At 60.7% G+C, this 40,526-nt stretch carries 35 protein-coding genes (1 of these 35 running past the window's edge); 14 read left to right on the top strand and 21 right to left on the bottom strand.

Annotation, left to right across the window (positions count from 1 at the left end; all coding sequences use genetic code 11):
- Positions 1 to 94: 94 nt before the first annotated feature.
- Positions 95 to 1,243 (bottom strand): OpgC family protein, encoded by a 1,149-nt coding sequence (locus PMI32_RS08040; protein WP_008032245.1) that lies wholly within the window; start codon positions 1,241 to 1,243, stop codon positions 95 to 97.
- 248 nt (positions 1,244 to 1,491) lie between these two features.
- Here PMI32_RS08040 and PMI32_RS08045 point away from each other — a divergent pair, with 248 nt between their 5' ends.
- Complete coding sequence (locus tag PMI32_RS08045; protein WP_008032244.1) at positions 1,492 to 2,433, top strand: glycosyltransferase family 2 protein; 942 nt, start codon at positions 1,492 to 1,494, stop codon at positions 2,431 to 2,433.
- Position 2,434: 1 nt separating this feature from the next.
- On the top strand, positions 2,435 to 3,943 hold the full coding sequence (locus PMI32_RS08050; protein ID WP_008032242.1) for a glucosyltransferase domain-containing protein: 1,509 nt from the start codon (positions 2,435 to 2,437) through the stop codon (positions 3,941 to 3,943).
- Between the two features lie 15 nt (positions 3,944 to 3,958).
- On the opposite strand, the gene PMI32_RS08055 is transcribed toward PMI32_RS08050, so the two are convergent.
- Both PMI32_RS08055 and PMI32_RS08060 read right to left on the bottom strand, forming a co-directional pair.
- Positions 3,959 to 5,578: an FMN-binding glutamate synthase family protein gene (locus PMI32_RS08055; protein ID WP_008032240.1), complete on the bottom strand. Its 1,620-nt coding sequence runs from the start codon at positions 5,576 to 5,578 to the stop codon at positions 3,959 to 3,961.
- 152 nt (positions 5,579 to 5,730) lie between these two features.
- The gene (locus PMI32_RS08060) at positions 5,731 to 6,531 is read right to left on the bottom strand and encodes a helix-turn-helix transcriptional regulator (protein ID WP_008032237.1); all 801 of its coding nucleotides are present in this window, start codon (positions 6,529 to 6,531) and stop codon (positions 5,731 to 5,733) included.
- Between the two features lie 126 nt (positions 6,532 to 6,657).
- On the opposite strand from PMI32_RS08060, the gene PMI32_RS08065 reads away from it, so the two are divergent.
- Both PMI32_RS08065 and PMI32_RS08070 read left to right on the top strand, forming a co-directional pair.
- Positions 6,658 to 7,479 (top strand): carbon-nitrogen hydrolase family protein, encoded by an 822-nt coding sequence (locus PMI32_RS08065; RefSeq protein ID WP_008032235.1) that lies wholly within the window; start codon positions 6,658 to 6,660, stop codon positions 7,477 to 7,479.
- A gap of 224 nt (positions 7,480 to 7,703) precedes the next feature.
- Positions 7,704 to 9,029, top strand: coding sequence for an APC family permease (locus PMI32_RS08070; RefSeq protein ID WP_008032234.1), 1,326 nt, complete (start codon positions 7,704 to 7,706; stop codon positions 9,027 to 9,029).
- A gap of 112 nt (positions 9,030 to 9,141) precedes the next feature.
- On the opposite strand, the gene PMI32_RS08075 is transcribed toward PMI32_RS08070, so the two are convergent.
- The 5 genes from PMI32_RS08075 to PMI32_RS08095 are packed head-to-tail and all read right to left on the bottom strand — an operon-like array spanning position 9,142 to position 17,513.
- Positions 9,142 to 10,548: an ATP-binding protein gene (locus tag PMI32_RS08075; protein ID WP_008032232.1), complete on the bottom strand. Its 1,407-nt coding sequence runs from the start codon at positions 10,546 to 10,548 to the stop codon at positions 9,142 to 9,144.
- Positions 10,545 to 12,356, bottom strand: a complete 1,812-nt coding sequence (locus PMI32_RS08080; protein ID WP_008032230.1) for a DAHL domain-containing sensor histidine kinase — start codon at positions 12,354 to 12,356, stop codon at positions 10,545 to 10,547. The genes PMI32_RS08075 and PMI32_RS08080 overlap by 4 nt, the downstream gene beginning before the upstream one ends.
- Positions 12,353 to 13,312 carry a cytochrome-c peroxidase gene (locus tag PMI32_RS08085; protein ID WP_008032229.1) on the bottom strand — a complete coding sequence of 320 codons (960 nt, stop codon included), beginning with the start codon at positions 13,310 to 13,312 and terminating at the stop codon, positions 12,353 to 12,355. Before PMI32_RS08085 ends, PMI32_RS08080 begins: the two co-directional genes overlap by 4 nt.
- Before the next feature lie 44 nt (positions 13,313 to 13,356).
- The gene (locus PMI32_RS08090; RefSeq protein ID WP_008032227.1) at positions 13,357 to 15,231 is read right to left on the bottom strand and encodes a putative bifunctional diguanylate cyclase/phosphodiesterase; all 1,875 of its coding nucleotides are present in this window, start codon (positions 15,229 to 15,231) and stop codon (positions 13,357 to 13,359) included.
- A complete protein-coding gene (locus tag PMI32_RS08095) occupies positions 15,228 to 17,513 on the bottom strand; it encodes a putative bifunctional diguanylate cyclase/phosphodiesterase (protein ID WP_008032226.1) in 2,286 nt (761 codons plus the stop codon). The genes PMI32_RS08090 and PMI32_RS08095 overlap by 4 nt, the downstream gene beginning before the upstream one ends.
- Before the next feature lie 258 nt (positions 17,514 to 17,771).
- On the opposite strand from PMI32_RS08095, the gene nosR reads away from it, so the two are divergent.
- The 4 genes from nosR (at position 17,772) to PMI32_RS08115 (ending at position 20,931) form a co-directional block, all read left to right on the top strand.
- A complete protein-coding gene (nosR, locus tag PMI32_RS08100) occupies positions 17,772 to 19,151 on the top strand; it encodes a response regulator c-di-GMP phosphodiesterase, NosR family (RefSeq protein ID WP_008032223.1) in 1,380 nt (459 codons plus the stop codon).
- A 184-nt stretch (positions 19,152 to 19,335) separates the two neighbouring features.
- The gene (locus PMI32_RS08105) at positions 19,336 to 19,770 is read left to right on the top strand and encodes an NUDIX hydrolase (protein WP_008032222.1); all 435 of its coding nucleotides are present in this window, start codon (positions 19,336 to 19,338) and stop codon (positions 19,768 to 19,770) included.
- A 22-nt stretch (positions 19,771 to 19,792) separates the two neighbouring features.
- Positions 19,793 to 20,431, top strand: coding sequence for a LysE family translocator (locus tag PMI32_RS08110; RefSeq protein ID WP_008032220.1), 639 nt, complete (start codon positions 19,793 to 19,795; stop codon positions 20,429 to 20,431).
- Positions 20,432 to 20,433: 2 nt separating this feature from the next.
- A complete protein-coding gene (locus tag PMI32_RS08115; RefSeq protein ID WP_008032218.1) occupies positions 20,434 to 20,931 on the top strand; it encodes a GNAT family N-acetyltransferase in 498 nt (165 codons plus the stop codon).
- Positions 20,932 to 21,084: 153 nt separating this feature from the next.
- On the opposite strand, the gene metR is transcribed toward PMI32_RS08115, so the two are convergent.
- Positions 21,085 to 22,002, bottom strand: a complete 918-nt coding sequence (metR, locus tag PMI32_RS08120; RefSeq protein ID WP_008032216.1) for a transcriptional regulator MetR — start codon at positions 22,000 to 22,002, stop codon at positions 21,085 to 21,087.
- Positions 22,003 to 22,110: 108 nt separating this feature from the next.
- Here metR and metE point away from each other — a divergent pair, with 108 nt between their 5' ends.
- From metE to PMI32_RS08145, 5 genes are all read left to right on the top strand, one after another.
- Entirely contained in the window at positions 22,111 to 24,423 is a 2,313-nt protein-coding gene (gene metE / locus PMI32_RS08125; protein WP_008032214.1) for a 5-methyltetrahydropteroyltriglutamate--homocysteine S-methyltransferase, read from the top strand.
- A gap of 239 nt (positions 24,424 to 24,662) precedes the next feature.
- Positions 24,663 to 25,697: an alpha/beta fold hydrolase gene (locus tag PMI32_RS08130; protein WP_008032212.1), complete on the top strand. Its 1,035-nt coding sequence runs from the start codon at positions 24,663 to 24,665 to the stop codon at positions 25,695 to 25,697.
- 254 nt (positions 25,698 to 25,951) lie between these two features.
- Entirely contained in the window at positions 25,952 to 26,617 is a 666-nt protein-coding gene (locus tag PMI32_RS08135) for a DsbA family oxidoreductase (protein WP_008032211.1), read from the top strand.
- A gap of 99 nt (positions 26,618 to 26,716) precedes the next feature.
- A complete protein-coding gene (locus PMI32_RS08140; protein WP_008032209.1) occupies positions 26,717 to 27,412 on the top strand; it encodes a hypothetical protein in 696 nt (231 codons plus the stop codon).
- Complete coding sequence (locus PMI32_RS08145) at positions 27,409 to 28,317, top strand: beta/alpha barrel domain-containing protein (RefSeq protein WP_008032207.1); 909 nt, start codon at positions 27,409 to 27,411, stop codon at positions 28,315 to 28,317. The genes PMI32_RS08140 and PMI32_RS08145 overlap by 4 nt, the downstream gene beginning before the upstream one ends.
- 39 nt (positions 28,318 to 28,356) lie before the next feature.
- Here PMI32_RS08145 and PMI32_RS08150 read toward each other — a convergent pair whose 3' ends face one another.
- From PMI32_RS08150 to PMI32_RS08175, 6 genes are all read right to left on the bottom strand, one after another.
- Positions 28,357 to 29,745 carry a sigma-54-dependent transcriptional regulator gene (locus PMI32_RS08150; RefSeq protein WP_008032205.1) on the bottom strand — a complete coding sequence of 463 codons (1,389 nt, stop codon included), beginning with the start codon at positions 29,743 to 29,745 and terminating at the stop codon, positions 28,357 to 28,359.
- A complete protein-coding gene (locus PMI32_RS08155) occupies positions 29,735 to 31,507 on the bottom strand; it encodes a sensor histidine kinase (protein ID WP_008032202.1) in 1,773 nt (590 codons plus the stop codon). Before PMI32_RS08155 ends, PMI32_RS08150 begins: the two co-directional genes overlap by 11 nt.
- 10 nt (positions 31,508 to 31,517) lie before the next feature.
- Positions 31,518 to 32,645 carry a GNAT family N-acetyltransferase gene (locus PMI32_RS08160; protein ID WP_008032201.1) on the bottom strand — a complete coding sequence of 376 codons (1,128 nt, stop codon included), beginning with the start codon at positions 32,643 to 32,645 and terminating at the stop codon, positions 31,518 to 31,520.
- Positions 32,646 to 32,826: 181 nt separating this feature from the next.
- Entirely contained in the window at positions 32,827 to 33,705 is an 879-nt protein-coding gene (locus PMI32_RS08165) for an alpha/beta hydrolase (protein WP_008032200.1), read from the bottom strand.
- On the bottom strand, positions 33,702 to 35,096 hold the full coding sequence (locus tag PMI32_RS08170; RefSeq protein WP_008032198.1) for an aspartate aminotransferase family protein: 1,395 nt from the start codon (positions 35,094 to 35,096) through the stop codon (positions 33,702 to 33,704). Before PMI32_RS08170 ends, PMI32_RS08165 begins: the two co-directional genes overlap by 4 nt.
- Positions 35,089 to 35,802 (bottom strand): MtnX-like HAD-IB family phosphatase, encoded by a 714-nt coding sequence (locus tag PMI32_RS08175; RefSeq protein ID WP_008032196.1) that lies wholly within the window; start codon positions 35,800 to 35,802, stop codon positions 35,089 to 35,091. Before PMI32_RS08175 ends, PMI32_RS08170 begins: the two co-directional genes overlap by 8 nt.
- Positions 35,803 to 36,033: 231 nt before the next feature.
- Here PMI32_RS08175 and PMI32_RS08180 point away from each other — a divergent pair, with 231 nt between their 5' ends.
- Complete coding sequence (locus PMI32_RS08180; RefSeq protein WP_008032195.1) at positions 36,034 to 36,795, top strand: MipA/OmpV family protein; 762 nt, start codon at positions 36,034 to 36,036, stop codon at positions 36,793 to 36,795.
- A gap of 114 nt (positions 36,796 to 36,909) precedes the next feature.
- Here the strand turns inward: PMI32_RS08180 and PMI32_RS08185 are convergent, their stop codons facing one another.
- The 6 genes from PMI32_RS08185 to aauS form a co-directional block, all read right to left on the bottom strand.
- Positions 36,910 to 37,308 (bottom strand): DMT family transporter, encoded by a 399-nt coding sequence (locus PMI32_RS08185; RefSeq protein ID WP_008032193.1) that lies wholly within the window; start codon positions 37,306 to 37,308, stop codon positions 36,910 to 36,912.
- Positions 37,309 to 37,318: 10 nt separating this feature from the next.
- Positions 37,319 to 37,693: a DMT family transporter gene (locus PMI32_RS08190; protein WP_008032192.1), complete on the bottom strand. Its 375-nt coding sequence runs from the start codon at positions 37,691 to 37,693 to the stop codon at positions 37,319 to 37,321.
- Entirely contained in the window at positions 37,690 to 38,610 is a 921-nt protein-coding gene (locus PMI32_RS08195; protein WP_008032190.1) for an arginase family protein, read from the bottom strand. The genes PMI32_RS08190 and PMI32_RS08195 overlap by 4 nt, the downstream gene beginning before the upstream one ends.
- Positions 38,611 to 38,822: 212 nt before the next feature.
- Positions 38,823 to 39,152, bottom strand: coding sequence for a GlpM family protein (locus PMI32_RS08200; RefSeq protein WP_162130733.1), 330 nt, complete (start codon positions 39,150 to 39,152; stop codon positions 38,823 to 38,825).
- Positions 39,153 to 39,160: 8 nt separating this feature from the next.
- Positions 39,161 to 40,489, bottom strand: coding sequence for a two-component response regulator AauR (gene aauR / locus PMI32_RS08205; protein ID WP_008032187.1), 1,329 nt, complete (start codon positions 40,487 to 40,489; stop codon positions 39,161 to 39,163).
- Positions 40,486 to 40,526, bottom strand: partial view of a two-component sensor histidine kinase AauS gene (gene aauS, locus PMI32_RS08210; RefSeq protein ID WP_008032185.1) — the final stretch only. 1,861 nt of this gene lie beyond the right edge of the window; only the last 41 of its 1,902 coding nucleotides appear in the window; its start codon lies off the right edge, out of view — the gene reads right to left on this strand; its stop codon occupies positions 40,486 to 40,488. The genes aauR and aauS overlap by 4 nt, the downstream gene beginning before the upstream one ends.

Below are 40,526 nucleotides of genomic sequence, written 5' to 3'. Positions count from 1 at the left end.
GCGAAACCAATAGCCGCCGTTACCGCAGCAACGGATATGTACACCCGAAAGAAAATGGTCGCCGGATAGACCGCTATCGCCGACAAACCAGCCCCTACAGAGAGATCCGTTCAGCTACCGAACGCTGCGACCTGTTGACCGGCTGGTTCAACCGTTTATTGAACTCCAGCCAGGCCCCCAGCAACGCCATCAACCCCGCACCCACCAAGGCGGTGAATATCTGCATGGCAAACGCATCGTCGGTCATGGCATTGACCATGTCCGCCAACGGCGCCAACAACACGCCGAGGCAGAAGATTTCCAGCGAATAACGCCCCATGCGACAACTTTGCTGCGCCAGCCAGTTTTGCGTCCAGCCGGTATCGGGCAACAGCTTCGCCGTGACATACGCCAGCGCCAGGAAGTGCAGCAACCGCACCGGCGACAAGTCAGTCTTGCTGATCGGGTACAACAGGTTGCTCAGCCACGCAGGCATCAGCGCATCATGTATTTCCGGCCATCGCCAGGAAACGGTCAGCACGCCGGTAACCACCACATACACCACGGCACTGACAAACAACGGCCGGCGCAGCAACGGGCGCGTGTCAGGTAACCGGGGGCGCTGCCCGTAAGTCGCCGCCGCGCCGCCCAGCACAAACAGCAGTTGCCAGACCACGGGATTGAAGTACCACACGCCATCCTTGATGGCCGCCAGGTTCCAGCCGAACCACGGCGCCAACAGGTACACGGTCAACGACACGGCCACCACCGCCCACGGTTTGCGCACCAGCATCGGCAGCGCCAGCGGCAAGCCGGCCAGCAGCACGATGTACAGCGGGAGGGGGTCCATGAGGTTCGGCTTGAAGCGCAGCAGCAGTTCATCGACCAGGGCTTGCTGCGGGTTGGTGATGAAGTGGTGCATGCCCATTTCCTCCACCAGATCCCTCGTTTCCACGTGGCTGTTGGCGAAGAACACGATGCCCATCAGCATCGCCAGCAAGAAAATATGCACCACGTAGAGCACCCAGGCGCGGCGCAGAATCTTCACGCAGGCAATCAGATAACCGTCCCGTCGGAAGATTTTCCCGTAGGCCAGGACGGCCGCGTAACCGGCGAGAAACACGAAAATTTCCGCGGCATCGCTGAAACCGAAGTTACGCGGGGTGATTTGACCGAGGGGGTTGTGAGGCACGTGATCCCAGAAGATGAAGATCAGCGCCAGGCCTCGAAAAAAGTCGATTCGGTGATCGCGTTCAAACGTCATGACAGCGGGCTCGTGAACGGGTGTTGAATAAGGAGTGGTCAGCGCGGCAAAAGGTGCGCGCCGCGCATCGGCGGCGCGCAGGGTGGCGCGATTCGACGACAATTGCAAAAAACACGCTATTACTGAATGTCTCAGATGTGACTGGCTGAAAGAATCCATCCGCTGGTCTGCCCGCGCGATGGCGTGCCCGAATAATGGTGCATGGCAGCTGTCGAATCTTTACCGAGCATGGTTCAGGAGCGTGAAACGTGAAGGTTTCGCTGATCGTTCCGGTCTTCAACGAAGAGCAAGCGATCAGCCTGTTTTATCAGGCGGTGCAGCGCGAGTTGAGGCTGGGCGGCGACGAGGTCGAGATCGTATTCATCAACGATGGCAGCTCCGACCGGACGGCCGAGCAGGTCAAGGCCCTGGCGCAGGTCGACGAGCATGTGTTGTTGATCAACTTTTCGCGCAACTTCGGCAAGGAACCGGCGTTGTTCGCCGGCCTGGAGTACGCTTCTGGCGATGCGGTGATCCCCATGGACGTCGACTTGCAGGACCCGATCAGCGTCATTCCACTGTTGATTGACGAGTGGCAAAAGGGCGCGGACGTGGTGCTCGCCAAACGCCGCAACCGGGCCACCGACGGTTACCTCAAGCGCCACAGCGCGGCGCTGTTCTACCACGTGCTGAACCGTATCGCGTACACCCGGATCGAAGAAAACGTCGGTGATTTCCGCTTGATGGATCGCAAGGTAGTCAACGTGATCCGCGCACTGCCCGAGCATCAATTGTTCATGAAAGGCGTGTTGTCGTGGGCCGGGTTCACCACCGCGGTGGTGGAGTACGAACGCGCCGGGCGCGTGGCCGGCAGCAGCAAGTTCAATGGCTGGAAACTGTGGAACCTGGCACTCGAAGGGGTGACGTCGTTCAGCACTGTGCCGCTGCGTTTGTGGACGTACGTCGGCGGCGGCATTTCGATTTTCGCGGTGCTTTACGCGGTGTACATGGTGCTGGACAAGATTTTCTTCGGCAACAGCGTACCCGGTTACCCATCGTTGATGACCGCCATTCTGTTTCTTGGCGGTGTGCAGTTGATTGGTATCGGCATCCTCGGTGAGTACGTCGGCCGGATCTACATCGAGGCCAAGCACCGGCCGCGCTACGTGGTCAAAGACATCGTCGGCGGCAAAGACCGGCTCGGGCTTTAGCATGGGCCGATTCCGCGATGTGCTCGGCAAGGAACTCGGCGGCCGACAGGTCTGGCTGTTTTTTCTGCTCGCGACGTTGCTGTATGTGCTGCCGCTGATTATCGCGGACTACCCGTACATCGATGACAACTGGCGTTCGCTGTCGGCGGGCATGGCCTGGGCGGAGCAGGGGCGCCTGTTTACCCAGCTGTTCTACAACCTGCTCACCTTCGGCAGCGCGGCGCCGAACATCTTTCCCTTGCCGCTATTGATCGCCACGCTGGCCATGGCCTCGGCACTGACCCGGCTGACGTTTCATTACTTTGCGCAACCGACGCTCGCCTGTTGCCTGGTGCCCTTGCCACTCTGGTACAACCCGTTTTTTCTGCAAAACCTGTCTTATCAATATGACGGTCCCGCCATGGCCCTGAGCCTGGTGGCGGTGATCTACGCGATCACCTTTCGTCATCCTTCGCGCAGCCTGCAATGGCTGGTGCCTTCGTTCCTGATTGCACTGGCGCTGGGGCTTTATCAGATCAGCCTCAATGTGTTTGTGGGATTGTGTTGCCTGGAACTGCTGCGCGGCGTAAATGACCGTTTGGCCTGGTCGCAGTTGTGCAGGCTGATCGGCTGGAAACTGGCGCAGGTCACCCTGGGCTGGCTGACGTATTGCGTCAGCGCCGTGGCGTTCATGGCGCAGGATCGCGCGCTGCTGTTGAACTGGACCGCCGCGCCGCTGCTGCAACTGCAGATCAACATCGGCAGAGTGCTGGAAAAAGTCGTGCTGCTGTTTCACGGTGGATTGGTCTGGGTGTTCGCCGCGCTGTTGCTGTGCGCCATCGCCGGCGCTGTGCAATTGGGGCTGAAGGTGTGGAAGCGTCAGGACAGCGGGCCGAAGAAAGCGTTGATCGGCCTGTTGTGTCTGCTGACCTTGCCGGTCGTGACGCTGCTGGTGTCCGGCGTCGCGCTGTTTTTCCGCGACTTCAACGAGGGCGCTCGAACCCTGATGGGCTTCGCGGTTTTATTGATGCTGTTGTTCTACTTGAGCCATCTGGCGCTGGCGCAAATCCATGAACGACTGACGCTGTTACTGGCAGTTCCACTGCTGGCGATGCTGTCGCTGTCGTTCGCTTACGGTCGGGTGCTGACGGTGCAGAAAGCCTTCAGCACCAGCGCACTGTTCAGCCTTGAGCACGACATTTCGACGCATCGAGAATTGCGTGAGGCCAAGCGGATTTACATGTCGGTGACGTATTCCGATCACTGGCTGTCGGGGGCCGCAGGTTCGTTCAAGCAGATGCCGGTGCTGCACTATCTGCTGAACATCGACTTTTTCATGCTGGCCGAAAATCTGCCGAAGCTCGGCATCACCAACGTGGTCGCGGAGAAGGAGCGCCGCAATGCGACACGGGTAGGTTATCTGGGGTATCCGCCGTTGCTGGAGCGCCCGTACTACCGGATTTACCTGCTGGGGGACTACGGTTTTATCGTCATGAAAGAACCGGCCCCGATCAAGGCGCTTCGCTGGTGAAGCGCCTCGCTGGACTCAGGCCGCTGCCACTTCATTGGGCTCAAAACTGTCCGCCCGCGCCATCTGCCACATGCGTGAGTAAAACTCGCCGTTCACTTCTCCTGTGAGCAATTCCCCCGGTTTCAAAAACACATGCAGCTGCGAGAACAGCTTGATCTCGGTCGCCGACATGCGCCGCACCAGGTGCTTGGCCGACAACTGCGACGGATGATCGAGGCCAGCGGCGGCGAGCATTTCCGCCAGTGCCTTGAGGGTGTTGCGGTGGAAGTTGAACACCCGCTGGGCCTTGTCCGGGACGACGAGGGCGCGCTGGCGCAGGGTGTCCTGCGTGGCGACGCCGGTCGGGCATTTGTTGGTGTGGCACGACTGCGACTGGATGCAGCCGATGGCGAACATGAAGCCGCGCGCCGAGTTGGCCCAGTCGGCGCCGATGGCCAGCACGCTGGCGATGTCGAAGGCGCTGACAATCTTGCCGCTGGCGCCGAGTTTGATTTTGTCTCGCAGGTTCAGGCCCACCAGCGTGTTGTGCACGAACAGCAGACCTTCGCGCATCGGTACGCCGATGTGGTCGGTGAACTCCACAGGCGCTGCTCCCGTGCCGCCTTCCTTGCCATCGACGACGATGAAGTCCGGGAGGATGCCGGTTTCCAGCATGGCCTTGGCGATGCCCATGAATTCCCACGGATGGCCGAGGCAGAACTTGAAGCCCACCGGTTTGCCGCCGGACAGTTCACGCAATTGCTGGATGAAGTGCATCAGTTCGATTGGCGTGGAAAACGCACTGTGCCGCGACGGCGAGATGCAGTCTTCGCCCATCAGGATGCCTCGGGTTTCAGCGATTTCCTTGGTGACCTTGTGCTTGGGCAGGATGCCGCCGTGGCCGGGTTTGGCGCCTTGGCTCATTTTGATTTCGATCATCCGCACCTGCGGGGTTTGCGCTTGGGCGGCGAAGCGTTCCGGGTCGAAGCGACCGTCTGCGGTGCGGCAACCGAAGTAGCCGCTGCCGAGTTCCCAGGTCAGGTCGCCGCCGTTTTCCCGGTGATACGCGCTGATGCTGCCTTCACCCGTGTCGTGGGCAAAGTTGCCGAGCTTGGCGCCCTGGTTCAAGGCACGAATGGCGTTGGCGCTGAGGGAGCCGAAACTCATGGCCGAGATGTTGAATACCGATGCCGAGTACGGCTGCGTGCACTGCGGGCCGCCGACGAGGGTTCGGAAACTGCCCGGATCGCTCAACGGTGCCGGGCGCATCGAGTGGCCGATGAATTCGAAACCGGACTGATACACATCGATCAACGTGCCGAAGGGTTTGTCGGCGCTTTCGTTCTTGGCGCGGGAATAGACCAGCGAACGCTGGGCCCGGGAGAAGGGCAGGGCGTCGCTGTCGGATTCGAGCAGGTACTGGCGGATTTCCGGACGGATGCCCTCCACCAGATAGCGGATGTTGCCGAGGATCGGGTAGTTGCGGCGTACGGCGTGAGGGCTTTGCAGCAGATCAAACAGGCCCACGAGGCTCAGGACACCGGTGACCGCGGTGATCGGCCAGAGCCAGTCGTGTTCCAGGAACGGCAGACTGGCGAGGGTGAAAATCACACAGACGGCAAAGAAGGCGTAGCGGCTCAGGAGTGACAGGCTCATACGGTTTCCTTGGGTTCGGACTCGGTTGTGTTCGGCACACCTATCCCTGTAGGAGCGAAGCTTGCTCGCGAAAGCAACATTTCAGCCAACATCAATGTTGAATGTGATGGCCTCTTCGCGAGCAAGCTTCGCTCCTACGGGACCGTGCTGTGTCAGGCATTCTGCGCCTGGAGGAAAATCGAAAACAGCTCGGACTGGGACTTGATCCCCAGCTTGCTGTACATGTGTTTCTTATGGACTTTCACGGTTTCGACAGAGATTTCCAGCTTACGGGCGATTTCTTTACTGGAGCAACCGCTGAGCATCAAACGCCCGACATCCAGCTCCCGGGCGGTCAGTTGCGCGCCTTTGAGTTGTTGCACCGAGGCTTCCAGCTGCACCCGCCAGTCACCTTGGACCGGTGCGGGCGCGAGAGCCACGACTTCGTTGATTTCGTAGGGCAGGCGCTGACGCAACAAACCCAGCACCCATGGCTGGATCAACGACAGCAACGCAATCTGCTGGCCGCTGAAACGCTGTTTGCTGCCCAGTGACAGGCACAACGTGCGGTCGCCTTCGAGCTGACAATTGAACTGGATTTCATCGGCCACCACATTCAGACGAAAGTAGCGCTGGTAATACTCGGTCAGCTCAAAGTGCTCCGGCGCCACTTCCGACAGGCGATACAGCCCGGTGCGCGATTGCTCGCGGCAGGCGATGTAGAACGGGTCGAGCAGGTACAAACCGCGCAGGTAATCCTGGAACAACTGATCCGGGCTGCCGTCTTCACCGGGACATTCGGCGAACACTTGCGGGTGCTGATCGGCGCTGAAAAGCAGCGCCACCCAACTGTCGAAGGTCACGTATTGATCCAGTAACCGGACAAGCTGCGTCCAGAAGTTCGGCTTGTCGAGGGCGTCGATCAGTTGCCCGACCGAACGGTGCCAGGCGATGTCGTCTAACGAAAGTGTCATGCATCTACCCCTATCGGGTTACCCCAGCCGCGTGATTCCCTGGCCGGTTGCTTGCTGCGCATACTGGCGCACAGACAACGACCGGGCAATCTTTCTGCCGCCCGGCCACTAGAACAAGGACTACCCATGAAGGTCGAACTCGCCCAACTGGCGGGCCGTGACAACGACACGGCTTACAACCTCGAACGCGCTCTGGCGGCGATTGGTGCCTGCGCCGCCGACACGCAGTTGATCATGTTTCCCGAAAGCCACTTGATGGGCTTCCCGTCGGCCGAGACCGTGGCAGCCGTTGCCGAACCGCTGAACGGTCCGACCGTCAGCGCAATCGTCGCCGCGGCCCGCGAGCGCAACATCGCCGTGGTGATCGGTACGGCGGAAAACGACAACGGTCGTTTTTTCAACACCACGCTGCTGATTACCCCACAAGGCATCGCACTGAAATACCGCAAGACGCACTTGTGGGCGTCGGATCGCGGCGTGTACGAGCCGGGTGATCGCTACGCCACGTGCCTGTGGAACGGCGTGCGGGTCGGCCTGCTGATCTGCTACGACATCGAATTCCCGGAAACCGCCCGCGCCCTGGCGCAACTGGGCGCCGAATTGCTGATCGTCACCAACGGCAACATGGACCCTTACGGCCCGACGCACCGCACCGCGATCATGGCCCGCGCCCAGGAAAACCAGGCGTTTGCGCTGATGGTCAACCGGGTGGAAGAGGGCGATGGCGGGTTGTTGTTTGCCGGCGGCAGTGCGCTGGTGAATCCGCTGGGCACGCTGTTGTTCGAGGCCGGGCGGGAGGAAGGGCAGTTTGCGGTTGAGCTGGATCTGAGTCAGCTGACCTCCGCGCGGCAGGATTATCGGTACCTGGATGATCAGCGACTGAAGTTGCCGGGGGAGATGGTTGAGCATGCTTCTGGATTGCGGGAGCTGCTTATACCTGCGCGCTGAGCGGCTGACGCTTTCGCTGGCAAGCCAGCTCCTACAGGGAGCTCCAGTGAACACAGAGTTTGTGACCACCCGCGATCAACTGTAGGAGCTGGCTTGCCGGCGATGAGGCCCTGACAGGCAACACATCTTTGTCGGTCTGAAACCAAGAACAACAAACGCAACACCCGTAATTTGCGCCGAACTCGGCTCTGCCATAAATCCAATAAAATTCGGAGTAGTCGCTCATGGCTCGTTTGCAACGCACCCTGTCATTGGGGTCGGTGGTGCTGTTTGGCATCGCCTACATGACGCCGATCATTGTGCTCGGCACTTTCGGTATCCTCGCTCAATCCACCGCTGGCATGGTGCCGGCCGCGTACCTCGCGGCGCTGGTGGCGATGTTCTTTACCGCCATGAGTTACGGCCGGATGGCCTCGGCATTTCCTGTCGCTGGCTCGGCCTATAGCTACGTGCGCAAGGCGATCAGCCCGAAACTCGGTTTCATCGCCGGTTGGGCGGTGCTGCTCGATTACCTGTTCCTGCCGATGGCAATCTGGCTGATCGGCGCGGCTTACCTCAACTCCGCATTCCCGGCCGTGCCGCAATGGATCTGGGTGCTGGCGTTCATCGGCATCACCAGCGCAATCAACATCGTCGGCCTGAAACTGGCCAACGGCATCAACGCCTTGCTGATGCTGGTGCAGTTTCTGGTGCTGATCGCCTTCGTGGCGCTGTGCGTGCATTACGTTGGCGGCGATGCGAGCACGCCATTGTGGTCGGTGAAACCGTTCTTCAACGGCGACATGCAGATGCCACTGATCATGAGCGGTGCCGCCATCGCCTGTTACTCGTTCCTCGGTTTCGACGCGGTCAGTACCCTGACCGAAGAAACCCGCGATCCGCGCCGCACCATCCCGCGGGCGATCATGCTGATTACTTTGATCGGCGGGCTGATCTTCGTCGGCGTGTCGTACTTCGTGCAGATCGCGCACCCGTCGTTCCAGTTCGACAGCGTCGATTCGGCGGCCTATGAAATTGCCCGCAACATCGGTGGCGACCTGTTCGTGTCGATCTTCTTGATCGGCTTGATCGTCGGTCAATTCGCCTCGGGGCTGTCGGCTCAGGCCAGCGGTTCGCGCTTGCTCTACGCCATGGGCCGCGACGGCGTGCTGCCGAAATCCTTCTTCGGTACGTTGCATGAACGTTTCGGGACGCCGATCAACAGCATCCTGCTGTGCGCGGTGGTGGCGTTGCTGGCGCTGAAACTGGACGTCACAACCTCGACCTCGTTCATCAACTTCGGCGCGTTCCTGGCGTTCAGCCTGGTGAACCTGTCGGTGATTTTTCACTACTGGATTGGCGGCGAAAAAAAGGGGCTGCGTGAGTTGGTGCTGTTCCTGATCTTCCCGTTCATTGGCCTGGCGGCGGATTTGTGGCTGATGGTCAGCCTCGATCACCTGGCGATTTACCTGGGCCTGAGCTGGCTGGCGATTGGCGTGGTGTACCTGGCGGTGCTGACCGGCGGATTCCGTCGCCAGCCGCCGGAGATGGATTTTCAGGAAGCCACCTGAGGTACGCCGAATTCCTGTAGGAGCCCGGCTTGCCGGCGATGGCGGTCTCAAGATTTAAGCAGGTCTTGAGATTGCCATCGCTGGCAAGCCAGCTCCTACAGGGGGGCTGTGTTCAGGCAGTGGGTTTTGATTGGTGGATCGGCAATTCGACGCGGAAAGTGCTGCCAACGCCGACTTCACTCACCACCGAAATATCCCCCCGGTGTTTCTTCACGATGCCATAGGACAGGGACAACCCCAGCCCGGTCCCCTGGCCCACCGGTTTGGTGGTGAAGAACGGGTCGAAAATTTTCTGCAGGCTGGCTGGCGGGATGCCGGTGCCGGTGTCGGCGACTTCGATCCACACCTTTTCACCGTCGATCCCCGTGCGCAGGGTGAGGGTGCCGCGTTCCGGGCCGATGGCCTGCGACGCGTTGACGATGAGGTTCATGATCACCTGGTTGATCTGCGAGGGCAGGCATTCGATGTCGGGGAGGTGCTGATAGTCCTTCACCACATCGGCCTTGTACTTCAGTTCATTGGCCACGATGTTCAGCGTCGATTCGATGCCTTGCTGCAGATTCGCCCACTGCCATTCCTGGTTGGAGTCCACCCGCGAAAATTCCTTCAGGTCTTTGACGATCTGCCCGACGCGGCTGATGCCGTCCTTGGATTCCTTGATCAGCAAGGGGATGTCGTCGTGCAGGAATTCCAGTTCGATCCGCTCACGCAGTTGTTGCAAGCGCTCGACCAGCTCGCTGGAATCTATTGCCTCTTCCGCATCCCGATAAGCGTCGAGCATTTCCTGCAGCTGTTTGAAATAGCCATCGAGGGTGCCAAGGTTGGAGGAAATGAAACCGATGGGGTTGTTGATTTCATGGGCGACGCCGGCCGCCAGTTGCCCCAGTGACGCGAGTTTTTCCGACTGTACCAATTGCGATTCAAGCTGTTTGCGTTCGTCGATTTCCCGTTGCAATGCCTCACTGGCCTGTTTGAACTGTGTCGTTCTCTGGTCCACCAGATGCTCCAGGTGGCTCATCTGCACAAAGGCCCGTTCGGTCATGTCCCATTTGGTCAGCAGGGTGTTGGCCATCTGCTGGACTTCAATGTTGTCGAACGGCTTTTTCAGAATCAGCAGACGGTCGTGCGCCTGCAAACGGTCCAGCAGTTCATCCCAGGAATAGTCGGAGTAGGCGGTACACACCACCACTTGCAGGCGCGGGTCTTCCTGCCACAGATGCTCGATGGTTTGTGCGCCGTCCCAGCCTTCGGGCATGCGCATGTCGACGAAGGCCAGCGCGTAGGGCTGGTTTTGCTGCAAGGCTTCTTGGAGTTTGCCCAGACCCTCTTGGCCGCCATATGCCGAATCCAGCTCGAACAGCGCGCGGGTGGATTTCACTTCACTGCCGAACAGCGCGGCCTCCATCTCGTCCAGCTCGACGGTCTGCACGGGCGTCGGCGTGAGGATCTTGCGGAAATCCACATGAATGGACGGCGTGTCATCGATCAGCAAAATGCGGCGGTTCGACAGTTCGCTCATGCCTCCTCCATGACGGTTTTCAGCGGGATCTGCAGGGTGAACAGCGCGCCTTTGCCCGGCCCGTCGCTGTGGGCGGTGAGGTGGCCGTTCATCTCGATGGCTGCCAGTGCGCAACTGTGCAGACCAAAGCCGTGACCTTCCTTACGGGTGGTAAAACCGTGGGCAAAGATGCGCGTCATGTTTTCCGGGGCGATGCCTTCGCCGTCATCCTTGACGCTGACTTGCAGCGTGGCGTCGTCGACCACTTTGACCCCGAGGGTCATTTGTCGCGGGCGGTTGCTGAGGTCGGACATCGCGTACTTGGCGTTGCTGATCAGGTTGATCAGGATCAGCAGCAACCGGTGCTTGTCGCCCATGACCTGGGGCACCTCGCCGTACTCCTTGACCACCGTGACGTGATGCCGGGTCAGCGCGCCGGAATTCATGCGCAGGGCATCCTCCAGCAATTCGCTGATGTGCAGCGGCTCCACCAGGCTGTTGGCGCCCGCGTAGGATTGCTGGGTGGCGACGATGTCCTTGATGTGGTCGACACTTTTGCTCAGCTGGGCCAGTTCGTCGCTCATGCCTTGCTGTTCGAGGGCGATGGCCTCGACCAGTTGGTTGAGGTAGCCGGGCAGCAACTTGCCTTTCTCGTCCTGGGTCAGGAAGGTGCCGAGGTCGCCGGGGTGTTCGTTGATCAGTTGCATGGCTTTGCCCAGCCCCTGGGCCTTGCTGGCGCGCAGTTTGCGCGAGACCAGGTCGGCCGAGATGTTGACGCTGTTGAGCACGTTGCCGACGTTGTGCAGCACGTTGGTGGCGATCTCGGCCATGCCGGCCTGTCGCGCGGTGTCGAGCAGCTCGCTCTGGGTATCCTTGAGTTCACGGGTACGTTCCTCTACCCGCAGTTCCAGTTCGTCATTGGCGGTTTTCAGGGCTCTGTTGACGCGATTGATGATGCTGAAACTGCGCATCAAGTGAATGGCCAGGTACACCAGCAACAGGACCAGCAGCACAGAGAACACCAGCATGTAAAAGTGATAACGCTGCTCGACTGCATCGGCCTGTTGCTGGTCCTTGTTCAACAGGCTGGTGATGTCGTCCAGACGCTCGGCGACGGGAATCGCTTCGATATTTCCCAGCAAGCGGTTGACCACCGGTTGTTCGCGCAGAATCAGTGAAATGTGGGTGCTCAGAATATCGATCGGGCTGTGAAACTGCTCGGGCAGGCGCAGCTTGTTCACCCCTAGCTTGTTCAGCCCGACCAGAATGTCAGCGGCCTTGTCGTCGGAAGTGACCTGGGCGAACTCCAGGCTGCTGAGCAGCAAATCGTAAGTGTCTGTGGCGATGTTCTGCAGTTGCAGTTTGTCGCCATCGACCAACCGGGCCAGTGGTTCCTGAATGTCGTCCTCGGCGGTGGGCAGGAACGCCAGTGAGTTGCGCAACAACGCGTTGTGGGACTTGAACTGCTCCACCAGCCGGGTCTTTTCCTCGATGGCGGCCAGGTATGCATCATGGCTGGCGCGCCAGATCGGTGAGTCGTTGCGGCCATGGTTCGACTCCATGGTGTCGAACCGCTCCCACAGCTTTGTCATCTCGGTCAGCGGCGCGACCAACGGATCGTAGTTGTGGTTGGTGGCGATCCTGGCCTTGAGAATCTCGGTTTCCCATTGCGCGTTGAGCTGTTTGATCCGGCCGATCAGGTCCCGGGATTCGGCGTAGGCCGACGTCTCGTTCGAATTCGATTTGAGGTACAGGAACAGCAGCGTCGAGGCCAGTAACAAAGCGACGGCGCCCAGCAGTGCGAGGCTGCGACGGCGGGACATTTTCATAAGGGTTTGCCTCCCCATTCACCGGTCAGGGTCTTGAGGAATTTGATGATCAGGGTTTTGTCCTCGGCGGAAGAAATGCGACCGAGCTGGAACTTGAACATCACGTCCACCGCCTCTTCCAGCGTGTTGGCCGAGCCGTCGTGAAAATACGGTGCGGTCACCGCGACATTGCGCAGGCTCGGTACCTTGAACACGTTGCGGTCCTCTTCATCCTTGGTCACCAGATAGCGACCCAGGTCGGAGTCGGTCGGGTTACCGCGAACCTTGAAGTAATCGCCCATGACGCCGAACTTCTGGAACATGTTGCCGCCGATGTTCACGCCTTGATGGCAGGCGATGCAGCCATAATCCTTGAAGCGTTGGTAGCCGTACTTTTCCTCGGTCGTGAGGATGTCGGTGTTACCCAGCAGATACTGATCAAACCGCGAGTTGCTGCTGAGCAGCGTTCGTTCGTAGGTGGCCAGGGCGTTTTGCACATTGTTCATGGTCACGCCGTCCGGGTAGGCGTTGGTAAATGCGCTGCGGTAACCCGTGTCTGCGGACAGCACTTGCACCACGTGCTCCCAGTTGCTGCCCATTTCGCTGGGGCTTTTCACCACTTCATGGACCTGGGATTCCAGGGTGTCGGCGCGCCCGTTCCAGAACTGCCGGAAATTCAGGGTGGCGTTGAACACGCTGGGGGTGTTGATCGTCACTGGCTGACCGGCGAAGCCGATGGAAAACGCCTGGGTATCGGCCCCACCGCTTTCCAGTCGATGGCAACTGGCACAGGACAGCGTGTTGTTGACCGACAACCGCGTTTCATTGAACAACTGGCGACCGAGTTCGACGCGCAGAGGATTCTGTGCAGGCGCCGCTGGCAGTGGCTTGAGGGGTTCGTCCAGCGGCGCGGCGACGGTGCTCAGACAGAAACCGAGCAGCGGCACCAGGAGCAGGTAGTGAATGGACGGCGACATCTGATAATTCCTTGGCTGTTAGCCCGTGTGTCGTTGCGCATCGTTCACGTGGCGGTAAATGGAGCAGGTTTCACCGACTCAAGGTATCGGGCGAAGGCGTCCGGTTCGACGGCTTTGCTGAAGTAGTAACCCTGGCCTTCTTCACATCGATGGGCCTTGAGGAAATCCAGCTGTTCGAGGGTTTCCACCCCTTCGGCGATGATGGTCAGCTTGAGGCTGCGGCCCAGGCTGATGATGGCGCTGACCAGTGCAGCGTCGTTGCTGTCGGTGCTTAAACCGCGAATGAACGACTGGTCGATTTTCAGCACGTCGATGGGAAAGCGCCGCAAGTAGCTGAGGCTGGAGTAGCCGGTGCCGAAGTCATCGATGGCCAGCCGGATCCCCATGACCTTGAGTCGGGTCAGGGCGGTGACGGTGGTATCGATGTTTTGCATCAACACGCCTTCGGTGATTTCCAGTTCCAGCAACGCCGGTTCCAGTCCGGTTTGTTCGAGGGTCAGTCCGATGCCGTCGACAAAGTCGCGCTGGCGGAAATCGATGGCTGACATATTCACCGACATGCATATTTTTGGCAGCCCTTCGGCTTGCCAGGCGCAGGCCTGCCGGCAGGCCTCGGCCAGCACCCATTTGCTCAGCGGCACGATCAGACCGCTGTCTTCGGCCACACCGATGAACTCCGATGGGTAGATCAACCCGTGCCCCGGTTTCTGCCAGCGGATCAACGCCTCGGCACCGACCACCTGACCACTGCTCAAGTCCAGTTTGGGTTGGTAGTGCAGGATAAACTCGTTGCGCTCCAGCGCCAGGCGAATACCGGTTTCGATACTTTGCTGATCCCTGGCGCGCTGGTTCATTTCATCGATGAAAAAGCTGAAATCATTCGGGCCGATTTCCTTGATGTTGCGCATCGCGGTCTCGGCTTTTTTGATCAGCTCGATGGCTTCGAGGCCGTCATCGGGATAAATGCTGATGCCCAGGCTCGCGGTCACGCTCAAGTCGTGGCCAGCGATATGCAGGGGGATGCGAATGGCGTTCAAGAGTTTTTCGGCGATGCCCCTGGTCTGTTGAGGGTGGCGAATGTCGGCGAGGATGACCACGAACTCGTCGGAGCCATAGCGAAACACCGAATCCGACTCGCGCACGGTGGCCACCAGATTGCGGCTGACCTGTTTCAACATCTCGTCACCGGCCGGATGGCCGAGCGCATTGTTGATGCGCTTGAAGCGGTCGAGCCCCAGAAACATCACCGCCAGTTGTTTGTCATTGCGTCGTGAAAGGGCCAGCGACTGGTTCAACCGGTCACCCAGCAACGTGCTGTTGGGCAACTCGGTCAACACGTCGTACTGCAGCAGGTGCGAAACCTTGAGCAGCTCGTGAACCCGCGCCTCGATGGTTTGCTCCAGGCTCAGCACTTTCATCGCCGCGTCCTGCGCCATCTGCCATTTCCAGGTCAGGGCACTGGCCATCTGGCGGATTTCCAGGCTGTCGAAGGGCTTTTTCAGCACCAGCATCTGGTCGCCGAACTCCAGTCGTTCGGTCATGGCTTCCCAGGTGTAATCCGAAAAAGCGGTGCACAGCGCGATTTCCAGGTGCGGGTCGGCTTGCCACATTTGCTTGATGGTTTCCAGGCCGTCCCAGCCCGGCGGCATGCGCATGTCGGTGAACACCAGCGCATAGGGGCGACCTTCAGCCAATGCGTGTTTGACCAGTTCGAGGGCTTCCTGGCCCTGGTACGCCGAGTCGAGCTGAAACGTCAGGCGATCCGTGTGCGGCGTGCCGAACAGTGCGGCTTCTGTGCCAGCGAGGGTCTGTTCATCGTCGGTTTCGGGGCCGAGGATCTTGCGGAAGTCATCATGAATCGAAGGCGTGTCGTCGACGATCAGGATGCGCCGGTTGGTCCGCACGCAAGGCACTTTCATCCTTTGTCCTCCGTGGACCGGTGCGGGTTGTCCCGGATCGGCACGATGCTTCCGGCTTTCAGCAACTCGGCGGCCTGCTGGCTGCTGACCGCTTTGCTGAAGAAGTAACCCTGGGCGTTCATCGGCGACCCGGTGGCCATCAATGAACTGCGCTGTTCCTGGGTTTCGACACCTTCGGCGATGATTCCGATCCCTACCTCCCGGGCGAAATTGATAATGGCGCGCAAGGTGTTGGCACTGGCCGGGTCGCGGGCGGCGGTATCGATGAAAGGTTGAGCGAGCTTCAGGTGATTGACCTGATAGGTCTTGAGGTAATCGAACGACGAATACTCGGTGCCGAAGTCGTCGATGGCAATCTTCACCCCCAGCTCCCGCAGGCGCGGCAGCACATCGTTGTGGGTCCATTTGGTCTGGGCCAGCGTCGCCTCGGTGACGTCGAAGCGCAGGTCCCAGGCGCAGAGCTCCCAGCGCGCGGTGGTGCGCAGTACGTCATAAATCAGTTCCGGGCCGCTCTTGAGCTGGGCCAGGGACAGCTTGATCGCAATCACCGGTGGCGCGACACCTTCATCCCGCCACTGGCGCATTTGCCGGCAGGCGCGATCGAGCACCCAGTGACCGAGGGCGATGATGGTGCCGGTCTTTTCGGCGGCGGGCAGGAACGCGGGGGCTTCCAGCAAGCCGCGTCCGGGGTGATTCCAGGTGACCTGCGCTTCCATCCCGAGGATCTTGCCGCTGCTCAGGTCCACTTCCGGCCAGTAACGCAGTTCGAGTTCATCGTGCTCGATGGCCTCTCTCAATTCACTGGCGATGGTCATGCGCTCGACCATCTCCTGATTGATCTCTTCGGAGTGGAAGTGGTACTGGTTTCGGCCCTTTTCCTTGGAGCGATAGAGCGCCATGTCGGCCTGGGTCAGCAGGCCGTCGGCGCTGGTGCTGGCCGGGCTGTAGCTGCTGATGCCGATGCTGACCGACACCCGGACATCGTTGCCGGCCAGGGAGTAGGGGAGCACCAGCGCGTCGCGGACCTTGGTGGCCAGGGACGCGGAGTGGGTCGGGTCGCTGACGTCCAGTTGCAGGATCGCGAACTCGTCGCCGCCAAGGCGGGCGACGATATCGTTCTCACGTACACACGCCTTGATCCGCCGGGCGACTTCTTGCAGCAACAGATCGCCCACCGGGTGCCCGAGGGTATCGTTGATGCGTTTGAAGTGATCCAGGTCCAGATAAAAGATGGCAAACGGGGTCGCGCCACGACGCGCAGCGGCGAAGGCCTGGTGCAGCCGTTCGATCAGCGTCGCGCGGTTGACCAGCCCGGTCAGCCCGTCGGTGCGCGCCAGCAGGAAGATTTTCTCCTCGGCCAGCTTGCGCTCGGTGATGTCGATGATGATGCCTTCGACTTCCAGCAGCCGGCCTTCATCGTCGCGCACCGGGATGTAGCGGTTTTCCACCCAGCGCCAGGCCCCTTCGCCAGTGCGCATCCGAAACTCGATGGACGCTCCGGCGGCATGGCGGTCCAGCACCCGCGCCATCGCCGTGTCGACCTTCGCTTGATCGTCGGGATGAATCAGCTCCCGGGCCCAGTTGGCCGAGGCCACCAGTTTTGCCGCGACATGTCCGTATTTGGTGATGTTGTGCGAGATGTACATCAGTGGAAACGACGGTTCGCCCCGCAACCGATAGAGAATGGTCGGGCTGTTCTGCACGATGATGTTGGCATCGGACAGTTCCCGGGTACGCTCCTCGACCGCTTGTTCGAGCAGCGACATCTTCAGCGCCGCGTCTTCGGTCATTTGCCACTTGGCGGTCAGCGCGCTGGCCATTTGGCGAATTTCGATGGCATCGAACGGTTTCTTGAGAATCAGCAGGCGGTCGCCGAGTTCCAGGCGCTCGTCGATGTCTTCCCAGGAATAGTCGGAGTAGGCCGTGCACAGCGCCACTTGCAGCTTCGGATCGACCTGCCACAGCCGTTCGATGGTTTCCAGGCCGTCCCAGCCCGGCGGCATGCGCATGTCGATGAAGGCCATCGCATAAGGCAGGTCGTTGGCCAGGGCTGTCTCGACCTTGTCCAGTGCTTCGAGGCCCTGAAACGCGGAGTCAAGGATGAAACTCTGCAACGTGACGGCCGCCGTGGTGCCGAACAGGGCATTTTCAGCGCTGGTCAGGCTGTCGTCGTCAAACGAAGGCGGGCTGAGGATCTTGATGAAGTCCTCGTGGATTGAAGCGGTGTCGTCGACGATAAGAATCCGACGATTGGTCCGCGACAACAGCGTATTCATCGCCATATGCCGGGACCGACAGCGTTTTGATACACCGTGTTCATAAGGGGCATCCTTTCCCTGACCACTTGGCCGAGCGTACAGATAATGGATCCGAGTGACGTGAGCATAGTCGCCCGGATCAGAGTTCGCGCAACCGACTGAAACGAATCATTGCGGTGGTGGGGCGAAAATCATCTAGCCTGTAGCTCAGGATCCGGCAATAGGGGATGTTTGCCCGGTTCCCGACATATCGCTGTAACCGTTTTCGCCCGAGGTAATGCCATGGAAGAGCAACTCCCCACGAGGTCCACCTATAAACCCAAAGTGCTGCTGGTCGACGATGAGGAGTCCATCCTCAACAGCCTGCGTCGACTGTTGCGCGGCCAGCCCTACGACGTGTTGCTGGCCACCAGCGGCGCCCAGGCCCTGGAAATCATGGCGCAGCAGCCCATCGACCTGGTGATGAGTGACGCGCGCATGCCCAACATGGACGGCGCCACGCTGCTGGCCCTCATCCATCAGCATTACCCCGATACCGTGCGCATCATGCTGACCGGTTATGCCGATCCGTCAGCCATTATCAAAGCCATCAATGACGGGCAGATTCACCGTTACATCAGCAAACCCTGGCACGATGAGGAAATGCTGCTGGTCCTGCGACAATCACTCGCGTATCAGCATTCCGAGCGTGAACGGTTGCGTCTGGTCCAGGAAACGTGGGATCAGAACCAGGAATTGAAACTGCTCAACATCACCCTGGACAAACGCGTCGCCTCCCGCACCGCTGAACTCCAGCAGACCGCCGACATGCTCGACCTGGCCTACGAAGAGCTCAAGCACAGCTACGTTACCGGCACCGAGATGTTCTCGCTGCTGGCCAACCTGCGCATGCCGCCGGCCAAACAGACCAACCGCCAGATCATCGAACTGGTGCGGGTGTACTGCAAGCTTCATGACCTGGACGAAGGCACCAGCCGGGACCTGACCATGGCGGCGGCGCTCTACAACATCGGCAAGCTGAGCTGGACCGACAGCATGATGACCGCCCCCGCGGACCTGTTGCATCACAATGATCGCGAGCGTTATCGCAATTACCCGAAGCAGAGCGAATCCCTGTTGATGACGCTCGATCCGATGAAGGACGCTGCCCGTCTGATTCTTCACCATCAGGAGCGTTGGGACGGCAGCGGTTTTCCCGACCGGCTCAAGGGCGAGGCGATACCGGTCGGTTCCCGGCTGTTGAAACTGGCAGTGGATTTCATCGAGTTGCAGCGCGGGTTGATCCTGGAACGGCAGATGAACAGCGATGAGGCGCTGGTGTATATCCGCAGCTATGCCGGAAAACTCTACGACCCCGAGATGGTGGAGGACTTCATCAAGGTGTGTGCCGCGTACCTGAGCGATGTGTCCCTGGCCGATCCAATGGTCAAGGTCATGACCACCCGGGAATTGGCAGCGGGGATGGTCCTGGCACGCAACCTCAACGCCGACAACGGCATGCTGTTGCTCAACGCCGGCAAGGTGCTGAACGGACCGCTGGTGGAAAAGCTGATCGCCTTCGAGGCCATGGAGGGCGCGAAATACAGCATTTTCGTGAAGGTGCCGGAAGAAGTGAACGGCGCGATTCTCGAGATGGAGCAGGTTCCCCAGGCCTTGCATTGATCCTCTGTAGGAGTGAGCCTGCTCGCGATGAGGACGACGCGGTTTTTCAGGTACAGCGCGTCATCGTTCATCGCGAGCAGGCTCACTCCTACAGGGGCGGTGTTTCGCAGAGGTTTTTTCGGCGTGACGATGTCCCGCCACTCATGTGATGCTTGCACCTTTCAGCCAAGGCCACGCCTCACCCATGATACTTGCATCCGCCACTTCCCCCCGCATCATCCACATCGCCGCCGCCCTGTTGATCGGCCCCGACGGTCGCACGCTGCTGGTGCGCAAACGTGGCACTGAAGCTTTCATGCAACCGGGCGGCAAGATCGAAGCCCATGAACAACCGGTTCACGCCCTGGTGCGTGAGCTGGAAGAAGAATTGGGATTGGCCATCGATCCGGCGCACGCCACTTATCTGGGGCAGTTCTCGGCACCGGCCGCCAATGAGCCAGGTTTTGTCGTACAGGCCGAACTCTTTCAGCTGACCATCGATTCAGACGTATCGCCTGCGGCGGAAATCGAAGAGGTGCGCTGGATCGACCCCGCCACCGACGGCGATGTGACGCTGGCGCCATTGACACGCGACCTGATCCTGCCGTTTTATCGAGCCTCGCTGAGCGCAATCGCCTGATCATTCACGCCAAGGAACCGCCATGATCCCGCTTCAAGACTTGCTGATCTTCGCCGCTGCCGCGTTGCTGATGGTACTGACGCCGGGACCGAACATGATCTACCTGATCTCTCGTTCGATCTGCCAGGGGCGCAAGGCCGGAGTGACTTCGTTGCTCGGTGTGGTGGCGGGATTTTTTGTGCACCTGTTCGCTGCGGCAGCGGGATTGACGGCGGTGTTCCTCGCGGTGCCGATGGCTTATGAAGTGTTGAAGTGGGCCGGCGCGCTGTACCTGGTGTGGCTGGCCTGGCAGGCGGTAAAACCGGGCGCGCGTTCGCCGTTCGAGGCACAGCAGTTGCCGCCGGATTCCTCGCGCAAACTGATCACCATGGGCTTTTTGACCAGTGCCCTGAACCCGAAAATTGCGGTGTTTTACCTCTCGGTGTTTCCGCAATTCATCACCCCTGAGCACGGTTCGGTGTTCAACCAAAGCATCATCCTCGGCCTGACCCAGATCAGCGTCAGTTTCAGCGTCAACCTGCTGATCGCGGTGTTCGCCGCCGGCATCGCGTCGTGGTTCGTCAACAACCCGACCTGGCTGGCGGTGCAGCGTTACTTCATGGGGTTTGTGTTGGCGGCGCTGGCCGTACGGCTGATGCTTGAGCAACGACGGACGGCGTGAACATGTGGATTGAACGGCTTGATGCCAGCCATGCCCTGGACTATCGGGCGTTGATGCTCGAAGCCTACGACCTGCATCCCCAGGCGTTTACCTCCACCGTGCGCGAACGCGCCACGATGCCGCTGAGCTGGTGGGAATCGCGCCTGAGCAACAAACTCGATGTGGTGTTCGGGGCGTTTGAGGAGGGTAAGTTGGCGGGCATCGTCGGCCTTGCTTTCGATCCTCGGGAAAAGGCCCGGCACAAGGCGACGCTGTTTGGCATGTACGTGTCCAGTCAGGTCCGCCAGCGCGGGCTCGGTTATCAACTGGTGCAGGCGGCGTTGGCCGAAGCGCAAACCCACCCGGGCTTGAGGCTGATTCAACTGACCGTTACCGCCGGCAATGACGCGGCGTTCAACCTGTACCAGCGTTGCGGCTTCATCCAGTTCGGCCTTGAACCGCTGGCGGTGCGGGTGGGCGAGGATTACTTCGACAAGATTCATATGTGGCGCGAGATCTGAACCCACCACGATCCATATGCGACGCGAAATCCGAATACACCACGATCCCCTGTAGGAGCCGGCTTGCTGGCGATTGCGGTGGATCAGTCAATATCAATGGCGCCAGATACACCGCCATCGCCAGCAAGCCGGCTCCTACAAGTCCGTGTTGTGCTAGCGGACGGCGCTGACCCCGTCCAAGGTCGAGAACGACGTATCTTTTGCCGTCAGCAGGAAGTCGCGCATATACGGCGCATCCAGCATGTCCGCACGAACCGCCGCGTACAACGTCGCAAACAATCCCTTCTCGCCCAGCCGCTTGGCCTTCACGTAGCCCCGTGAACTGTATTCATGCAGCGCCCAGTGCGGCATGCCGCACACGCCACGACCGCTGGCGACCAACTGCATCATCATCACCGTCAGTTCCGAGGTGCGGACCTGGGCCGGTTCGATGTCGGCCGGCTCCAGGAAGCGGGTGAAGATGTCCAGCCGGTCACGTTCCACCGGGTAAGTGATCAGGGTTTCCGTGAGCAAATCCTCCGGAACGATGTACGCCTTGTTCGCCAAACGGTGCTGATTGGCGACCGCGAGCATGGCTTCATAAGTGAACAACGGCACATACGTGATCCCGGCCAGTTCCAGCGGATCGGAGGTCACCACCAGATCCAGATCTCCACGGGCCAACGCCGGCAGCGGTGCGAAAGAAAAGCCCGAGGCCAGGTCCAACTCGACTTCCGGCCAGGCATCGCGGAACTGGTCGATGGTCGGCATCAGCCACTGAAAGCAACTGTGGCACTCGATTGCCATGTGCAAGCGCCCGGCGGTGCCACCGGCCAACCGCGCGATATCACGCTCGGCACCGCGCAGCAGCGGCAGGGTGGCGTCGGCCAGTTGCAGCAGGCGCAAACCGGCACTGGTGAAGCGCACCGGTTTGGTCTTGCGCACGAACAGCGGCATGCCCATGCGCTCTTCCAGCTCCTTGAACTGGTGGGACAGCGCCGACTGCGTCAGGTGCAGGCGGTCGGCGGCATCGACCAGGCTATCGGCTTCGCGCAAGGCGTGCAGGGTCTTCAAGTGACGGATTTCAAGCACCGGAGGGCTCCATGAGGAAAACTTGTGATCAACACGAAAAGGTTGAGTTTGTCTCATGTTGGGTTGGCTGTCGACAATAGCGCCATCTTTTACAAGGAGAAACTCACCATGGCTCTGGCCCACACACTTGGTTTTCCACGCATCGGCGCTGACCGCGAACTGAAAAAAGCCCTCGAATCCTACTGGAAGGGCGATCTCGATCAGGAAGCGCTGAAGAGCGTCGGTCGCCAACTGCGCGCCACCCACTGGCAATTACAGAAAGACGCCGGCATCGATCTGCTGCCGGTCGGCGACTTCGCCTGGTACGACCAGGTCCTGACGCATTCCCTGACCTTCGGTGTGATCCCGGAACGTTTCGACAGCGCCAAGAATGCCAGGGGCCTGCCGACCCTCGACACGCTGTTCGCCATGGCGCGTGGTGCCACCACCACTTGCTGCGGTGGCGAACACAGCAAAGCGCAATACGCCCAGGAACTGACCAAGTGGTTCGACACCAACTACCACTACCTTGTCCCGGAATTCAGCGCTGACCAGCAGTTCAAGCTGAGCTGGGAACAGCTGTTCGACGAAGTCGACGAAGCCAAGGCCCTCGGCCACAACGTCAAACCGGTGATCATCGGCCCGCTGACTTATCTGTGGCTGGGCAAGGCCAAAGGCAACGACTTCGACAAGCTCGACCTGCTGGAGCGCCTGCTGCCGATCTACGGTGAAATCCTCGGCCGCCTCGCCGCACAAGGTGTGGAGTGGGTGCAGATCGACGAACCGATCCTGACCCTCGATCTGCCGCAAGAATGGAAAAACGCCTTCGAACGCGCCTATCACATCCTCCAGTATTCGCCGCTGAAAAAGCTGGTGGCGACCTACTTCAGCGGCCTACAAGACAACCTCGGCCTGGCCGTCGGCTTGCCCGTACAAGGCTTGCACATCGATGCGGTGCGCGCCCCCGACCAACTGCTGCACGTGCTCGATCGTCTGCCGACCTACAAGATTCTTTCGGTGGGCCTGGTCAACGGCCGCAACGTCTGGCGCTGCGAACTGGAACCGGTGCTCGCACAACTGCAATTGGCCCAGGAGCGTTTCGGCGACAACCTGTGGGTCAGCAGTTCCTGCTCGCTGCTGCACAGCCCGGTAGACCTGGAGCGCGAAGATAAACTCGATCCGGAACTGAAAAGCTGGCTGGCGTTTGCGGTGCAGAAGTGTGGCGAAATCGCCGTGCTGCGCGACGCGCTCAACGATCCGCAATCGCCCAAAGTGCAAACCGCGCTGGCGCAAAGCCGGGCGATTCAGGCCAGTCGTGCCGAGTCGCCGCGTATTCACAAAGCGGAAGTACAAGCCCGCATCAATGCCATCAGTGCAGCGGACAGCCAACGCCAATCGCCGTTCGCCAAACGCATCGAGCAACAACGTGCACGCTTGAAACTGCCGGCATTCCCGACCACCACCATCGGCTCGTTCCCGCAGACCGGTTCGATCCGTCTGGCGCGACAGGCCTACAAGCAAGGCAAGCTGTCAGCCAACGACTACACCGACGCCATGCACCACGAAATTCGCCACGCCGTGCAAGTCCAGGAACGTCTGGGGCTGGATGTGCTGGTACACGGTGAAGCCGAACGCAACGACATGGTCGAGTACTTCGCCGAGCAGTTGGACGGTTACCTGTTCACCCGTTTCGGCTGGGTCCAGAGCTACGGCTCGCGCTGCGTGAAACCGGCAGTCATCTATGGCGACCTGAGCCGGCCGAAAGCCATGACGGTCGACTGGATCAGCTACGCGCAGAGCCAGACCGACAAGGTCATGAAAGGCATGCTCACCGGTCCCGTGACCATGCTGATGTGGTCGTTCCCGCGTGAAGACGTTTCGCGCAAAGTCCAGGCGCAGCAGTTGGCGTTGGCCCTGCGTGACGAAGTGGTCGATCTGGAAAGCGCCGGCATCAAGATCGTGCAGATCGACGAAGCCGCGTTCCGCGAAGGCTTGCCGCTGCGTCGGGCGCAATGGCAGGAATACCTCGATTGGGCAGTGGAAGCGTTCCGCTTGAGCGCCTCCGGTGTGCGCGATGAAACCCAGATCCACACGCACATGTGCTACAGCGAATTCAATGATGTGATCAAGGCGATTGCCGACATGGATGCCGATGTGATCACCATCGAAACCTCGCGTTCGGACATGGAATTGCTGGAAGCCTTCGAAGCGTTCGACTACCCGAATGACATCGGTCCGGGCGTCTACGACATTCACTCGCCACGGGTGCCGGACACGGCCGAGATGGTCAAGTTGATGAGCAAGGCCGTGAAGCGCATTCCGGCAGAACGGTTGTGGGTGAACCCGGATTGCGGTTTGAAGACCCGGGCGTGGCCTGAAACTGAAGCGGCATTGGTGAACATGGTGGCGGCGGCGCGGCAGTTGCGCAGTCAGCTGGCCTAAAGTCCTGAGGCGCCTGTTCTGGCGCCTTCGCGAGCAAGCCCGCTCCCACAGTTGACCGCGTTCTTACAATTGGAATGCGATCGAATGTGGGAGCGGGCTTGCTCGCGAAGCAGGCGACGCGGTCTTGAAAAATGACCGTTCAGCACTCTTCATCAAACTGTCACGTAACTGTGGCAGCGCGCTTCAACAAACTTCATCAGACTCGCGCTCTACTGGGGTTCTGCGTTTCGGTGTTTTTCATGCGTGCACGATTTTTATCAACGGCGGCCTTCCTGGCCGCGTTGTTCTTTGGCCTTCCGTCCTTTGCGGCGTCTCGATGCGATGTCAATGTTCCGACCGAACGGGTCGATCTGGCGCAGGTGAGCCTGGCGTACCAGAGCATCGGCCGCGCCTCCGATCCGGCGTTGCTGCTGGTGATGGGCCTGGGCGGGCAGTTGATTCACTGGCCGGACGAGGTGGTGGTTGCGCTGTGTCAGCAGGGTTTTCGGGTGATTCGGTATGACAATCGCGATGTCGGCCTGTCCACCTGGCGGCAATCGCCTGCCGACGCCAACCTGACCTTCGAAGTGCTGCGCTACAAACTCGGCTTGCCGGTATCGGCGCCGTATTCCCTGACCGACATGGCCGACGATGCGCTGGGCTTGATGGATGCCTTGCACGTCGAGCAATTCCACGTGCTGGGCGCGAGCATGGGCGGGATGATCGCCCAGCACATGGCGGCCATGGCGCCGCAGCGGGTCGAGAGCCTGACGCTGATCATGACCAGTTCCGGTGCCGAAGGCTTGCCGGCGCCGAACGCGGCACTGGTGCAGCTGCTTTCGCGGCGTGGCGCGCCGAATCGTGAGGTGGCGCTGGAGCAGCAGGCTGATTTGTTGGCGGCGCTGGGTAGCCCGTCGGTGAGTGATGATCGGCAGGCGCTGTTGCATCAGGCGGCGCTGTCCTATGACCGTGCGTTTAACCCCGAGGGTGTGAAGCGTCAGATCATGGCGATCCTCGCGGAGCCGAGCCGGGTGGCACTGCTCAATCAACTGCGGGTGCCGACGCTGGTGGTTCATGGCACTGCCGATCCGCTGTTGCCGGTGATGCATGGCGTGCACCTGGCGGCGCATATTCGTGGCAGCCAGTTGAAGCTGATTCCGGGGCTGGCCCATCGTTTTCAGGAGGCCTTCAAAGCGCCATTGCTCGCGGCGGTGCTGCCCTATTTGCAGGCCCACCGCGAGGACACTTCGCACTGGGCGCAGATCGATCCGGTGGCCGAACACAACCTCCTGTAACCCCCAACCGCGTAGGAGCGAGCGGTACGGCGATCCGACTTGCCCGCGAAGGCGGCCTCGACAACGATGCAGGATTTGAAGGCCCCATCGCCAGCAAGCCGGCTCCTACAGACCGGGTTGACACACCTGACCTTGTAGGAGCTGGCTTGCCAGCGATGACGGCCTGACAGCCAACCAATTTCTGGCTGATGTACTCAGACCCACAGGTGTATCGTTCAACTTTTCCGGCCCGTATCCAGCCCGCGAGGTGAGTGATGAGTACCCCCCTGAAAATCGATTTCGTCAGCGACGTGTCCTGCCCCTGGTGCGTCGTCGGTCTGTACGGCCTGACCCAGGCCCTGGATCTGCTGGGCGATGAAGTCCAGGCCGAGATCCGTTTCCAGCCGTTCGAGCTGAACCCGAAGATGGGCCCGGACGGGCAGAACATCACCGAACACATCACCGAGAAATACGGCTCGACCCCCGAGCAGTCGCAGAAGAACCGCGAAGTGATCCGTGCGCGTGGCGCCGAAGTCGGTTTCGCCTTTCGCACCGACGGCAACAGCCGCATCTACAACACCTTCGATGCGCATCGCTTGCTGTACTGGGCGGGGCTGGAAGGGTTGCAGTTCAATCTGAAAGAGGCGTTGTTCAAAGCGTATTTCACGGAGGGCGGCAATCCGTCCGACCACGCTCAGTTGGCGCAGATCGCGCAAAGTGTTGGCCTGGACCGGCAGCGGGCCGAGGCGATCCTGGCCTCGGACGAGTTCGCCAAAGAGGTGCGTGAGGAGGAGCAGTTGTGGCTGTCGCGGGGGGTGAGTTCGGTGCCGACGGTGGTGTTCAACGGGCAATACGCAGTCAGCGGCGGGCAACCGGTGGAGACATTTGTCGGGGCTATCCGGCAGATCATGAGTGAAGTGAAGGGCGGAAAGGTCAGTTGATCGGCGCCAGTTGAAAACAAATATATCAATGTGCCACTATTGTTTCAGCCGTTGCTGCCGACATAAACAGCAACGTTTTCATTCATAGGGACATGATCCATGACTTTTCATGCTTTTCGCACTTGGGCGGCGCTGACACTGCTTGCCTGCCTGACCCTCACCGGCTGCGCCCACGTTCAACCGCCAGTTCCGCTGGATAAACAATTCTGGGATGCCAAAGAGCCGACCATCGGCGTGGCCATCACTGTGGTGCCGGCGCCGGTGCTGGCGCTGACCGGTCAACAGGGGATGCTCGATTACGCAATCAACCGGGGCGTGAACAGCAAACTCAGCGACAACGTCGAAAAATGGCAAGTGCGCGATTTGAACACGTTGCCGGATGTCATCGTCGCCAAGTTGCAGGCCAAGGGCTACAAGGTCAAGCGGATCAACGAGCCGGTTGACCTGAATGCCTATAAGGAAACCAGTTTCCGTGAAGGATATGTGGGCCGTGACCTCACGCCGGTCAAGGGCGCTTATGGCGTCGATCGTCTGTTGCTGGTGAATGTCTTCGCCACCGGCGCTACCCGCAGTTACTACGGATTTGTGCCGACCAGCGTTCCGATGGCGCAGGTGAGCGGGCAGGGCATGGTGGTCGACCTGGCCGACAACAAACTGCTGTGGTTCAAACCTTTCACTGCGGTGCAAGCGGCCCAGGGTGAGTGGGATGAACCGACCTACACCAACCTGTCCAACGCCTTCTACCAGGCCATGGACAATAGCCGTCAGCAAATGATCACGCCGTTCGAGCAATGAAGCGCCCTATCATTGTGGCCAGTGCGCTGGCCCTGCTGATGCTGGCCGGTTGCGCGCAGAAACCGGCGCCCGAGGCCGGTTTCAAGTCGCAGAGTGCTGCGTCCTACGTCCAGGCTCATGGGCTGAAAGTGGACATGCAGTTGCCGCAGGCGTTTGTCGGTGCGAGCACGGTGATTGACGCCAAGGCGGCGCAGGAGGCTGCGGAGTCGAGTCATAACCTGGTGGCGAGTTCCGGCAACACGGCCGGGTTGGCCGGTCTGCTGGTGGCGAGCCTGATCAACACCCAAATGGGCAGTGGCAGCTTGCAGCGCGATGCGGAAAAGGTTGCGCTCAAGGATTCACGTCCAATGGCCGACCTGCTCGCCGGCGTGCCGTTGCAGGAACGTCTGCAACAGCGTTATCAACAGGCGTCGCAAACGGCAGGACTGAAGCAGGGCGAAGGGCAAGTCACCGGGCGGCTGGTGATCGAACCCAAACTGATGCTCACCCCCGATCGCGGCAGTTTTGTGCTGATCAATCAGGTGCAGGTTCAGGACATTGCCGGGATGGCGCTGTACCGCATGCGCATCGAAGTGGCCAGTCAGCCGATACGCCGTTGCGGCAAGCAATGCATCGACGACGGCAGCCTGGATCTGGCGAAGGTCACCGCTGTGCTCGACGAATGCATCGATGAATCCATGCGCGTGCTGGCCACCGACCTGATGCTGCCGGCTCCCCCGGAAGCGGCCCAGGAAACCTTGCGGTATGTGCTGGATGGTCAGCGCGTGGTCGAGCGCGGTTACCAACTGGCCAACAACGGCAATTACTGGCGTTACCGTAACCTCTACGGCGCGGTGAAATCAGTCCCGGTGCCGTTCGAAGATGCGCTGACGCAAGCGCAGTTGCAGAAGGTTTATGCGCACTAGCTTCGCAGGTCATGCCCGCACTGCTCGTGGGCATGAAAGTCAGCGCACAATCTTGTCCACATGAATCCCCAGCTTCTTCAACCGATACCAGAAGCTGCGTTCGGAAATCCCGATCAACTGCGCCGCGGCTGCCTGCACGCCGTTGCTCTGTGCCAGCGCCGCCAGAATGTAGGTTTTTTCCACCTCGGCCAGCGCCGCTTCCAGGTCTGCCGGTACGCTGCCCTCAGCGATCAACGTGCCGCCGTCGGCGGAGCTTGAAGCGAACAGGTACGCCGGCAGGTCTTCCTCTTCAATCACCGCGCCCGAGGCGACAATGGTCGCCCGCTCCACGCAGTTTTGCAGTTCGCGAATATTCCCCGGCCACGAATACCTGGCCATGGCCTGCAACGCCTGCGGGCTGAAACTGCTGAAACGTTTGCCGGCCGCAGCCCCCAGCGTGTGGGCGAAATGCCGGGCCAGCGGCGCAATGTCTTCAACCCGTTCGCGCAGGGCCGGCAGCGGAATCGGGAAGACGTTGAGGCGGTAGTAAAGGTCTTCGCGAAACTCCTTGTTGGCCACCGCGTCCAGCAGGTTTTTGTTGGTCGCCGCGATCACCCGTACATCGACCTTTCGCTCGCGGGGATCGCCCACCGGTTCGATCACTCGTTCCTGTAAGGCCCGAAGGATTTTTGCCTGCAAGGCCAGCGGCATTTCGCCGATTTCATCGAGAAACAGCGTGCCCTTGTCAGCCTGCTGGAAGCGTCCGACGCGATCCGCCACCGCGCCGGTAAACGCGCCTTTGCGGTGGCCGAACATTTCGCTTTCCAGCAGCCCTTCGGGGATTGCCGCGCAGTTCACCGCGACAAAAGGCTTGTCGGCGCGATTGCCGTGGGTGTGGATCGCCCGGGCGACCATTTCCTTGCCGGTGCCGCTTTCGCCGGTCAACAGAATGGTCGCGTTGCTTTCGCGCACCGAGTCGATGGCGTGCAGCACCCGTCGAAAGCTTGGGCTGTCGCCGATCAGGCTGTCGATCTGCCGGTGTTCGTCGAGCTCGGCGCGCATGCGCTGGTTGTCTTTGAGAATGTCGCGAAATTGCAGGGCCTTGTTGACGGTGATGTCCAGCTCATCAATGTCGAACGGCTTGGCGATGTAGTCGAAGGCGCCGTTGCGCATCGACTGCACGGCGTTTTTCACCGTGCTGTAGGCGGTCATGACGATCACCGGTAGCTGCGGAAAACGGCTTTTGATTTCTGCCAGCAGTTGCGGGCCGTCCATGCCGGGCATGCGCCAGTCGCTGATCACCAGGTCGATGTCTTCGCACTCCAGCACCTTGAGCGCGTGCAGGCCGTTGCCGGCGGTGAACACCACAATGCCGTTCTGACTGAGCGCCGAGGCCAGCAGGTCGCAGAGCTTGGGCTCGTCGTCGACCACCAGTACGTTATGTGTCATCGCTGCCCTCGTCGAAGTCTTCACCGTTGGCCGGAATGTACAGGGTGAATGTGGCCCCGGCATCTTTTTCACTGACGCATTCGATGCGCCCGTCATGACTCTCCATGATCGAGAACACCTTGGCCAGACCCAGCCCGGTGCCCGAGGCCTTGGTGGTGACGAACGGTGTAAAGATCCGTTCGAGCATGTCCGGTTCAATGCCTTGGCCGGTGTCGCTGATGCTGATCACCGTGTAGTGTCGGTCGCTGCTGATGCCCAGGGTCAGTCGCCCGCCGTCGGGCATGGCGTCGATGGCGTTGACGATCAGGTTCAGGCCGGCCTGCTTGATTTGCCGCGCGTCGGCGTAAAGCGTCGCGGTGGGCGATTGATCATCGATTTGCACATCGATGTTGTGGCTGGCCAGCTCCGGCGCACAGAAGCCGACCAGCTCATCCACCAGCGGGCGCGCCAGTTGGGTCGAGCGCATCGGTGCGCTGGGTTTGGCGAAGTCGAGGAAGTCGGTGATCAGGTCGTTGATCCGGCTGACTTCGCTGACCACGTACTCCAGATGACGCTTGTCGGTCTCGGGCAAATCGGCGCGCCGGTGCAGCAGTTGCGTGGCGGTTTTGATGATGCCCAGCGGGTTGCGGATTTCATGGGCCAGGCCCATCGCCACTTCGCCCAGCGCATGCAGGCGGTCACGCCGACGCAGTTGCGATTCCAGATGCTGCAACTCGCCGAGGCGTTCGCTCATGTGGTTGAAGGTGCTGCTCAGTTCCGCCAGTTCGTCGCCGCCGGTGACCGGCAGGCGTTGGCGATAATCCCCGGCGATCACCGCTTGTACGCCTTTGGATAGCCCGCGCAACGGCTTGGTCAGGCGCTGCGAAACCAGCCAGCCGACCGCCAGGGACGCCGCCGAGCTGAGCAGGAAAATCAGGATGAACAGGTTGCTCTGATTGACCAGCCCGACCAGGCTGGTGTGACGCAGCAGGCCGCTGAAAATCACCCCTTGCAGCTCGCCGTTTTCGTTGAGGATCGGCCGGTAGATGCCGCTGTAGCGGTTGGTGAATTGTTCGATTGGCTGTTTGGTGCTGCGCAGGATCTGTTCGATTTTTTCCGGTACGGCCGCCGGGTGGTCCTCGAAGCGCTGGGTGGAAAAAATCTCCGAGAAGTCATTGGCCTTGGCCAGATACAGACGCAGGTCCAGCGAGTGCACGTCGGCCACGCTGGTGAGGAAACTGTTGTCGAGGTAGGTGGCAATCACCAGTTTGTACTCGACGCCGTCCTGATCCGTTTCGAAGGTCGAGACCACCGTGCCGGTCGCCACGCCACCGACTTGCAGGGTTTGCAGCACCGCCTTGGGCGCGGTGCTGATCTGGCGGACGATGTCGTCGGCGGCGGTGCTGAACACCACTTTGTGATCGCTGGCGCGCACCAGCGCCACGACGTCGATGCCCATGGAGTCGGCGATGTCGGTGGTCAGTTTGTCGTGTTTGTTCGCCAGCCGATCGGTGGGCGGGCGCGTGTAACGCAGGAACAGCTGCGCGCCCCGGGCGTTGTCGCGCAGGATCTCGCTGATCTCGTCCTCGACGATCTTGGTCGATTCCTGCAGCCAGATGCGTACGTTGCTGTCGAAAATCTGCGACAGCGTGGTGGCCGCCAGTTCGGCGGCGATCATCGTCGGAATGACGCTGACCAGCCAGAACGCCAGCACCAGTTTGCGCTGCAGGCTCCAGCCAGAGAGGGCGAAAGGTCGAGCGTTGGTGCGTGAGTCTTTGGTCATTGTGCTTCGCTTATTGCTGCTCGCTGATCGCGGCTGCCATGGCAGGGTCGGAACGGTCCGGTCGGATAAACAGTTTCACCACGCGCAACAGGCTATCGAGCAAGCGGTTGCGATGGCGGAAAAACACGGTGTTGCCGGTAAACGAGCAACCCAGGCGCAGCTTACTGGCATAACCGGCCTGGCCGCACGCGTAGATCGGGATGCCGTGCTCAATACAGTAGTCGACATTGGCCAGCCAGCTGCGCACGTAGAGATTGTGTTCACGGGTCCGGGCCAGGTCGTGGGCGAAGAACTTGTCGACCAGTCGCAGTTCGTCGAACAGCACAAGGTTGAACGCCACCAACTCTTCGCCGACCCAATACAACACGCACGCGGCACGTTCATCGAGGTGTTCCAGGACCTGGCGGAAGTAGCCGGGCGGCAGGCGTTCGAAGGTCAGGTCGCTGCGGCTCAGCGTGGCCTCGTAAAGCGCCATCATGCGCGGCAGCAGGTCATCGACCGAGCGCCGCCATTCGATGCGCGGCCCCTGGCCACGCAGGGTGCGGCGCAGGTCTTTGCGGGTGGATTTGCCGAGCGTGCCGAGGTAGGCGTCCACCGAGCCAAAACGGATCGGCAGCTCGGCGCTGGGCAGGCCGGGCATGCTTTGCAGACCCGCGTCCTGACACACCTGCAACCATTGCGGGTCGCGGTGAGAGGCATCCTTGACGGCCAGCAAACCGACCCCGGCCTGATCGGCGTCGTGGCGCGCCAGCCGTAATAATTGCTGAAGCAGGTCCACGCGCCGGGCCGCGTCGATGTGCGGTGCGGTCCCGACATGGCACTGCTCGGCCACCGGTGAACCGAGGGCATACAGGCGCACATCGAACAGCCCCGGCCACACGCGGCGCAGGCGTTCGCTGATGCGTTTGCCCAGCCCCTGAACCGTGGTGTCCAGCGAGTAAGCGGTGGTGAACGCCACGGCCGCCGCGATCAGTACCTCGTCTTCGTACAGCGCCAGATAGCGCCATTGAAAGTCTGCGATGTCGGCCCGCTCAACCGCCCGGTAGTAATTCCAATCTTCCAGCTCGGCAGGGAAACAGGCATTCCAGGCATCGCGGTCGATGGCCTCGATCGTCGAAAAGGCAAGGGCTGTGATCACATCGTTTCCTTAAAAATTGCCTGCATTGCGGCTACCACCTGATCCCTGTAGGAGCGAGACCGGCTTGCCGGCGATGCACTTAAGAGCGCCGCGTTTAACCTGCAACCCCGCGTTATCGTTAACGACCATCGCGAGCGGGCTCGCTCCTACAGGGGGGGCACGCGCAGGTACCTCAACGTGTTCAGGCCAGTTGCCGATAGTCCTGGCGCATGGGTTTGGGGGCGCAGCGCTGTTGAATGAAACGTTGCCGGATGAAGTCCGCGCTCAGCTCCACCACGCGGCGGTATTGCAGGTCGACGGTGATCATGTGGTAGCAGTCGTCGAGCAGCACCTTCACCACCGGACCGCCGAGTTTGCGTTCCACATAATCGGCGTTCCAGCGGCTGGTGATGTCGTCTTCGCGCGAGTGCAGCACCAGCGTTTGCGTGGTGATCTGCGGCATGCGTTTTTTCACCGCCGCCACCAGTCGATGCAGTTCCCGGACACTGACCCCGGACATGGTCAGCAGCCCGGCATTGCTGCTCTCGCCAGCCTTCATCTGCCGCTCGACGATCGCTCGCAAGCGTTCGTCCTTGATGCCGAAAGGTGATTTTTCGTTGAAGCGGCACAGGTGCACGCCAAACGGAATCGCCATCAGCAACGGCGTGAGCACGGCGACTTTGGGCATGTTCCAGCCGTCGTAGCGCAGGGTCGTCGAATACAGCAACAAGCCTTCGATCTGCCCCGGATGCTCGGCGGCGAGGTACATCGACAGCACCGCGCCCATCGACAAACCGCCGACGAACACGTGCTCGTGTTTGCGCCGCACACCGATGAAGGTATTGCGTGCGCTCTCGTACCAGTCACGCCAACCGGTGGCTTGCAGGTCGGCGTTGTCTCCGCAGTGCCCGGCCAGCGTCGGCACGTACACCGTGCAACCCGCCTTGGCCAGGCCGATGGCGACCCGACGCAACTCGGTCGGGGTGCCGGTGAGGCCATGGATCAACAACACCGCGACCTCCCCGCTGCCGAGAACGAAACCGGCGCTGCCTTCGCCCATGTCGATCTCTTGCTCGTTCATCGTGTCATCGCCCGATGCAGCAAGCGGTCGAGCAGGGCGATGCCCAAATCGATTTCCGGATAGCTGATTTCCAGCGACGGCGCGAGGGTGATGACGTTCTTGTAGTAACCGCCCACATCGAGAATCAGGCCCAGGCGTTTGCCGTCGATTTCGATGTCGCCCTTCATGCCTTCTTCGACCATGAAATCGAGCGTGGCCTTGTCCGGCGTGAAACCGTCCGGGCCACAGATTTCGCAGCGCAGCGCCAGGCCCAGGCCGTCGACGTCGCCGATGATCGGGTAGCGTTTCTGCAAGTCTTTCAAGCCTTCGAGGAAGTACTTGCCCTTGTTCATGACCATCGCGCCGTAGTCGACTTCGCTGGTCATCTTGAACATTTCCAGGCCCACCGCCGTGCCCAACGGGTTGGAGGCGAACGTCGAGTGGGTCGAGCCTGGCGGGAAGATTTTCGGGTTGATCAGCTCTTCTTTTGCCCAGATGCCGCCCAGCGGGTTGAGGCCGTTGGTCAGCGCTTTGCCGAAGACGATGACGTCGGGTTTGACGTCGAAGTGCTCGATCGACCACAGCTTGCCGGTGCGATAGAAGCCCATCTGGATTTCGTCGACCACCATCAGAATGCCGTGCTGGTCCAGCACATGCTTGAGTTCACTGTAGAAGTTCATCGGCGGAATCACGTAGCCGCCGGTGCCCTGGATCGGCTCGACGTAGAACGCGGCGTATTCGCTCTGGCCGACTTTCGGGTCCCAGACGCCGTTGTATTCGGTCTCGAACAGGCGGGCGAATTGCTGCACGCAATGGCTGCCATATTCTTCCTTGGTCATGCCTTTCGGGCCACGGAAGTGGTACGGGAACGGGATGAAATTGGCGCGCTCGCCGAAGTGGCCGTAGCGGCGGCGATAGCGGTAGCTGGAGGTGATCGACGACGCGCCGAGTGTGCGCCCGTGGTAACCGCCCTCGAACGCGAACATCAGGCTCTTGCCGTTGGTGGCGTTACGCACGACTTTCAGCGAGTCCTCGATGGACTGCGAGCCGCCGACGTTGAAGTGCACGCGACCGTCGAGGCCGAATTTTTTCTTCGCGTCGACCGCGATCATTTCCGAGAGCTCGATCTTGCCTTTGTGCAGGTACTGGCTGGCGATCTGCGGCAGGGTATCGATCTGCTGTTTCAGCGCATTGTTCAGGCGCGGGTTGGCGTAACCGAAGTTGACCGCCGAGTACCACATTTGCAAATCGAGGTAGGCCTGGTCTTCGGTGTCCCAGACGTAGGAGCCTTCGCATCGGCTGAAGATACGCGGCGGGTCGATGTAGTGAACGGTGTCGCCGTAGGAGCAGTATTTGGCTTCTTTATCCAGGAGGATCTGGTCTTCTGCGGTGGCGATTCGAATATCAGACATGGTGGAGGAGTTCCTGATTTTCTGCGTTGAAGGTTTCTACGTTGAAAGAGGTGGCATTGGCGGCGTTGGCGCTTGGCAGCAAGGCCAGCAGCGCAGGCAGTTCGGCGAAGCTGTCAAAGCGTGCGTAAGCGATGCCGTTGCGCTCGCAGTGCTCGGCCAGGCGATCCTTGGCGAACACGAAATCGGCGGTGGCGGCCACGCACATGTCGGACTGGCCGTCGCCGATTACCAGCACCCGTTTGGCGCTGGGGGTGGACTTGCATTTGCAGTTGCCGGAGGCGGCGCGGCAGGCGTCGCTGGCATGAGGGAAGTCGATGCGCCAACTGTCGTGATCGAGCTGGCGCAGGCGATTGGCGAGGATCGGCAAGAGGCTGACGTAGTTGCGCGCCAGGATCCGTGCGATGCCTTGCTCGATGCCGTCGCTGACCACTTCGAGGGAGGCGCCGAGGCCGATCACGTGGTCGACGAAGTCGGGGAAGTCCGGGTCGATCTCGACCGTGTCGAAGAACCCGAGCAGCTCGGACGGTGTGGCCTTGACCAGCGAGAGCTGGCGGCTGAGGCATTCACGGGAACCGATGTCGCCCGCCCGCCACTCGTTTTCAATCGCTTCCCAGCTCGGGTCGGCGAACCGTTGGAGGATGCTGTCGATCACGTCGGTGCGGGTGATGGTCCCGTCGAAATCACACACGATATGCCAGTCAATCATCTGCGTTACCTATCTTGTAAAAAGTGTGCGCCGGGTGTGCTGTCTGCGCTGCACAGGGGGTAGAGCAGGGACTGTGCCAACCGGGTTTGGCCCAGCGGGGGCGGGGTTCTGGCGTGTGTTCGTGTCTTCGAAGCTACAATTTTTGTAGGTCGCTACAAACAACATGAGTGCTTGCGCCGGGAGCGCGATCCGGGGATTGATGCGCGCATGTCCCGTTCAAGGAATTGCCTCATGTCGAGGATTACTGTTGCTCTATTCGCCGCGCTGACGTGCCTTTCGGCCAACGTTTCAGCAGACGGCATCACCGGCGAAGCAGGGGTTGGCCTCAGCTATCAGCCGCACGACCCAACCGGCAGCCGTTACGAAACCCGGCCCGTGCCGTACCTCGATCTGGACTGGGGCGATGTCAGCCTGAGCACCGATGACGGGCTGACCTGGGACGCGTTCAACGCAAGTGGCTTAAGCGCCGGGCCGTTCCTGAATTACCTGCCGGGACGGACCTCCAACGGCGAGCTGCAAGGCTTGCGCGATGTGCCGGACATGGGCGAAGTGGGCGGGTTTGTGCAGTACGCGCCGGCCGACTTTTGGCGGGTATTTGCTTCGGTTGGCCAGGCGGTTGGCGGGCGAGGCGGGCAGGGCGGGGTATTGGGACGGCTGGGTGGGGAGGTGGGTTATCCACTGGGTGGCGGGGTGATCGGTAGCTCAAACCTGACCGCGCATTTTGCCGATGCCCGGCAGACTCAGACGTTCTTCGGCGTCAGCGCCGACGAGTCTCAAGCCTCGGGGATCCGCCCGTACAATGCCGGTGGTGGCTTGCAGAACGTGGCGCTGACCCAGAGCTTCGAATTTCCCCTGGCGCCGCAATGGTCACTGCTGACGAGCGCGAGCTGGATTCACCTGACGGGGGCGGCGGCGGATAGCAGCATTGTCAAAGCGGTCGGGGATACCCATCAGGGTGGAGTGCAGGCGGCGGTGGCTTACAAGTTTGAATAGAAAGGTTCATTGGCTGGTCTGACGCCATCGCGAGCAGGCTCGCTCCCACAGGGGGATGCGGTCAAAATGTGGGAGCGAGCCTGCTCGCGATGGGGCCCTTGAGATCACAGAACTCTAGGTTTCTTCACCTTCGGCCAGCAACGCAATCCCCCCCATGATCACCGCCACACCCACCCAGTGCAGCACGCTGATCTGCTCGCCCAAGCCCAGCCAAGACCCAAGCAAAACCCCGACGAACACCAGCGAACTCAACGGAAACGCCAGCGACAGGCTGCTGCGTCGCAATATCAGCATCCACACGAAAAACGCCCCGATGTAACAGGCAATCGCCAGCCACACCCCGGGATTCACAGCCACTGCCATCAGCCATTGCAGGTTGAAATCCATCTGCCCCAGTTGATCGCCACCGACCTTCGTGGCGATCTGCCCGGCACTTTCAAAAGCGATCAACAGCGCCCAAAGCACGATGGTGCCCAAGCGCTCATGCAGCCAGTCGGTCTTGCCTCTGATCATCGATTGAGCCTCATGCATGGGCGACACACACGAGCATCACGCCCGCCGTAATCACTAAGGTGCCGAGCCAGCGCCGACGACTCACGGTTTCGCCGAGGATCAGTTTGCCGGCCAGCACCACGCCGCAATACGCCAGCGCCGCAGCCGGAAACAGCAGGCTCAGCGGCGCGCGGGAGAGGGCCTCCAGCCAGACAAAAAACTCGATCACGTAGGCGCCGATTCCGCACCACAGCAGCGGCGCGTTGAATACCTGGCCCCAGAACGCATTCAGGCGAAAGCCGCCTTCAAGCTCCGGCAAACGGTCGAGTCCGAGCTTGAAACAGAGCTGGCCAATGACGTCCAGCACGATGGAAAACGCCACCAGCACAATCACGGTAATGGTCATGGGAACAGCTCCTCGAACAGCTCGATCAGTGCCTGATTGGTGGCTGAGTTACGCAGCAGATCGTCTGCGCTCCAGCGTTCCGCCGGCGGCTGGTCGGCCTTGGCTTCCCAGCGTTTGAAGGCGTTGCTGAAGGCGGGACGGGCGTATTCGCCGCAGATGTCGATGCCGAGGATCCGCTTGTTCGCGGCCAGCACGCGTATCGCTTGCAGCAGATGGCTCAGGCGCATGCCGCCCTGATCCCAGTTGGTCGCCGCGTCTTCGCTGGCCAGGACGTCTTTGTCGATGGTGATCCACACCGCCTCGGTGGGCAGGCTGGTGATCAACTGATCGAGAAACACCGGCCAATCCAGCTCGGCGAGGTTGCGCCAGTGGAGCTGGTTTTCCTGTTGCTGATGACCGGCGCCATCGCCGACCCGGCCCCAGACTTTCGAGGGCGGATGCTGCCACGGAAACAGCTGCAAGACCCCGCGTTTCAGGGCACTGAGGTTGCCGCCCTTGAGCTGTGGATTTTGCAGGTCATCGCTGCACGGGCCGAGGGTGACGATGCGCTGGACGTTCGGCAGTTTCAGCGCCTGGTTGACCCACGAACCACAATGCCGACGCGGGGCGAAGTGGACCCAGTCGGGGTGATTGTCGAAGTGAATCAGGCTCACCGGCACCGGTAAGTCAGTGAGAAAGGCCGGGGTCAAGTGGTGGTAATCGCCGGAGCCGACAAAGAAGATTTCCGGTTGCGGGCCGCTGTGGCGCGGACGTTGTTGCAGGCGTTCGGCGAAGCGGCGCCAGGTGCGTTCGCTGGACCAGAGCCGCAATTTCGGGCCGAGGTCGAGCAGGCCCAGGCGTTTCGCGCGGCCGCTGTCGAGCAACCGTGCGATGGGGGCCTGGGCAGTCAGGCTGTGGTCGAGATCTAAAATGTTCAAGGTCGCAATTCACCCTTGGCAGACCCTCCCAGACACCGGCTCCATCCATCATGAAGGCCGGCCGAGGGGGCTTTTGGGGGTAAATGCAAGGGGCGGGCCAGCCATGAGGCCAATGGAGAACCCTTGTAGGAGCGAGCCTGCTCGCGATGGAGTGTCAGCCGACAACGATGTAGCTGATACACCATCGCGAGCAGGCTCGCTCCTACAGGGGATTAGGTCTGGAGGCGTACCCAGACGCTGACGAGGATCGTAGCCGCGATCAACCACGCCACCGCCGCCACCGCGAGCGAAGCCTCCAGCCGCATCCGGTCGACCATCACGTACAACGTCGCCAGATAGATGAAGTACGGAATGATCGACCACATGCCAAACACAATCGTGGTCTTCAAGTCATCCAGCGAGCGGCCCTTGCCGACGATGTAGTGCGCAATCAGCGCAAAGGTCGGAAACAGCGGCACCAGGCCGGCGATGTAATAGTTTTTGGTCTTGGCCAGCGCAGCGAGGATCAGCACCACCGCTGCGCCCAGGGTTGCCTTGAGCATCAGGTCCATCAGTGGCTCAACCCGTACTTCTTCACTTTGTCGAACAGCGTGGTTTTGGCCATGCCCAGTTCCAGGCTGGCCTGAGTCAGGTTGCCGCCGCTGCGTTGCAAGGCGTCGCCGAGCAGGTTGCGTTCGAAGGCTTCCACCGCTTCGGCGAAGGCCAGGCCCTGATTGCTGCCAATGGCGCCCGACTTCTTGAAGGCCGGCAGACCGAGGGCATACCGCTCGGCAACGTTGCGCAGTTCACGGACGTTGCCCGGCCAGTCGTGGCTCATCAGGTTCGACACGGTCTGGTTGTCCAGCTCCGGCACGGCACGGTCAAAGCGCAAGGACGATTGCTGCAGGAAGTGCTCGAACAGTTGCAGGATGTCTTCGCGGCGCTCGCGTAGCGGCGGCAGTTCCAGGGTCACCACGTTCAGCCGGTAATACAAGTCGCTGCGGAATTCGCCGGCCTTGCTCGACTCGTCGAGATCGGACTTGGTGGCCGCGATCACCCGGCAATCCACCGCCACGCTCTGGTTCGAGCCGAGGCGTTCCAGGGTGCGTTCCTGCAACACCCGCAGCAGTTTGATCTGCAACGGCAGCGGCATGCTTTCCACCTCGTCGAGGAACAGCGTGCCGCCATCGGCGTGTTCGATCTTGCCGATCCGCCGCTTGCCGGCGCCGGTGAAGGCGTTGGCTTCGTGGCCGAAGATTTCACTTTCGAACAGGTTCTCCGGCAGGCCACCGCAGTTCAGGGCGACGAACTGTTTGGTGTGACGCCGACTGAAGTCGTGCAGGCAGCGCGCGACCAGTTCTTTACCGGTGCCGGTTTCGCCTTCGATCAGCACGTTGGCCGAGGTATCGGCGACGTTGGCGATCAATTCCCGCAGGTTCTGCATGGCTGGCGAACGACCGATGATCCGGCCTTCCAGGGAATCCCGTTCCGCCAATTGCCGGCGCAGCGAAGAGACTTCCCGGGCGAGGCTGCGTTGCTCCAGCGCACGACGGGCGACATCCACCAGGCGTTCGGGGGAGAAAGGTTTCTCCATGAAGTCGTAGGCGCCTTTCTGCATCGCGCCGACGGCCATGGAAATGTCGCCGTGGCCGGTGATCAGCACCACCGGCAGGCTGCGATCACGGGCCTTGAGCCGGGTCAGCAATTCCAGGCCATCGATGCCCGGCAGGCGAATGTCGCTGATGACGATGCCGGCAAAGTTGTCGCCGACCCGCTCCAGCGCTTCTTCGGCGCTGCCCACGCCGACGCAGGGAATGTCTTCCAGGGTCAGCGCCTGTTGGCAGCCGAGCAGCACATGAGGGTCGTCTTCGACGATCAGCACACTAAGGTCGTTGTTCATATTGGCTCGGCTTGAAGGGGGCTTACCAACGGTAAAC

The sequence above is a fragment of the Pseudomonas sp. GM60 genome, assembly GCF_000282415.1.
GTDB lineage: Bacteria > Pseudomonadota > Gammaproteobacteria > Pseudomonadales > Pseudomonadaceae > Aquipseudomonas > Aquipseudomonas migulae.
This window is presented reverse-complemented; position numbering and strand designations above follow the sequence as displayed.

What these genes read in the sequence shown, in the direction of transcription:
- PMI32_RS08080 (WP_008032230.1), bottom strand. Translation starts at nt 12,356, where the DNA reads ATGAAAATGTCCCGCCGTCGCAGCCTCGCACTGCTGGGCGCCGTCGCT.
- PMI32_RS08050 (WP_008032242.1), top strand. Translation starts at nt 2,435, where the DNA reads ATGGGCCGATTCCGCGATGTGCTCGGCAAGGAACTCGGCGGCCGACAG.
- PMI32_RS08040 (WP_008032245.1), bottom strand. Translation starts at nt 1,243, where the DNA reads ATGACGTTTGAACGCGATCACCGAATCGACTTTTTTCGAGGCCTGGCG.
- PMI32_RS08180 (WP_008032195.1), top strand. Translation starts at nt 36,034, where the DNA reads ATGTCGAGGATTACTGTTGCTCTATTCGCCGCGCTGACGTGCCTTTCG.
- PMI32_RS08175 (WP_008032196.1), bottom strand. Translation starts at nt 35,802, where the DNA reads ATGATTGACTGGCATATCGTGTGTGATTTCGACGGGACCATCACCCGC.
- PMI32_RS08140 (WP_008032209.1), top strand. Translation starts at nt 26,717, where the DNA reads ATGACTTTTCATGCTTTTCGCACTTGGGCGGCGCTGACACTGCTTGCC.
- PMI32_RS08190 (WP_008032192.1), bottom strand. Translation starts at nt 37,693, where the DNA reads ATGACCATTACCGTGATTGTGCTGGTGGCGTTTTCCATCGTGCTGGAC.
- PMI32_RS08150 (WP_008032205.1), bottom strand. Translation starts at nt 29,745, where the DNA reads ATGACACATAACGTACTGGTGGTCGACGACGAGCCCAAGCTCTGCGAC.
- PMI32_RS08095 (WP_008032226.1), bottom strand. Translation starts at nt 17,513, where the DNA reads ATGGCGATGAATACGCTGTTGTCGCGGACCAATCGTCGGATTCTTATC.
- PMI32_RS08070 (WP_008032234.1), top strand. Translation starts at nt 7,704, where the DNA reads ATGGCTCGTTTGCAACGCACCCTGTCATTGGGGTCGGTGGTGCTGTTT.
- PMI32_RS08090 (WP_008032227.1), bottom strand. Translation starts at nt 15,231, where the DNA reads ATGAAAGTGCCTTGCGTGCGGACCAACCGGCGCATCCTGATCGTCGAC.
- PMI32_RS08085 (WP_008032229.1), bottom strand. Translation starts at nt 13,312, where the DNA reads ATGTCGCCGTCCATTCACTACCTGCTCCTGGTGCCGCTGCTCGGTTTC.
- PMI32_RS08135 (WP_008032211.1), top strand. Translation starts at nt 25,952, where the DNA reads ATGAGTACCCCCCTGAAAATCGATTTCGTCAGCGACGTGTCCTGCCCC.
- PMI32_RS08155 (WP_008032202.1), bottom strand. Translation starts at nt 31,507, where the DNA reads ATGACCAAAGACTCACGCACCAACGCTCGACCTTTCGCCCTCTCTGGC.
- PMI32_RS08060 (WP_008032237.1), bottom strand. Translation starts at nt 6,531, where the DNA reads ATGACACTTTCGTTAGACGACATCGCCTGGCACCGTTCGGTCGGGCAA.
- PMI32_RS08165 (WP_008032200.1), bottom strand. Translation starts at nt 33,705, where the DNA reads ATGAACGAGCAAGAGATCGACATGGGCGAAGGCAGCGCCGGTTTCGTT.
- aauR (WP_008032187.1), bottom strand. Translation starts at nt 40,489, where the DNA reads ATGAACAACGACCTTAGTGTGCTGATCGTCGAAGACGACCCTCATGTG.
- metE (WP_008032214.1), top strand. Translation starts at nt 22,111, where the DNA reads ATGGCTCTGGCCCACACACTTGGTTTTCCACGCATCGGCGCTGACCGC.
- PMI32_RS08065 (WP_008032235.1), top strand. Translation starts at nt 6,658, where the DNA reads ATGAAGGTCGAACTCGCCCAACTGGCGGGCCGTGACAACGACACGGCT.
- PMI32_RS08055 (WP_008032240.1), bottom strand. Translation starts at nt 5,578, where the DNA reads ATGAGCCTGTCACTCCTGAGCCGCTACGCCTTCTTTGCCGTCTGTGTG.
- PMI32_RS08145 (WP_008032207.1), top strand. Translation starts at nt 27,409, where the DNA reads ATGAAGCGCCCTATCATTGTGGCCAGTGCGCTGGCCCTGCTGATGCTG.
- PMI32_RS08110 (WP_008032220.1), top strand. Translation starts at nt 19,793, where the DNA reads ATGATCCCGCTTCAAGACTTGCTGATCTTCGCCGCTGCCGCGTTGCTG.
- PMI32_RS08115 (WP_008032218.1), top strand. Translation starts at nt 20,434, where the DNA reads ATGTGGATTGAACGGCTTGATGCCAGCCATGCCCTGGACTATCGGGCG.
- PMI32_RS08130 (WP_008032212.1), top strand. Translation starts at nt 24,663, where the DNA reads ATGCGTGCACGATTTTTATCAACGGCGGCCTTCCTGGCCGCGTTGTTC.
- PMI32_RS08170 (WP_008032198.1), bottom strand. Translation starts at nt 35,096, where the DNA reads ATGTCTGATATTCGAATCGCCACCGCAGAAGACCAGATCCTCCTGGAT.
- PMI32_RS08185 (WP_008032193.1), bottom strand. Translation starts at nt 37,308, where the DNA reads ATGATCAGAGGCAAGACCGACTGGCTGCATGAGCGCTTGGGCACCATC.
- nosR (WP_008032223.1), top strand. Translation starts at nt 17,772, where the DNA reads ATGGAAGAGCAACTCCCCACGAGGTCCACCTATAAACCCAAAGTGCTG.
- PMI32_RS08200 (WP_162130733.1), bottom strand. Translation starts at nt 39,152, where the DNA reads ATGCTCAAGGCAACCCTGGGCGCAGCGGTGGTGCTGATCCTCGCTGCG.
- PMI32_RS08075 (WP_008032232.1), bottom strand. Translation starts at nt 10,548, where the DNA reads ATGAGCGAACTGTCGAACCGCCGCATTTTGCTGATCGATGACACGCCG.
- PMI32_RS08105 (WP_008032222.1), top strand. Translation starts at nt 19,336, where the DNA reads ATGATACTTGCATCCGCCACTTCCCCCCGCATCATCCACATCGCCGCC.